Genomic DNA, 56,221 nt, shown 5'->3' with positions numbered 1-56,221 from the left:
ATGCGCATCGCCTCTTCCGGATCGTGGGTGACGATCACCGCCGTCGCGCCGGTCTCGCGCAGCACGGCGACGGTCTCGTCGCGCACCGCGTCGCGCAGGCGCTTGTCGAGGCCGGAGAACGGCTCGTCCATCAGCAGCACGCGCGGCCGCGGGGCGATGGCGCGGGCAAGCGCCACGCGCTGCTGCTGCCCGCCGGACAGCTCGGTGGGATACCGACCAACGTGGGCCGACATCCCGACGCGGGCGAGCGCCGCCCTCGCCCGGGCGTCGGCTTCGGCGCGCGGCAGGGCCTTGAGCCCGAACAGCACGTTTGCGAGCACGGTCATGTGCGGAAACAGGGCGTAGTCCTGGAACATCAGGCCGACGCCCCGCCTTTCCGGCGGCAGGTAGTCCGGGCCGGCCGAGACCGCGCGCCCGTCCAGCCGCACCACGCCGCCGCCCGGCCGCTCGACCCCCGCCGCAATGCGCAGCAGCGTGGTCTTGCCGCAGCCGGATTCCCCCAGCAGGGCCACCACGGCGCCGGGGCGCACCTCGAGCGACACGTGGTCGACCGCGACGGTGCGGCCATAGGCGTGGGACACGTCGTCGAAGGCGAGGGCTGCGGGGTCGGCGCGGGGAACGAGGGGACGCGCGGCGGACGCGGCGGCGTTCATCGGCGGCCCGGCGCCGGTCGCCGCCGGTCGGTCGCCGCCACTCGGTCGTTTGGGGTCTGCATCCGTCACTCCTCCCCGTCGCCGATCTCGAGCGCGGCGAACGGATCGTCCGCGCCCAGCGGCTCCTCGTCCGGGGCAAGCCCCGGATCGTCGGACGGCTGCGGCATGGCGAGGCCCGGCGGGAGCCGGGCGTCGAGAAGCCCCGCCGCCTTCAGTTCGTCAAGGCCGGGAAGGTCCGAGACCTGTTCGAGGCCGAAATGGTCGAGGAAGGCTGGCGTCGTGCCGAAGGTGACCGGCCGCCCGGGAGAGCGGCGGCGCCCGCGCAGGCGGACGAAGCCGGCCTCCAGCAGCGCGTCGAGCGTGCCCTTGGAGGTCGCGACGCCGCGGATCTCCTCGATCTCGGCCCGCGTGGTCGGCTGGTGGTAGGCGATGATGGCGAGGGTCTCGATCGCTGCGCGCGAGAGCTTCTTCGGCTCGGCGATCGCCTCCGACAGCGACGCCGCCACATCCGGGGCGGTGCGGAAGGCCCAGGCGCGCTCGATCCGCCTAAGGTTCACGCCGCGGCCGGCGTAGCGGTGGGCCAGCACCCGCAGCGCCGCGCGAACGTCCGCGCCGTCGGGCAGCCGCGCGGCGAGCGCCGACTCCTCCACCGGGGCCCGCGCCGCGAACAGCACGGCTTCGAGAATCCGCAGGTGCAGCTCCGGCGCGCGGGCGACGTCGTCGGGGCTCAGCGTGCCGCCGAATCCCTCGAGCGGCAGCGGCGGCTCGTTCGCGCCCCTCGGCGCGAAGCGGCTGGGCGGGTCGCGCTCGGTCACGACCGTTCCGAAGGCGTGGGCGCGAGCGGCGCGGCCGAGCGCACGAACAGCGGCCCGAAGGCGCGCTCCTGGCGGAGGTCCATGCGTCCCTCGCGCGCCAGCTCAAGCGAGGCGCCGAGGCCGGACGCCAGCACCGAAGCGCGCAGCTCCGGCGTCATGAAGCCGAGCAGCAGGCCGTCGAGCCGCGCCCAGTCGGCCGCGGGCCCGACGAGGCGCTCCAGCGCGGCGCGGGCTTCCGCGAGCGTCCAGTGCGGCCGCCGCGCGATGGTGACAGGCGCGGAGAAGGTGCGGGCGCGCTGGCGGGCGTAGGCTGACAGCAGGTCGTAGAGGCCCGCGGTCCACTGTGGGCGGCGCCCGTCGTGCTCCTTCGGCTCCTCGCCCCGCACGAAGACGTCGCGCCCGAGCAGGGGCCGGTCGATCAGCGCCGCGCCCGCGGCGCGCATCGCCTCCAGGCGTCGCAGGCGAAAGGCGAGCGCCGCGGCGACGATCTCCGCGGGGGGCTCGTCGTCGTCCGCCGGCGGCTCGGGCAGCAGCAGCCGGGATTTCAGATAGGCGAGCCATGCCGCCATCACGAGGTAGTCGGCCGCGAGATCGAGCCGCTCCGCGCGCGCCGCCTCCACGAAGGCGAGATACTGGTCGGCGAGGTCGAGGATCGACAGGCGCGCGAGGTCCACCTTCTGCCGGCGCGCGAGATCTAGCAGCAGATCGAGCGGGCCTTCGAAGCCGTCGAGATCGACCACGAAGGCCGCGCGCGGCGCGTCGGGCCGCTCGTCGGCCTCGAACACGGGGTCAGGCCCTTCCACGCCGGGAACGGCCATGGATCTCGGTCTCCGGCGGCGTCAGGCCGTGGCGCGCTTGAGCAGGCGGTCGCGCCGGTCCGCGAGCGCCACGAGGTCGGCGCCGGCCGGGGTCGCGATCAAAGCGAGCGCCGCCGCCGCCCGTTCGGCCGAGCGCCCTTCGAGCCGCGGCGCCGCAGCCGCGACCTCCCGCATTTCGCCCATGTCGCCGTTGCAATGCAAGGCGAGGTCGCAGCCCGCCGCGAGCGCGCCCGCCGCGCTCTCGCCCACTGGGCCGAACAGGGCCTTCATGGAGAGATCGTCGCTCATCAGGAGCCCGTCGAAGCCGATGTAACCCCGCACGATCTCGGACAGCACGATCGGAGACAGCGTCGCCGGGCGACCCGGGTCGATCGCCTCGAACACGAGGTGGCCGGTCATCCCCACCGGCGCGCGGTTCAGCGCGCGGAACGGAGCGAAGTCGCTGGCCTCGAGCGTCGCCCGGTCCGCCGCGACGCGCGGCAGGTGGTAGTGGCTGTCGACGGTGGCCCGGCCGTGGCCGGGCATGTGCTTGATCACGGGCAGCACGCCGGCGGCCAGCATCCCCTCGACCACCGCCTGCCCGAGCGCCGCGACCGCCTCGGGCGCGTCGGCGTAGGCGCGGTCGCCGATCGCCTGGGTCATGCCGTCGACCGGCAGGTCGAGCACGGGCAGGCAGTCGACGGTGATCCCCAGGGAGACGAGTTCGCCCGCCATCAGCTCCGCCCCGATCCGGGCGGCGCGGACGCCGGCCTCCGGGTCGCGAGCGTAGAGCTCGCCGTAGCGCGCGCCGGGCGGGTGGGATAGAGCGAGCGGCGGACGGATGCGCTGGACGCGGCCGCCCTCCTGGTCGATCAGCACCGGCGCGTCGGCGCGGCCGACCGCGTCCCGGAACTCGGCGACGAGCGCGCGGATCTGTTCGGCGTCGCCGACGTTGCGGCCGAACAGGATCAGCCCCCAAGGCTCGGCGTCGCGCAGGAAGGCGCGCTCGTCGGCGGTGAGGGCCAGGCCGGAGCATCCGACGATGAAGGCGCGCGCGGGCATCAGCGGTTCCGCCGTTCGGGCCGCGCGCCGGGCGCGGCCTTTAAAGGCCTCCGGGCGGGAGGCGTCAGTTGCGGGAGACGACGCAGTCGCCGCCGGCGGAGCGGAGGTTGTTGCAGACGGTCGAGGCCTGGCCGCCGTCGGCGAAGGGCCCGACGCGGACGCGGTAGTAGGTGCCGCGGTCGCCGACGTTCGCCGACTGGATGTTGGCGCCGTACTGGCCCAGCACGCCGGGGAACTTGCGCTGGAGCGCGGCGTAGGCGGCGCGGGCGTCGGCTTCGGACCGCTGCGAGGTGACCTGCACCACGAAGCCGCCGGAGGCCGAGGGACGCGGCGCCGTCGCCGGAACCTGGGCGCGCGGCGCGACCGCTGCGACCTGCTGCTGGGGCGGCGCGACGGGCTGCTGGGTCTGCGCAGGCGCGGTTGGACGCGCCGCGGCCTGAGCCTGGGCCGGAGCCGCGGGGCGCGCGGGCGCCTGGGCGGGCGCTGCCGGACGGGGCCGCGGCACCGGAACGGCCGCGGTCTGCTCGCGGGCCGGCGCGGCGGCCGATCCGTCGTTCATGATGCCGTTGTCGAATTCGCCGGCGGGCGCCTGGCCGGTCGCGGCCGCCTGGCCGATCGGGTCGTTCGCGGGCGTCGCGGGCTGCGGCTGGGCAGGCGCCGGGGCGCCGCCGAAGCCGCCGTCGGGACGGATCTCGACCGTCTTCACGCGGCGCGGCTCGTTGCCCATCGTGGAGGGCGCGGTCGGCTCGGCCGCAGCCGGACCGCCGGGCAGGATCACCCGGGCGCCGTCGGCGCGGGGCGTCGAACTTGGCGAGGCCGGCAGCTCGACCGGCTGCTCTTCGCGCGACACGACCTTCGATTTCGCCGGCGCGGTGGCCTCGACGCGGTCATAGATCTGCTTGTTCTGGTGCGTGTCCGCGGCGGCGGGCGCGTCCGGGACGGTCTTGACCGGGTCGGTCTCGGCCTTGATCAGCGGGGGCTCGCCGCCGAGGCCGCCGTGGCTCATCATCCGGTAGGCGTAGACCCCGCCGCCGCCGAGCAGCGCGACGCCGAGGACGGCCGCGACGAGCACCATGCCGCTGCGCCCGGAGCGCACGCGGCGGTCGTCGTAGGATTCGTAATAGAGCGGGTTGCCGTCGGCGTCGTAGCCGTAGGGCTCGTCCGGATTCGGCGCGTAGGCGCGCGGATCGTACTCCTGCGGCTCGGCGTCGGCGTAGAGATCGCGCTGATCGTCGGCTGCGGGGTAGTGATCGCCCGGCCGGAGGCCGAGGTCGGAGGTGGAGCGGCGATGGCCGTCGTACTCGTTCATGACGCCCGTCCGATCATCGACGTAAGCCTGGCCGCGGTCGTCACGATCGACGCCGCGCCGAACTGCCTGCTTCTGCATTTGTCGGTCTCCGCAAGCCGCAAGGAACGACGCCCCAGACGGCCCCTTCTCAGAGTCCCAACCTTCGGACCCTCACCTCATCTCGTCGGGGGCCGCCACGCCGAGAATACCAAGACCCGACGCGAGCACCAAGGCCAGCGCGCGGACCAGCGCCAGACGAGCGCAGGTCAATAATGGATTGTTTTCCATAATGAACCGTAAATCAGGCGAGTCTTTGCCGCGGTTCCAATGGCCGTGCAGGTCGCTCGCGAGATCGTGCAGATAGAACGCGACCCGATGCGGCTGCCGCGCCTGGGCCGCCTGCTCGACGATGCGCGGCCATTGCGCGAGCCGCTTCACGAGATCAAGTTCGCCGGGGTCGGTCAGAAGCGCGAGGTCAGGCGCGCCGTCGTGTCCGGCTACCTCCGAGCCCTTGCGCAGGATGGATTGCGCCCGGGCGTGAGCGTACTGCACGTAGAACACCGGGTTGTCGCGCGACTGCTCGGTGACCTTCGCGAAGTCGAAGTCGAGCACGGCGTCGTTCGAGCGGAACAGCATCATGAAGCGCACCGCGTCGCGGCCGACCTCGTCGACCACGTCGCGCAGGGTGACGAAGTCGCCCGCGCGCTTCGACATGCGCACCGGCTCGCCCGCCCGAAACAGGCGCACGAGCTGGCAGAGCTCCACGGAGACCTTCGCCGTCCCGCCGGAGAGCGCGCGCCCCACCGCCTCGAGGCGCTTGACGTAGCCTCCGTGATCCGCGCCCAGCACGAACACCATCTCGCGGAAGCCGCGCTCGAACTTCGAGCGGAAGTAGGCCACGTCGGCGGCGAAGTAGGTGTAGGAGCGGTCCGACTTCATCAGCGGGCGGTCGACGTCGTCTCCGAATTCGGTCGCCCGGAACAGCGTCTGCTCGCGCTCCTCCCAGTCGTCCGGCAGCTCGCCCTTCGGCGGTGCCAGCACGCCCTCGTAGACGAGCCCCTGCCCTTTCAATTCCTCGACCGTCCGCACGATCGGGCCGTCCGGCCCGTGCAGCGTGCGCTCGGAGAAGAACACGTCGTGGCGGATGTTCAACGCCGCGAGGTCGTCGCGGATCATCGCCATCATGGCGTCGATCGTGACGTCCTTGACCGTCGGCAGCCAGTCCGCCTCCGGTGTGTCGAGCAGCGACGGGCCAAACCGCTGCGCCAGCGTCTGGCCGACCGGCTTGAGGTAGTCGCCGGGGTAGAGCCCTTCCGGCACGGCGCCGATCTCTTCGCCCAGCGCCTCGCGGTAGCGGAGGAAGGCGGAGCGAGCCAGCACGTCGACCTGCGCGCCGGCGTCGTTGATGTAGTACTCGCGGGTGACGTCCTCGCCCGCGAAGGCGAGCAGGCTCGCAAGCGAATCCCCGAACACCGCGCCCCGGCAGTGCCCGACGTGCATCGGCCCGGTGGGGTTCGCCGAGACGTACTCGACGTTGACCTTGGTCCCGCTCGCGGATCCCGGCTTGCCGTAGTCGAGGCCCGCGGCGAGCGCGGCGCCGAGAACGCCGTGAAGGTAGGCGGGCGTCAGGGTAAGATTGACGAAGCCGGGGCCCGCGACGCTGGTCGCGGCCACATCAGGCTGCTCGGCGAGCTTCGCCGCGATCTTCTCCGCGAGGTCGCGCGGCTTGACCCCCAGCTCCTTCGACAGCGCGAGCGCGGCGTTGGTGGCGAGATCGCCGTGGCTCGGATCGCGCGGCGGCTCCACCACCACCTTGGCGAGGTCGGGCACGCGCCCGATCGCGCCTTCGGCGGCGAGCGCTTCGAGGATCGAGCGCAGGCGCGCGGCGAAGTCGGCGAAAACGTTCATGGGGATGCGGGGCCTCGTCGGAGAGGTCGGCGGCTAACGCAATTCCGGGGTCGCGTCAAACAGCCGGGCGTGTTCGGACAGCGCGTAACGGTCGGTCATGCCGGCGATGAAGTCGGCCACGAGCCGCGGGCGGCGGCCCGGCGCGTCGGAGGCTTCGGCCCGCGCCCACTCCGGCGGCAGGGCCTTCGGGTCGGCGGCGTAGGCGCCGTAGAGATCGGTCACCACCTGGCGGGCGTCCGCCATCACCCGGTTCAGGTAGGGGTGGCGGTAGAGCTTGGCGAACATCAGCCGCTTCAGCTCGCGCTCGGCCTCCGCCATCGCGGGCGAGAACGCGATCAGCGGCCGGCCCGCGGCGCGCACTGCGTCGACGTCGCGGCCGACGAACGGCGCGAGCCGCCGGGCGCCCTCCCCGATCGCATCCTCCACCAGCCGGGTGATCACGCGGCGGACGATCTCGTGCACGGTGCGGGCGTGGTCGAGCCCCGGATGGCGGTCGCGCACCTCCGCCATGATGCCGGCGAGTAGACGCGAGCCGGACAGGTCGTCGAGGGTGATCAGGCCCGCCCGCAGTCCGTCGTCGATGTCGTGGGCGTCGTAGGCGATGTCGTCGGCGATGGCGGCGGCCTGCGCCTCCGCGGTCGCATGGGTCTCGAGGCCGAGATCATGGACCGCCGCGTATTCGACGAGCGCCGCGGGCAGCGGACGCCCGGCGTAGGCGCCGACCGTCCGCCCGTCCGCGTCCAGCAGCGGCCCGTTGTGCTTCACCACGCCTTCCAGCGACTCGAAGGTGAGGTTCAGGCCGTCGTAGTCGGCGTAGCGCTTCTCGAGCTTGGTCAGCGCGCGCAGCGACTGGGCGTTGTGGTCGAAGCCGCCATGCTCCGCCATGCAGGCGTCGAGCGCCTTTTCGCCGGCGTGGCCGAACGGGGGATGGCCGATGTCGTGGCTGAGCGCGATCGTCTCCGCGAGATCCTCGTCGAGACCGAGGGCGCGGGCGATCGAGCGCGCGATCTGCGCGACTTCGAGCGTGTGGGTGAGGCGCGTCCGGAAGTGGTCGCCCTCATGGTAGACGAAGACCTGGGTCTTGTGCTTCAGCCGCCGGAACGAGGTCGAATGCAGCACCCGGTCGCGGTCGCGTTGGAAATCGGTGCGGGTCGGGCTCGCCGGCTCGTGGGTCAGCCGGCCCCGGCCGCGGGTGGGATCGGCGGCGTAGGAGGCGCGCGGGCGCAGGATCCACGCCGTCACGTCGATCGCCGGGACGTCCATGCCCTGTTCCTTCATGCGGCCTTGCACGCAGCCTCCGCGTTGACCGTCCCGCCGCGCGTGCTTACCTCTTGCATGAAACCACGCGCAACACGTCGCGCGACGTTCGCCGCCCGGTCGGGCCCTCGCCTGATCCTGACGCGGCCCGCGCGATTAAGGCAGGCACCCGGTCCATGACCACAGACACGCTCGTCGCCCCCGTCTCGCTCACGGAACGCGCCGCAGGGCGCATCAACGAGATCCTGGCAGACGAAGCGCCGGGGTCGAAGCTTCGCGTCAGCGTGCTCGGCGGCGGCTGCTCGGGCTTCAGCTACGACTTCGGCTTCGACGTCACCGCTCAGGCGGACGACCTCGTCATCAGCCGCGACGGCGCGACCGTGCTGATCGACCCCGTCTCCCTGCCCTATCTGGCGGGCTCCGAGATCGACTTCGTCGAAGAGCTGATCGGCGCCTCGTTCCAGATCCGCAACCCCAACGCCACCGCCTCCTGCGGCTGCGGCACCAGCTTCGCGATCTGAGCTCGTTCGGAAGTCGGACCCAGCCTAAGGAGGCGGGCGTCATGCCCCGGTTGATCCGAGGCATTCAGGCGTCCTGCGGCTCCCGCAGGACGCCCCGGCCTGGATTCCCCGAATAAATCGACGAATGACGGCGCGCTGCAGCGCGGCGCGAGCGAGACCCGGCGGCCTGTCGCGGAGCTTGACGCGCAACGTCTGCGCCTCATTTTCCAACGATCGGTCAACCGTTCATTTTCGCTGCGAAACAATAGCGCACCCAAAGCGCGCCTTTTGGCCTTGGCATTTCGGCTGTGGCACGCCAATTAGGATGCGTACGACGGCGAGCGCTTTCGCGAACCGTCTTGCAGCCCTCCTTTGGGCGTTTCCTCCCTAGACTTGGGCCGCTCGCTTGTCGGGCGGCCTTTTTTTCTGCCCGCGCCCTCGCGGCCTGCGCCCAAGACCGTTAGGTCTGACGCACGCGCCGCCCGCTCCGGAGGACCGCCCCGTGCAGATCGCCACCTGGAACGTCAACTCGGTCAAGTCCCGGCTCGACCTGCTGCTGCGCTGGCTCGGCGAGGCGAAGCCCGACGTCGTGTGCCTGCAGGAGATCAAGTGCGTGGACGAGGCGTTTCCGCGCGCCGCCATCGAGGACGCCGGCTACCACGTCGCCGTCCACGGCCAGAAGACCTACAACGGCGTCGCCATCCTCTCGCGCCTGCCGCTGGAAGACGTGACGCCCCGGCTTCCCGGCGACGACGAAGACGACCACGCCCGCTTCATCGAGGCGGTGGTCTCGGCCCCCTCGGGCGCCGTGCGCGTCGCGGGCATCTATCTTCCGAACGGAAATCCCGCGCCGGGGCCGAAGTACGACTACAAGCTCGCCTGGATGGAGCGCCTGCGCGGCTACGCCGCAGATCGGCTCCAGCTCGAGGAGCCGCTGATCATCGCCGGCGACTACAATGTCATCCCCGCCCGCGCCGACGCCCGGCGTCCCGACGCATGGGTCGAGGACGCGCTGTTCCGCCCCGACACCCGCGCCTCCTGGCGCAAGCTGCTCGCCCTCGGCCTCACGGAGGCCTTCCGCGCCTGCGACGACGCCGAGGGGCTCTACAGTTTCTGGGATTATCAAGCCGGCGCCTGGCAGAAGAACGACGGCATCCGGATCGACCATCTGCTGCTCTCGCCGCAGGCGGCCGACCGGCTCGTCTCGACCCGCATCGACAAGCACGTGCGGGCCTGGGAACGGCCGTCGGACCATGTCCCGGTCGTCGCGGAGTTCGCGTTCGACTGACCAGTCATCCCCGGTAAAACACGTAGGTTTCCACCCTAATAAGCGTTGATTAAGCGCTGGAGGAGCAGGGTCGCGCTCTGCCCTTCAACGCTCTCCCGGTGGTCCCGTGTCTGTCCTCTCGACGCTGAAAGTGCGCCTGCCCGCCACCACCATCGGCCTCGCGCTGCTCAGCGCCGGACTGATGGGCGCGCTCAGTTGGCATTCGGCGAAGCAGGGCCTCATCGACGAGGCGAACCAGCGGTTGCGTTCGGCCGCCGTCGCCCGGAGCGAAAGCGTCGAGCTGCTGGCGGAACGGGCCAAGGCGGACTTCATCGCCGTCGCGGCGCATCCGCTGGTGCAGCAGAACTTCGGCGACATCGCGGAGAATCTGGACCCGAGCCGGCCGGACTTCGACCAGTTGAAGACCGCCTTCCAGAGCGCGCCGGACGTCGCCGGACGAGTCGCCGTCGACGGCGCCGAGACCAACACGACCTATGGCCGCCGCCACGCCAAGGTGCAGGAGGTCGCCCGCAAGCTGATCGCCCAGCCCGGCTACGCCGACCTGGTCTTCCTCAACGCCGACGGCCGCGTCGTCTACACCACGACCAAGGGCGCGGACTTCGGCGGGTCCCTCGCCGACGCGCCGCTCGCCGGCACGGGCCTCGCGCGGCTTTACGACACGCTGAAGGCCGGCGCCGACGACGCCGTCGTCTACCAGGACTTCGCCGCCTATGCCGCCGGCGACGGACCCTCCGCCTTCATCGGTCGGCCGATGACCAAGCGCGCGAACGTCGCGATGGGCTCCGCCCAGGCCTCCGAGCGCACCGGTTACGTGCTGATGCGGCTGTCGCCGGCGCTGTTCGACCAGACGCTGTCGAAGCGCGCCGGCCTCGGCGAGACTGGCGAGGCGCTTGCGATCGGCGCCGACGGCGCGCTCCGCAGCACCCCGCCGCTCGCGGTCGAGGCGCACGCCGGCGACCCCGCCGCCCGGGTGGGCCTCTCCACTGAGGCGACGAAGGAAGCGGAACCCTTCACCTTCGAGCGCGACGGCGTGGCGCGGATGGCGGTCGCCACCCCGATCGACGTGCTCGGCGCGCCCTGGACGATCGTCGCCGCCCAGACGACCGACGAAGCGGTCGCGGCGGCGACCGCGCTGACCCGGACGCTGGCGATCACCGCCGCCGCCGTGCTGGCCCTCACCGCTCTGCTCGGTATGATCCTCGCCCGTTCCATCGTCGGCCCGCTCGGCGCGCTGACGACCGCGCTGAAGGCGCTCGCCGCCCGCAAGGAGCTCGCCGAGGTGCCCGGCAGCCGCCGCTCCGACGAAATCGGCGACATCGCCCGCGCCGTCGTGACGATCCGGGACATGTCGCTCGAAGAGGCGGCGCAGCAGCTCAAGACCACCGAGGCCGCGCGCCTTCGGGAGGAGGAGGCCCGCCGGAAGATGCTGCGGGAGCTCGCCGACCGCTTCGAGCAGTCCGTCGGCGGCATCGTCTCGGACGTGACGCTGTCGATCGGCGGCCTGCAATCGGCCGCCCAGACCATGCGCGCCACCGTCGACGGAACCTCGCAGCGCTCCGCCTCGGTCGCCTCTACGGCCGAGCAGACCGCTGGCAACGTCGACGCCGTCGCCGCGGCGGCCGACGAGCTCGCCAAGACCATCCATGAGATCGCGGGCCGCGTGGAGCAGGCCGCGGCGATGTCCTCGCACGCCGTGGACGGGGCCTCGATGGCCGAGCGTACGATCTCCGAGCTCTCGACCGCGGCGATGCGGATCGGCGACGTCGTCGACCTCGTGTCCCAGATCGCGAGCCAGACCAACCTGCTGGCGCTCAACGCCACCATCGAGGCGGCGCGCGCGGGCGAAGCGGGACGCGGCTTCGCGGTCGTGGCTTCCGAAGTCAAGGAGCTCGCGAGCCAAACCACCCGCGCGACCGCCGAGATCGGCCAGCACGTCGCCCTGATCCGCCAGACGACCGGGGACGCCTCGCGCGCGATCCAGGAGATCGCCCGCCAGATCCAGGCGATGAACGAGGTGTCGACGACGATCGCTTCCGCGGTGGAGGAGCAGAACGTCACGACCCAGGAGATCGTCCGCAGCATGGATCAGGCCTCGGCCGGATCGCAGGCCATGACCTCCGACATCGCCCAGGTCGCGCGCTCGGCGGGCGAGGCCGGCGCGGCCGCCGGCGACGTCGCCCAGGCCGCCGACGACCTGTCGCGTCAGTCGAACAGCCTCAGCCGCGAGGTGCGGCAGTTCCTCAGCAACGTCCGGGCCGCGTAGAGACACAAAAAGACGCGCGGTCGGCGCCGGAACGCCGCGCCCGCCCGCTATATTCGAAGGACGCGATCCACGAACGCGCCCTTCGGAGCCTTCTCGCCGTGACCGACCCACGACCCTCCCATCTGACCCGACGCACGACGCTCGGCGCCCTCGTCGCCGCTCCCGCCGGCCTCGCCCTGCCCGCCCGCGCGCAGGAGGCTGCGCCGCCGACGGCCTCAGGCGGCATGTGCCTGCTGCCGGTGGAGGCCGTCGAGGGTCCGTTCTATTTCGATCCGAAGCTCGAGCGATCCGATGTCACCGAGGGCCGTCCCGGCGTGCCGCTCGAACTGAACCTCACGGTCGTCGACGCAGCGACTTGCGCGCCGCTCGTCGGGGCGCGCGTGGACCTCTGGCACGCGGACGCCGGCGGCCTGTACTCGGGCTATCCGGCGCAGGGCGGGCCGGGCGGGGTCTCGACCGAAGGCGAGACCTTCATGCGCGGCTCCCAAACGACGGGCTCCGACGGATCGGTGACCTTCCGCACGGTCTATCCCGGCTGGTACCGGGGACGGACGCCCCACATTCACGTCAAGGCGCTTTTGAACGCGCGCGAGGCGCTGACGACGCAGCTCTACTTTCCCGACGCGCTCAGCGAATACGTGTTCGAGCACGTGACGGCCTATGGCGGCCGCGGCGGCGCGCGGGATACGGTCAACGCCACCGACGGCGTGCTGCGCTCGACCGCGCATGGCCGCACGACCTTCCTGAACCTCAGGGAAGACACCGATCGCTATGTAGGAACGCTGACGATCGCCGCCGACCGCAACGCGGCGCCGGTCGTCCAGCGCCGCGGCCCGCCGCCCCCGCCCGGCGGCCGTCCGGACGGCCCGCCGCCGGGCGGCCGGATGCCGGAGATGATGAGGCGGCCGGACGGGCCGCTCGTGCCGGGGACCAAGGCCTGACGCCAAGGCGGGAGGCCTGACGCAGCGCTCGACGTCGGGCGCGCCGCAACGCTCGCTCGACCGTCAGCCCCGCGTCAGCCGCGGTCCTTCAGCCAGGCGTTGACGTAGTTGGCGGACGAGGCGCGCTCGTCATCCGAGGCCGCGCCCATCGCCTTGTCGTAGAGATCGACGATCCACCTGTCCTGTTCGCCCGCCGCTTCCTTGGCGAGCGTCAGCCACATCAGCCCGCGCGCCGCCTGCCGGGGCACTTCGCCGCCGTTGAACAGCAAGTGGCCGAGCACGGCCTGCGCGTCGCGCTGGCCCTTGTTGGCGGCGAGGCCGAGCCAGCGGGCCGCCTGCCGCACGTCCTTCTTCACGCTCTGCCCGTCGAGGTACATGCGGGCCAGATTGTACTGCGCGTCGGGGTCGCCGAAGTAGGAGGCGGCGTAGGAGAACATCTCGCGCGCCCGCTCGGCGTCCGCCGTGATCGGGCTGCCCGCGATGCCGTCGAGATAGTAGTTGCCGAGCGCCACGAAGGAGTTCGCCACGAACCGGGCCTGCACCGTGTCCGGCGCGTCGTCGGCGTGGGCGTTGGCGATCTGGCTGAAGTAGTCGAACGCCTTGACGTCGTCGCGCTCGACGCCGTCGCCCTCGGCGTACATGCGGCCGAGCTTCCACTGCGCCATGGCGTGGCCGCGGTTCGCCGCGTCGATCAGCGACGCGACGGCGCCCGCCTTGTCGCCGGCGATGTAGGCGCGCGCGCCGGTCTGGAACTGCTCAAACGGCGACGGCTGCTTCTTGGAGCTTGTCCCCTCGAAGGCGCGCGCGGCGGTGGAGCCGCCGAACAGCGCCAGCGCCGCGAAGGCGAGGCAGGGAAGGCGCTTACACGTCCGCATAGGCGCGCCCCTCGAACTTGGCGCCCGGATGGGTCACCGCCCCCTCGCGCGCCGGGCCTACGCCCTGCGCGTACTTCCAGAGCGCGCCCGACCCGAAGCCGTGGTCGCGAGGCGTCCAGTCCTGCCGGCGGGCGTCCAGCTCTTCGTCGGTCAGCGCCACGTCGAGCGTGCCCGCGACGGCGTCGATCGTGATGACGTCGCCATCCCGCAGCAGGCCGATCGGCCCGCCCACGGCGGCTTCGGGGCCGACATGGCCGATGCAGAAGCCGCGGGTGGCTCCGGAAAAACGGCCGTCGGTGATCAGCGCGACCTTGTCGCCCATGCCCTGGCCATAAAGGGCCGCCGTGGTCGACAGCATCTCGCGCATGCCGGGCCCGCCGCGCGGGCCCTCGTAGCGGATGACGAGGACTTCGCCTTCCCGGTAGCTCCTCTTCGTGACCGCCTCGTAGCACTCCTCCTCGCTGTCGAAGCAGCGCGCCGGTCCGGAGAAGGTCTGGTTGGCCATGCCCGCGACCTTCACGATCGCCCCGTCGGGAGCGAGGTTGCCCCTGAGGCCGACCACGCCGCCGGTCTTCGTCAGCGGCTTGTCGGCCGGCAGTATCACGTCCTGGTCCGGGTTCCAGCGCACGGACGCCATGTTCTCGGCGATGGTGCGACCGGTGACGGTCAGGCAGTCGCCGTGCAGGAAGCCGTGGTCGAGCAGCGTCTTCATCAGCAGCGGCACGCCGCCGACCTCGAACAGGTCCTTGGCGACGTAACGGCCGCCGGGCTTCAGGTCCGCGACGTAAGGCGTGCGCTTGAAGATCTCGGCGACGTCGAACAGGTCGAATTCGATGCCGGCCTCATGGGCGATCGCCGGAAGATGCAGGGCGGCGTTGGTGGAGCCGCCCGAGGCCGCGACCACGGTCGCCGCGTTCTCCAGCGCCTTGCGGGTGACGATGTCGCGCGGGCGGATGTTGCGGGCGATCAGCTCCATGATCATCTCGCCGGCCGTCATGCAGAACCGGTCGCGGATTTCGTAGGGCGCCGGCGCGCCAGCCGAATAGGGCAGCGCGAGGCCGATGGCCTCGGACACTGTCGCCATGGTGTTGGCGGTGAACTGAGCGCCGCAGGCGCCGGCGGAGGGGCACGCGACCTGCTCGATCTCGTCGAGGTCCTCGTCGGACATCGCGTTGACCGAGTGCTTGCCGACCGCCTCGAACACGTCCTGGATGGTGATCGGCTGGCCGCGGAACGAGCCGGGCAGGATCGAGCCGCCGTAGATGAAGATCGACGGCACGTTGAGGCGGACCATCGCCATCATCATGCCGGGCAGCGACTTGTCGCAGCCGGCGAGGCCGACCAGCGCGTCGTAGCAGTGCCCGCGCATGGTGAGCTCGACCGAGTCCGCGATCACCTCGCGGGAGGCGAGCGAGGACTTCATGCCCTCGTGGCCCATGGCGATGCCGTCGGTGACGGTGATGGTGCAGAACTCGCGCGGGGTGCCGTTGGCGGACGCCACGCCCTTCTTCACCGCCTGCGCCTGGCGCATCAGCGAAATGTTGCAGGGCGCCGCCTCGTTCCAGCACGACGCCACGCCGACCAGAGGCTGGTGGATCTGCGCCTTGGTGAGGCCCATCGCGTAGAGATACGAGCGATGCGGGGCCCGCGACGGACCTTCCGTGACATGCCGGCTTGGCAATCTCGACTTGTCGAAGACTTTGGCGTCCATAGTTCCCGCTTATGCCCCCGTCGCGCGGCCTGAATATGGCGCGCGCATCGACGTTCCGAGGAGCGGATCCGACCATGCCGCGTCGATGAAACCTCGACGCTTAACGACACCCGAACGCACGCGGCCTGCTGACGGAACGTCCCGATCCCCCGACCGGCTCTACTTTAAAGACCGCAATCTGATCAGCAGGTTAAGTTCAGGGGTGGCGGCGCTTTGCGGCTAAATGGCGGCGAAAACTTCGCCGCCGCGCGCGCCGCCGGCGCCTGACCCGGCGGACGTGTCTTTCAGGTGACAGGAACGAGCGCCGGCCCGGCCGCCTGAAGCGCGGGTTCCGCGCCCATCACGCCGTCGAGCAGCGCCATCTGACGCGTCAGGCAAACGCGCAGATCGTAGGTCGCAAGCGCCGTCTGGCGCGCAGCCCGGCGCATGGCTCCTAGGGTGTCTCTTTCGGCCAGCGTCCGCGCCACCGTCTCCGCCAGAGCGACGACGTCGAAGAAGTCGACGAGGCGGCCGTTCACGCCGTCGACGATGGCCTCGCGCACCGGCGCGGTGTCGGAGCCGACGATTAGGCATCCCGCGGCCATCGCCTCGAGCAGCGACCACGAGAGCACGAAGGGATAGGTCAGGTAGACGTGGCAGGACGAAATCTGCAGCAGCGCGAGGAAATCCGGCTTTGGGATCTGCCCGAGAAAATGCACCCGGCTCATGTCGATCCGACCGCGCACCTCGTCGAGATAGGTGTCCTTCCACGTCGTCCCGGCCGGCGCGGGACGGCCGTAGGCGACGCCGTCGCCGCCGACGATGAGCACCTGGGCGTTGGGCCGCTTCGCCATGATCTCGGGCAGCGCCCGCATGAAGACGTGATAGCCGCGGTAGGGCTCGAGCTGCCGGTTGACGAAGGTGATCACCTCGTCCTTCGCGGTGAACGTCCGGTCGACGCCGGCCGGACGGAGCTGCGCGTCCGGGTTCGGCGCGGCGGCGTCGACGTCCACCCCGTCGTGGGCGACCTGGATCCGGTCCCACAGGAAGTCGGGATGCTGGCGCTTCTGCCACTCGGTCGGCGACAGGCCCATGTCGGCCGCGGCGAGCGCCGTCAGCATGCCGGCGTTCTTGGTGCGGATGCGAGCCGCGGTCCGCAGCCCGCCGTCCGGAAACTCCGGATCGAAGCCCACGTCGGAGTTCCGGTAGTTGTAGAAGAACTCGCTGTAAACGACTTGTTTCGCCTCCGGAAAAATGTCGCGGGCGAACAGCGTTTCGCCCCAACCGGAGTGGCCGACGATCAGCGCGGGATCGCAGCCCGCCTCCTGGCTAAGCCGCTGCATCGCAGCCCCCGCGAGTTCGCCCCGCACGACGTCGGAGGTGAAGCGCTCGACCAGCGGATGGCCGGGCTTCGGCGGGTCCTTGGGCAGGGCGTAGCGCGCGAGCGTCACGCCCGGGCGCGGACGCGCGGTGGGACTGCCGACCGCGAAGACGCGCGCGCCCGGCCGCTGCGCGAAGGCCTGCGCCATATGCACGAACTGGCCGGGGAAGTTGTTGTGAATGAACAGGACGTCCAACAGCCCTCCCCCCGGAAGCTTGCCCGCGATCGGACGACCGCGATCTTTGGAATGAAGCCGTTCAGGCGGGCCGGGTCCACCGGAACACCCAGGTCTCGGTCAGCGTCTTTCCGCCGGCCTTCAGCACGCCGCGGATTTCGGCGCTGGCGCCCGGCTCCTCGATCTCATGGTCGAGGAACAGCCGGAAGCCGCCGATCTCCTTGTTCGGCATCACGAAGGCTGCGTTGATCTTGCCGAGGCTCGCGCCGGTCTCGGTGACCACCTTGGTCGGATCGTCGAGCCAATAGTCGAGGTCGCCGCCGGCGAAATCCACGATGAAGCGGCGGACGTGATCGGGGCCGGGAGCGGGATCGCCCGAGGCCCGCGCCTCGGCGACGAAGGTGTGGATCGCGCGCGCCTGCGGGGACACCCGCTCGGCGAGCTTCAGCGCCCGGATGCGGTAGGAGTAGCGCAGCGTCGAGCCGGCGGTCGCCGGCGCGTCCGGGACCCAGTAGGCGACGATGTTGTCGGCGGTCTCGTTGTCGGTCGGCAGTTCGACAAGCTCCGCCCGCCCGGCGCCCCAGTCGCCGTTCGGCTCGATCATGTAGCTCGGGCGCAGGTCGTAGCGCACCTCGAGGTCCTGGTAGTGCTCGAACAGCCGGTCGCGCTGGAGCAGGCCGAAGCCCCGCAGGTTGCCGTCGCCGAAGGCCGTCTTCTGCAGCCTCTCGGGATTCATCAGAGGCCTCCAGATCGCCTGGCCCGATCCGGTCTTCAGCAGCAGACCGTCGGAATCGTGCACCTCGGGGCGGTAGCCGCGGTAATGCCGCCGGTCGTTCTCGCCGTAGAAGAACATCGAGGTCAACGGCGCGACGCCGAGCTTCTTCACGTCCGTCCGCGGAAACAGCGTCGACCCGACGTCGACGGTGGTCTCGTCGCCCGGCGTCAGCACCATGCGGTAAGCGCCGGTGATCGAGGGGCTGTCGAGCAGCGCGTGCACGACGAGCGCGGCGGCGTCCGGTTTCGGCTCCTCGACCCAGAACTCACGGAACGTCGGGAACTCCTCCGGCTCGGCCTCGCCGGTGCCGAGCGCGAGACCCCGCGCCGAGATGCCGTAATGCTGGCCTGCGCCGAGCACGCGGAAGTAGCTCGCGCCCAGGAACACCCCGAGCTCGTCCATCACGGTCGGGCGGTTCAGCGGGTAGAGCAGCCGGAGCCCGGCGAATCCGGTGTCGATCGACAGCCTTTGGGAGAGCTTGGTCTGGCCGAAGTCGAACAACGAGGCGTCGTAGGGAATCGGCGCCGGCACGCCTTCCCGCACCAGGTTCACGGTCACCGGGTCCTTGTAGAGGAAGCCGAGGTGAAACAGCTCCATGCGGAAGCCGCTCGGCGACTTGCCGAAGAACGCCTTCTCCCGCCGGAACCGGATGTCGCGGTAGGCGTCGAAGCTCATTTCCGCGAGCGCCTTGGGCAGCTCCGCCTTGCGCGCCTCGAACGGCGCCGAGGCGAGCTTGCGCGCCCGGTCGATGACCACGCCGTGGTCGAAGGCGGCCGGTCCCGGCGGCGGCGCGGGCGGCGCGTCCGCCGGTTGCGCGGCGAGCCCGGCGGGAACGAGCGCGGTCCCCGCGCCCAGCAGAACGACGGCGTCTCGGCGTGTCAGCGTCAATTGAGAAGTCCCCATGAATCGCCCAGGGGACTTACGTAGCGCATCCCCGGCCCAACGGAAGACACGTGAACGCGCGCCGCCGCAACGCCGAGCGCCGCCCTCAGTATCCCCGCCGCCGGTCGACCGCGTTGAGCGGCGGCTGGCCCAAACGGATGCGCCGGATGTTCTCCGCGATCTGCGTCGCGGCCGAGGCCGGCAGCGCGATCGAGGCGAGGTGCGGGGTGACGAGCACGTTGTCGAGCCGCCAGAGCGGGCTCGTCTCCGGCAGCGGCTCGGTCTCGAACACGTCGAGGGTGGCGTCGGAGATGGCGCGCCGCGTCAGCGCGTCGACCAGCGCCGCTTCATCCACCACCGGGCCGCGCGAGACGTTGACGAACTTCGCGCCCTCCGGCAGCAGCGCCAGCCGCTCCGCGTTCAGCAGCCCGCGGGTCTCGGGCGTGAGCGGCAGCATCACGACGAGGATTTCGCAGCCGCCGAGAAACGCGGGAAGCGCGTCCATGCCGGCGGAACAGGCGACGCCCTCGATGGTCTTCGGCGAGCGCGACCAGCCGCGCACGTCGAAGCCCTGGCGGGCGATCTCCGTCGCCGCCGCGGCGCCGAGTTCACCCAGCCCCATCACGCCGACCCGGATCTCCTCCGCAGGGCGCGGATGCACATAGACCCAGCGGCCCTGGCGCTGGGCGCGTTCGAACACCGGAATGTCGCGCGCGTGGCGCAGCACCGCGAACAGAACGTAGCCCGCCATCATCCGGGCCATCAGCGAGTCCGACAGCCGGGTGATCGGCGCGTCCGGGAGATCGTCGCGCGCCGTCAGCGCATCGACGCCGGCGCCGAGATTGATCACGAGCGCAAGATTGGGAAAGCGCGCGAAGAAGCCCTGCGGCGGGTTCCAGACCAGCGTGTAGCAGACGCTCGCGGCGTCCGAGACGTCGTCGGCGCGCCGCACGTCGAGGTCGGGCAGCGCCGTCGCGAGCGCCGCGCGCCAGGGCTCGAAGACGTCGACCGCGCTGTGGAAGACAAGGGTGTCGGGATCGGTGCGGGACATGGCGGCACCATGCCAAGGCGCGCCGCGTCCGCCAAATCGTTTGAGGCGAACGACCCGCGCCCGCTCAGGGGCGCGATAAGATTCTCAACCCTGACCGCCGACCACGCGGGCGGCGAAGAAGCCTGCGACCGAGGCCGCGGCCGTCAGCGCGGCGCCCCAGGACAGGTCGACGATCGTCACCGTCGCCGGCCAGTCCTTCAGCGTCGCGAGGTTGGTGAAATCGTAGGTCGCGTAGCAGAAGAAGCCAAACAGCGCGCCCCAGAGCAGCGCAGTGGTCCAAGAACCCGCGACGAGGCCCGGGGTCACCCCGAACAGCACGATGCCGACGACATAGAGCGCGTAGAAGCCCACGGCCGCGAACATGTTCGGCTCCGGCGCCAGCAGCGCGCCGATCTGCGCGCGGTAGAACCCGCTCGCGACGTAGCCGAGCCAGAGGAAGTCTGCGGCGAAAAACAGAAGAGCCGCGCCCACATAGGCGGCGACGTAGGTGGTGGCGGAAAAGGTCAGCGGTCCGCTCCTCGGCCCGGCGTCACCGCGCCATGGACGCGCTCGACACCTTGTCCCCGGGCTTAAGCCCGATCCGCGCCGCGGAGCCTGCGAGAAGCTCCACGACGTAGCGCACGTCGCCGCCCGACTCGATGATGCGGGTCGAAAGCGGCTCCGTGTCGGCTTCTACGCGCAGGACCGTCCCGTCGGATCGCACGAACACCATGTCGAGCGAGACGTAGGTGTTCTGCATCCACATGCTGACGCTTTGGGGGCGGCCGAAGTCGAAGATCATGCCGCGGTCGGCCCCGAGCGAGCGCCGGTACATCAGCCCGACCTCGCGCTCCTGCTCCGAGCGCGCGACCTCGACCTGGAAGCTGTGGGCGCCGCTCGCCGTCTCGATCGTGAGCGGCTCGAGCTTCGCCGTCGCATGGACGGGCGGCGCGGCGAACAGCGCGGCGAGAAGTAGACCGAAGGCGGCGAGAAACGTGCGGGCGAGCGTCATGGCCCGGTTGTCGGGCCGCGCCCGTCCGCCGTCAATGGGAGGGTTGGACAAGCGAAAGCGACTCAGGCGAAGGGAGAGCGGAAGGATCGCTAAGCCGCGCTCAGTGCGAGGCGGGACCGCCGCCGGGGCCGTCGGCCCCCTCGGGGCGAACTTCGGCGGCCATCATGCCCTTTGGGCCGGGGCCGAAGCGCACATAGACCTTCTGGCCCGGGCGAAGCTCCATCAGGCCATAACGGCGGAGCGTCTCCATGTGGACGAAGATGTCGGGCGAGCCGTCGTTGCGGGTGAGGAAGCCGAAGCCGCGCAGGCGGTTGAACCATTTCACCTCGACCAGCTCGAGCCCGCTGGTCGGCGTCACGTTCACGTGGGTGCGGGCGGCCGGCAGTTCGCCGGGATGAAGCGCAGTGCTGTCGTCGATCGACAGCACGCGGAACGCCTGCACGCCCTTGGCGCGGCGGTGCGCCTCGCACACCACGCGCGCGCCTTCGTTCGCGGTCTGGAATCCGTCGCGGCGCATGCAGGTGACGTGGAGGAGAACGTCGGGGCCGCCGTCGTCCGGCACGATGAAGCCGTAGCCCTTGCCGACGTCGAACCACTTGATGACGCCGGACACTTCGTACAGGTCGACCGGCGCCTGCTCGACGACGCCCGAGACTTCCTGATCGTCCGGAGCTTCGCCCCGCGGCCTGTCAGCACTCATACGACCCGCCCGCTAGGAACCCAACGCGACACTGTGCGACCCGCTGCCGAGTCGTATCCCCTCGCCACGATAGCACCGCGATCCGCGGGGCAAAGCGAAAAATGGCCCAATCAAGGCGCGGACGTCGCCGGAGCGTGACCGTGCCTAACAGATTGCGCCTCCGCGTAGGGCCCGAAGATCTCCACCAGGTCGTCCCGCAGCACGAGATCGGCGAAGCAGTCGAGATCGGTCGGCTCGCGGTTCGCGATCACTAGCGGCGCTCCCGCGCGCTTGGCCATGCGCGGCAGCAGCGCGGCGGGATAGACCACCAGCGACGAACCAAGCGCGAGGAACAGATCGCAGCCGGCGGTCGCGCGCTCCGCGGCGCGCATCGCCTCCTGCGGCATGGCCTGACCGAACGAGACCGTGGCCGATTTGACCAGGCCGTCGCAGGCCGGGCAGTGCGGCGCCCTCCCCGTCGCCTCGAACGCCGGCCGGATCTCGGCGAGCTCGCGCCGCAGCCCGCAGTCGAGGCACGTGGCGTAGGTCCCGTTGCCGTGGAGTTCGACCAGCCTGTCGTCGGGCACGCCGGACACCCGGTGCAGGTCGTCGATGTTCTGCGTCACCACGCAGGCGATCGTCCCCTGCGCCACGAGGCGGGCGATGGCGTGGTGGACCGGGTTCGGCGCCGCGCCGCGGGTCGCGTCGTCCATCACGAACTTCCGCCGCCACGCCTCGCGCCGCATCTCGGGAGACGCCACGAAGGCGCCGAACTCGATCGGCCGGTTCTGCGACCACAACCCGCCGGGGCTGCGAAAATCAGGAATGCCCGAGGCCGTCGAGACGCCGGCGCCGGTGAAGGCGACCGCCGCCCGCGCGCCTTCGATGAGCTCCCGCAGCCGGTCGGCCTTGCGGACGTCGTCGCGCCCCATAGCTTACGCGCCGACGCGGCCGCGCACGGCCGGATCGAGGAGACGCTGCATGAAATACCTGCACACCATGGTCCGCGTGACCGACATCGACGCCTCGCTGGACTTCTATTGCGCCAAGCTCGGGCTGGAGGAGGTCCGGCGCAAGGACGACGAAAAGGGCCGCTACACCCTGGTCTTCCTCGCGCCTCCCGGTCAGCCCGAGGCCCAAGTCGAGCTCACCTACAACTGGGACCCGGAAGCCTATGGGGAAGGCCGCAACTTCGGCCATCTCGCCTACGAGGTCGACGACATCTACGCGCTCTGCGCCAAGCTCCAGGCGGCCGGCGTCACCATCAACCGCCCGCCCCGCGACGGCCGCATGGCCTTCGTCCGCTCGCCCGACAACATCTCGATCGAGCTTCTGCAGAGGGGCGGCGCGCTGGAGCCGGCCGAGCCGTGGGCCTCGATGCCGAACACCGGGAAGTGGTGAGGCCTCCGGCCTCGGCGTAAGGCCGAGACGCTCGGGATCCGCCCGGTTCAGCCCTCGCCCGTCGCGACCGGCGTCGCGGCGGTGATCCGGCCGGCCTTGCGCCAGGGGCTGCGGCCGAGGCCGAACCGCTCCAGCACGTCGAGCGCCCCCCAGAACAGCGGCGCCTGGCGGTGCTTCAGCGGCGCCAGCGCCCAAGGGTCGACGCCGACGAACGGCAGGAACGGGTTGCGGCGGGCGTAGGCCCAGATCTCGATGCGGACGGACGGACGCGCACTGGCGCCGCGGGCGTGGAAGCCGCTGGTGTCGGCCGCGACCAGCGTATTGGCGGAGACCGCGAACTTCTGCGGCTCCGGCAGCCGCATGCGCTTGAGGTCGCCGGTCTTGAGGCGGAACGAGCCCCGCGCCGAAAGACGGTCCAGCCGCGAGGCCTCCACGCTCATGCGCTTCTCCCAGGCGAGGCGGCGCGGGGTGTGGCGGTGCGAGCCGGGCACATAGACGAAGGGTCCGGCGTCCTCCGCCACGTCCTGCAGGAACAGCCAGGCCTTGAGGCTCGGGTGGAAGCAGTCGGCGTGCAGCGCCGTCTGCGGGTCGGTCGCGGCGTCGTCGACCTGGGCGAACACCGTCTGGACATAGACGATCGGCTCTACGTCGAAGCTCGCGACGTAGCGGATCAGGCCCTGAAACTCCGGAAGGCGCACCATCTCGGCGCAGGCGGGCATGGCGGCCAGGGCGTCCGGATCGAGCGCGATCCGGCGCGTGACGGCGTCGCCCTGCTTCATTTCGCGGGCCGGCGCGACGTAGGCCTCCACCTCCGCGCGCACGCGCCGGAACAGCGAGGGCGGCAGGAAATCGCGCTTCAGGACGAAGCCGTCGCGGGCGAAGGCGGCGCGGTCCTCCGGCGCGACGCGGTCCTGCAGCCGCAGCCGGCGGCGGTCCGCCATGCGCTGGGCGAGCGCGCAGCGCCACGCGTGCAGGCCCTTGCGGTTCAGCCGCTCGCTTCCGAGAATGCCGTTGTCGCAGAAAGACTTGGCAGAGGTGAAAATCTGCGCCGCCCACAGCGGCGCCAAGAGCCACCGAACGCCCGTCACAGCCATGGTCGTCGCCTTCGCCCTCGTCGCAGTCCCCGCGCGGACCAAAGCGTCATTCTCCGATCGAGGCAATCCGCGACCACCCAATTAGCGGTACGCGTCATTATGACGCATGCCTAGGATCATCGGCTGCGGAGCGTCAATCGTGGGGCGCCCTCGACGCCCAAAGTTCGCCGTATTTGATGAGCTCGCGCCAGCGCATGAAAGACCCGGACAGTCGAATCACGGCGGCACAGCCCTTCAGTCCTTGATGATCGCCGGTCAGACAACCCTTCAGCGAAGTCCGCCGCCGGCGGAACGGCAGCCTTTAGTCGAGCGACGCCACGTTTCATTGCGGAACGACGCCGACGTCCCGCAACGGCACAAGTTATAGCCAAATAGCGCGAACAGTGAAGCCAAGACATCGTGGTTAACGCCGAGGCTTCCGCAGGTCGTGCGGCAATCGCCCCCTTCAAATAGGTAAACAGACCGTTAATATCGGTAGCAGGCGCGGCAGTACATCTTTGGGTTGCGCAGCGTGGAGTTTGACGATGGCGACATCGATCGGCGTTCCCGGTTACCGGCCGTTCTTCGGCCTCGAGTTGGCGCGGGCTCGGCTTAACGCCATGACCTCCGCCGTGAAGGGCCAGCAGGCGGCTGCGGCGACCGCGGGGTTCGGCTCCCAGAGCTACGACGAGATCGAGCTGGAGTACGACGCCTCGCTGTCGACGTGCTGGTGCTGGATGAATCCCGCCGAGGCGCCGAGCTTCACGCCCGGCCTGCTGCGGGACATTTCCGCCCACCAGCGCTCGATCCGCGAGGCCTTCACGACGCGGCGGCCGGACGCTCCGGCCCCGCTGAAGCAGTGGGTGCTCGCGTCTCGCCTCTCCGGCATCTTCAACCTCGGCGGCGATCTCGAGCGCTTCGCCGGCTGGATCCGCGCCCGCGACCACGAGGCGCTGACGGCTTACGCCCACGCCTGCATCGACGTGCTGCACGAGAACGCCGTCGCCTTCGACAAGCCGGTCGTGACGGTCGCGCTGGTGCAGGGCGACGCGCTCGGCGGCGGCTTCGAGGCCGCGCTGTCCTGCGACGTGATCGTCGCCGAGCGCGGGGTGAAGTTCGGCTTGCCGGAGATCCTGTTCAACCTGTTTCCCGGCATGGGCGCCTACAGCCTGCTCGCCCGCCGCATCGGCGCGGCGCAGGCGGAACGCATGATCATGAGCGGAAAGCTCTACACCGCCGACGAGCTTCACGCGCTCGGCGTGGTGCAGGTGCTGGCGGAGCCGGGGGACGGCGTCGCGGAGACCCACAAGCTGCTCGCGCGCAATCTGCGCCGCCACAACGGCCTCTCGGCGATCTACCGCGCCGGCCGACGTGTGACGCCGGTGCCCTACGAGGAGCTGCGCGACGTGACGGAGCTATGGGTCGAGACCGCGCTCAACCTGTCGGAGTCCGACCTGCGCAAGATGGAGCGGCTGACGACCGCGCAGGACAAGCGCGTGCAGGCGTCGATCGAGATCGAAGCGGCGCGCGCGGCGGCGGAGTGAGGGCGAGGGGCGAGGCCCGGGCTTGAGCTCGGGCGGCCGCTGGGCCACGGTCGCCTCCCCCCGCCCCGCCCGAAGGTTCGCCAGATGCCCGTGACGCTCGAGGCCCGCATCGAACGCTGGCCGATCGCCGGCTCCTTCGCGATCGCGCGCGGCGCGGTGACCGAGGTGGTCACCGTCGTCGTCGAACTGACCGACGGCCGCCACCGCGGCCGTGGCGAGTGTCGCCCCTACTCCCGCTATGGAGAGTCCGCCGACGGCGTGAAGGTCGAGATCGAGGGCCTCGGCCCGGAGATCGCGGCCGGCCTCGACCGCGCCGCCCTGCAGGCGCGGCTCCCCGCCGGGGCCGCGCGCAACGCGCTCGACTGCGCCTTTTGGGACCTCGAGGCGAAGCGCGCGGGCGCGACCGTGGCGGCGATCGCAGGATTGCCGGAGCCCGCGCCGCTGATCACCGCCTATACGCTGAGCCTTGGGACGCCGGAGAGCATGCGCGCCGCGGCCGAGACGGCGGCGGCGCGCCCGCTGCTGAAGGTGAAGCTTGGCGGCGCCGACGATCTCGATCCCGCCCGCATCGCCGCCGTGCGCGCCGGAGCGCCCAACGCGGAGCTGATCGTGGACGCCAACGAAGGCTGGACCGGCGCCGCGCTCGCCCGGAACCTCGCCGCCTGCGCCGAGGCCCGCGTAACCCTCGTGGAGCAGCCGCTGCCGGCGGCGGACGACGCCCTGCTCGCGACGATCGAGCGGCCAATCCCGGTCTGCGCCGACGAAAGCGCCCACGACCGCGCGAGCCTCGTGCATCTGCTGGGCCGCTACGACGCGATCAACGTCAAGCTCGACAAGACCGGCGGCCTCACCGAGGCGCTGGCGCTGGCCGCGGACGCGCGGGACGCGGGGCTCACGCTCATGGTCGGCTGCATGCTGGCGTCCTCGCTCGCCATGGCGCCGGCGGTGCTGGTGGCGCAGGGCGCGGCGGTGGTCGATCTCGACGGTCCGCTGCTGCTCGCTCGCGACCGCGAGCACGGCCTGGTCTACGAGGGCAGCCTGCTGCGTCCCCCCTCGCCCGCGCTCTGGGGATGACGCGCCTAGAACGATCGGAGGCGGCTCACAAGTTGGGCGAATCCCTGTAAGGCTCAAGCGTTGCGCGGCGTTTGGGACCCCTCCCGCCCGGCGCAGCGGAGCCCAGTGCGATGAACCCTCCCTCCCCGCTCACCCTCGACGACTACGAGTCGATCGAGCAGGCGGTCATGGAGACGGAGCGCGGCCGCTGGTTCCTGGCTGAGTTCGCCCGGCGCAACCGGGCCGCCGACACCGGCGAGATCCTCGAGGCGCTCGGCCGGCTCGAGGGCCGCATCGCCGAAACGCGCGTCCTGCCCGCGCCGCCGCCGCCGGAGCCCGAACCACAGATCGAGCGCATCGCGCCGACGCTCGCGAAGCTCGCGGACGCCGCCTCGCGGCTGCGGTCCGCCCTCGACGCGCCGGCCGAGGCGGAGGAGCGCGTCGAACTGGCGGTCAGCCGCATCGCGACGCTCGAGCGCGCCATCGCCGCCGTCCGGAACGTCGCGGCTGGCGTCGCGCAACCGCCCGAGGCCGAGCCCGCTTCCACGCCCGAGGCGTCCGCCCTCGCCGCCCCGGAGGTCGTCCCCGAGCCGGCCCGCCTTCCGCCCCCGCAGCTGACCTTCGCTCGGGCTCCCAAAGCGGTCGATGAGCCGAAGCCGGAGCCGGCTTCCGCTCCCGAGCCCGTCCGGACGCCGCCGGCCGACGACGCGGCCGCGACGCGGGAAGCGAAGCGCGAGGCGCGCATCCGCGCCGCGCAGGCCCGCATGCAGGCGCGCGCGCAACGCGCCGCGCCGCAGCTTCCGCCGCGCGCCCCTCAGCCTGCGATCCCGCCGGCGTGGTCGCGCGCCGCCGAGGAGCGCATGACCCCGCCCCGCCCGCTCGCTCCCGGCCCGCTGTCCCGCGCGCTGCTGGAAAGCCTGTCGGACGTCGAGAAGGCGCTGCTGTTCGCCTGAAGGCGTCGTTGGCAAGGGAAGCCGGCCTCTGTGGCGAAGCTTCCCATGAGCTTACGCCGCCCGATCCGGCGTCGTCCGCGCGATGACCTCGCGGACGTTGGCGACGAACAGCGCCGTCGCCTCCTTCCAGCCCTGCGTCAGCGCGAAGGCGCGGGCCCGCTCGCGCGGGATCTCGAGCGCCGCCAGCGCCGCGGCCCGCAGGTCTTCGTCCAGCGCGCCGGCGCCGGAGCCTTCCAGGATGTCGAGCGGGCCGGTGACGGGAAACGCCGCGACCGGCACGCCGGAGGCAAGCGCCTCCAGCACCACGATCCCGAAGGTGTCGGTCAGGCTCGGGAACACGAACACGTCGGACGAGGCGTAGGCCTCGGCGAGCGCGTCGCCCTCCAGCGTGCCGGTGAAATGCGCGTCCGGAAACGTCGCTTCGAGCTCGGCCCGGGACGGGCCGTCGCCGACCACCACCTTCGAGCCCGGCAGGTCGAGCGACAGGAAGCCCTCGATGTTCTTCTCCGTCGCGACGCGCCCGACATAGAGAAAGATCGGCCGCGGCAGGCCGAAGGCGCGAGCTTCCGGATTCGGGCGGAAGCGGTCGGCGTCGACGCCGCGCGTCCAATGCATCAGGCGATCGAACCCGCGCGCGGCGAGCTCGCGCCGGAGCGAGGCGGTCGCGACCATGGTGCCCGCGCCGGCGTTGTGGAAGCGGCGGAGCCAGGCGTAGGTCCAGCGCTCCGGAATCGGCGCGCGGCTGCGCACGTACTCCGGGAAGCGGGTGTGATAGCTCGTGGTGAAGGGACGGCCGACCTTGAGGCAAGCCCGCCGGGCGGCGATGCCGAGCGGCCCCTCGGTCGAGATATGGACGTGGTCGACGTTCGCCGCGGCGATCATCTTGGCGACGGCCCCGGCGCGGGCGAGCGACAGCCGGATTTCCGGATAGGTCGGCATCGGCAGCGTGCGGAAGCGCTCGGGCGTCAGCAGCTCGATCTCGACGCCGAAGGCCGGCGCCTGTTCGATTAGATGCTCGATGGTCCGCACGACCCCGTTGACCTGGGGCCGCCATGCGTCGGTGACGACGAGAACGCGCATGAACGAAGCAGCGCTCCTACGCGCGTGGAAGGTGTCAGGCGGCGGCGCGGATGCCGCGCGGGGCCGCTTCGACGATCGGGGCCTGGACCTCGGGCCGGCTCTCGGTCCAGCGGATCAACTCGAAGCTGCCGTCGTAATTCTCAGCCACAGCGGTGCAGCTTTCAACCCAGTCGCCGGTGTTGACGTAGGCGACGCCGTTGATGTCGCGCATGGCGGCGTGGTGGATGTGCCCGCAGATCACGCCGTCCACCTCCTGCTTGTGCGCCTCGGCCGACAGCGTCTCCTCGAACTGGCCGATGAAGTTGACCGCGTTCTTCACCTTCAGCTTCGCCCAGGCCGACAGCGACCAGTAGGGGAAGCCGAGCTTGCGCCGGACCATGTTGACGTAGGTGTTGACGGTCAGCGCGGTCTCGTAGGCCCAGTCGCCGAGGAAGGCCAGCCACTTGGCGTGCCGCACCACCACGTCGAAGAAATCGCCGTGGATGACGAGGTAGCGTTTGCCTGTCGCGCTCTCGTGGATTGCGGTCTCCATCACCTCGATGCCGCCGAAGTGCGAGCCGTAATAGGTCCGCAGGAATTCGTCGTGGTTGCCGGGAAGGTAGATGATGCGCGCGCCCTTCCGGCCCTTGCGCAGCAGCTTCTGCACGACGTCGTTGTGCGACTGCGGCCAGTACCAGCTCTGCTTGAGGCGCCAGCCGTCGATGATGTCGCCCACGAGGTAGATCACGTCGGCGTCGTGGTCGCGCAGGAAGTCGAGCAGCAGCTCGGCCTGGCATCCTTTCGTCCCGAGATGGACGTCGGAGATGAACAACGCCCTGAAGCGCCGACCTTCTTCAGATTCCGACACTGAGCGGCCCTCCGCGCCGTTGCCTAATCCTCGGTCTAGTCGCGATTCGTCTCACGCATGTGACGCGATCACGCGCGCGTGGGCGTTGCGGCCAACACCCCTCGCAGGTCGGTAAAATGGGGCGCTCCCGCGCGGCGACCAGAATGGCGGAGGTCGGTTCGCGCCTGATCTTGAAGCCGGCCACGCCCGTCGCCACGTAGATCCTCAGCCTGATACCGCCGCGACGCCCCCTTCTCGCGCGGCCTGCCGGAGACTGAAGCATGACCTCGAACCCCTATGTGGACGACGCCAGCGCCGCCGCCATTCCCGGCGTGCCGCACCGCTGGAACGCCCTCACGATCGCGCTCACCGCGATCGGCTTCATCGTGTTCTGGCCGCTCGGCCTCGCCATGGTGGTCTACGTGATATGGGGCGAGAAGATCGCGGCCTTCGCCCGCGGCCCGAAGAACCCGTTCCGCCCCAACGCCGGCTTCACCGGCGCGAACGACACGTTTTCGCGTGCGGCGGAGGACTTCACCCGCAACATGCGCAGCGAGTTCGGCTTCGGCCGCAAGCAACGCGAGACCGGCAACGCCGCCTTCGACGCCTGGCGCGCGGCCGAACTGAAGCGCATCGAGGACGAGCGCCGCAAGCTTGAGGAGACCACTGCGGCCTTCGAGGCGCACCTGCGCGCCGAGCGCGGCGGCGTCGACGACGTGCGCCAGCGCGACGAGTTCGAGCGCTTCATGCGCGGCCGCGGCGCGGGCTTCTGAGCGCTCGGGCCGAGACAACGGAAAGGGCGGCTCGGCCGCCCATTTTGTTTGGCTGCAGACGCGCAACCTTGATCCCCCTCCCCCCTGCGGGGAGGGGTTAGGGGTGGGGGTGGCGCAGCATAGAACTGCCCCACGGACGCGCGTGACGGAGCCAGTCGCCATGTCGCGTCGGGACTCTTTCGGGACCTCCCCCACCCCTAACCCCTCCCCGCAAAGGGGAGGGGAACGCGCCTCGCTCTGCGACCCCGAAACCGCCCCCATCCTCACTCCTTCACGTCCTGAAGCGCTTCCGCGATCCGGCGCGTGACGCCGCGAGGCACGAGGCGGGTCATCAGCGCGCTGACCTTCGACATGCCGCCGGGGATCACGATCGCCTGGCGCTTCTGGAAGCCGTCGAAGCCCGCCTTCGCCACCGCCTCGGCCGAGACCACCCCGACCTTGAACAGCCGCGTGCCGCCGAGATCGGCGACGGAGGAAAACTCCGTCGGCACCGGGCCGGGGCACAGCGCGGTCACCGTGACGCCCTTCGCCCGCGCCTCCTCGTGGAGCGCCTCCGACAGCGACAGCAGATAGGCCTTGGTGGCGTAGTAGACCGCCATGTTGGGGCCGGCCTGGAAGGCCGCGAGCGAGGCGACGTTCAGGATCCCGCCGCGACCCCTGGCCAGCATCCCGCGGAGAAAGAGGCCGGCCAGCGCGGTCGGCGCGGTGACGTTGACCGCGATCATCTCGAGCTGCCGGTCGAGCGGGAGCTTCGCGAAGGTCCCCCGCAGCCCGAAGCCCGCGTTGTTCACCAGCACGTCCACGACGTGGCCGGCGCGACCGACGGCGAGGGCGAGCTCTTTCGAGCCGTCGGGCGCGGCGAGATCGGCGGCGAAGACGTGCGCGTTGATTTCATGGCGCGCGGTGAGCTCGCCCGCGAGCGCCTTCAGACGATCCTCCCGCCGGGCGACCAGCAGCAGGTCGTCGCCGTTGGCGGCGAAGAGCCGGGCGAGCTCGACGCCGATTCCCGACGATGCCCCGGTGACGAGAACGGTGCGGCGGGCGGTCGATGGCGTGGTCATTGGGCCGTTTCTCCGGGATGATGCGGCGCGCGAGGGGCCGTCGAGCGACATGACGCCTTCCCTGCCCCGCCGGGACTGTGTATTGGACGCGCTCAGCCACGCAATCGATCCCCACGAGCCACGCGCCGAAAACGCGGGGACCACCGTCCCCACGCGCGTTCAACGCGGACCCGGAAAGCCTGCCCCATGCCCAAACGCACAGACATCGCCACGATCCTGATCATCGGCGCCGGTCCGATCGTCATCGGTCAGGCGTGCGAGTTCGACTACTCAGGCACCCAGGCCTGCAAGGCGCTGCGCGAGGAAGGCTACCGGATCGTCCTCGTCAACTCGAACCCCGCGACGATCATGACCGACCCGGACATGGCGGACGCGACCTACATCGAGCCGATCACGCCCGAGATCGTCGAGAAGATCATCGCGAAGGAGCGCTACGCCGTCCCCGGCGGCTTCGCGCTGCTGCCGACCATGGGCGGGCAGACCGCGCTGAACTGCGCGCTGTCGCTCAAGAAGATGGGCGCGCTCGAGAAGCACGACGTCGAGATGATCGGCGCGACGGCCGAGGCGATCGACAAGGCCGAGGACCGCGAGCTGTTCCGCGAGGCCATGACCAAGATCGGGCTCGAGACGCCGCGCTCGCGCCTCGCCCACAACCTCTCCGAAGCGCTGGTCGCGCTCGAGGACATCGGCCTGCCGGCGATCATCCGCCCGAGCTTCACGATGGGCGGCACGGGCGGCGGCATCGCCTACAACCGTGAGGAGTTCCTCGAGATCGTCGAGCGCGGCGTCGACGCCTCGCCGACCGACGAGGTGCTGATCGAGGAAAGCGTGCTCGGCTGGAAGGAGTACGAGATGGAGGTCGTCCGCGACAAGGCGGACAATTGCATCATCGTGTGCTCGATCGAGAACATCGACCCGATGGGCATCCACACCGGCGATTCGATCACCGTGGCTCCGGCGTTGACGCTGACCGACAAAGAGTACCAGCGGATGCGCGACGCGTCGCTCGCGACGCTGCGCGAGATTGGCGTCGAGACCGGCGGCTCCAACGTCCAGTTCGCGATCGACCCAGCGACGGGCCGCATGATTGTGATCGAGATGAACCCGCGCGTGTCGCGCTCCTCGGCGCTGGCCTCCAAGGCGACCGGCTTCCCGATCGCCAAGGTCGCGGCCAAGCTCGCGGTCGGCTACACGCTGGACGAGATCGACAACGACATCACCGGCGGCGCGACCCCGGCCTCGTTCGAGCCGACGATCGACTACGTCGTCACCAAGATCCCGCGCTTCGCCTTCGAGAAATTCCCGGGCGCCGAGCCGACGCTGACCACCTCGATGAAGTCGGTCGGCGAGGCCATGGCGATCGGGCGGACCTTCCAGGAGAGCCTGCAGAAGGCGCTGCGCTCGCTGGAGACCGGTCTCAGCGGCCTCGACGAGATCGAGATCGACGGCCTCGGCCAGGGCGACGACCGCAACGCCATCCGCGCGGCGCTGGGCAAGCCGACGCCGGACCGCTTCGTGAAATGCGCGCAGGCGCTGCGTCTCGGCTTTACCGTCGAGGAGATCCACGAGGCCTGCAAGATCGACCCGTGGTTCCTGGAGCAGCTCGCCGACATCGTAGCGACCGAGACGAAGGTCCGCCGCTTCGGCCTGCCGACGACCGAGCGCGCGTTCCGCAAGCTCAAGGCCCAAGGCTTCGCCGACAAGCGGCTCGCCACGCTCGCAGGCCTTGAAACGGAGCAGGTCTCGGCGCGGCGCCGGTCGCTCGGCGTCCGGCCGGTCTACAAGCGCATCGACACCTGCGCGGCCGAGTTCGCCTCGCCCACCGCCTACATGTACTCGACCTACGCGCCCGTGTTCGCCGGCGCGGCGGTCGACGAGGCGGCGCCTTCGGACCGGAAGAAGGTCATCATTCTCGGCGGCGGCCCGAACCGCATCGGCCAGGGCATCGAGTTCGACTACTGCTGCTGCCACGCCTGCTTCGCGCTGTCGGAGGCCGGCTACGAGACCATCATGGTCAACTGCAATCCCGAGACCGTCTCGACCGACTACGACACCTCCGACCGGCTCTACTTCGAGCCGCTGACGGAAGAGGACGTCCTCGAGATCATCGCGACCGAGACCTCGAGGGGCACGCTGCACGGCGTCATCGTGCAGTTCGGCGGCCAGACCCCGCTGAAGCTCGCGAACGCGCTGGAGGCCGCCGGCGTGCCGATCCTCGGCACGACGCCGGACGCGATCGACCTCGCGGAGGACCGCGACCGCTTCAAGCGCCTGCTCGACAAGCTGAAGCTCGTCCAGCCGAAGAACGGCATCGCCTATTCGGTGGAGCAGTCCCGCGTCGTAGCGGAGGGCCTCGGCTTCCCGCTAGTGGTGCGCCCGTCCTACGTGCTCGGCGGCCGCGCGATGGCGATCCTGCACGACGACCGCGCCTTCTCGGACTACCTGCTCGGCACCCTGCCGGACCTGGTGCCGGAGGACATCAAGCAACGCTACCCCAACGACAAGACCGGCCAGATCAACACGGTGCTGTCGAAGAACCCACTGCTGTTCGACCGCTACCTCTCCGACGCGATCGAGATCGACGTCGACGCGCTGTGCGACCGCAAGGACGTCTTCATCTGCGGGATCATGGAGCACATCGAGGAAGCTGGCATCCACTCCGGCGACTCAGCCTGCTCGCTGCCGCCGCATTCGCTTGAGCCCGAGATGATCGAGCGGCTCGAGGACCAGACGCGGGCGCTCGCGCTGGCGCTCGAGGTCGGCGGCCTGATGAACGTCCAGTACGCCATCAAGGACGGCGTGATCCACGTGCTCGAGGTCAACCCGCGGGCGTCGCGCACCGTGCCCTTCGTGGCGAAGGTCGTCGGAAAGCCCTTCGCGAAGATCGCGGCGCGCGTGATGGCCGGCGAAAGCCTCGCCTCGTTCAACCTGAAGGCCGAGCCGCTCGGGCACATCGCGGTGAAGGAGGCGGTGTTCCCCTTCGCGCGCTTCCCCGGCGTCGACACGGTGCTCGGCCCGGAGATGCGCTCGACCGGCGAGGTGATGGGGCTCGACTACGACTACGGCGTCGCCTTCGCGAAAAGCCAGCTCGGCGGCGGCACCCGCGTGCCGCAGTCCGGAACGCTGTTCGTCTCGGTGAAGGAAGCCGACAAGGACCGCGTGCTGCCGGCCGTCCGGATGCTGGCGGACCTCGGCTTCAAGGTGATCGCGACCTCGGGCACCCAGCGCCACCTCGCGGCCCACGGCGTGGACGCGCGGAAGATCAACAAAGTGCTGGAAGGCCGTCCGCACGTCGTGGACGCCATCAAGAACGGCGGCGTGCAGCTGGTGTTCAACACCACCGACGGCGCCCAGGCGCTCGCCGACAGCCGCTCGCTGCGCCGCGCAGCCCTCTTGCACAAAGTGCCGTACTATACGACGCTTGCGGGCGCCGTGGCTGCGGCTCAAGGCATCAAAGCCTATCTCGGGGGAGACCTTGAGGTCCGCGCCCTGCAATCCTACTTCGGGGAGAGCGAAGAGGGCGGTTGAGCCCTCCGCTCGGAACGTCGCGCCGGCCGGCGACGCTCCCGAAGTCCGAAGCCTCGTCCCCTGGACCTCTCCACGGGGCGGGGCGTCGCTTTGTTTTGAGAGAGACGGAAATGGACAAGATCCCGATGACCGCCGCAGGCCACGTCGCGCTTGAGGCGGAGCTCAAACACCGAGCGTCCAGCGAGCGCCCGCGGATCATCGCGGCGATCGCCGAGGCTCGCTCGCACGGCGACCTGTCCGAGAACGCCGAGTACCACGCGGCCAAGGAACAGCAGAGCCTCAACGAGGGCCGCATCGCGGAGCTCGAAAGCATGATCGCGCGCGCCGAGATCATCGACCTGACCAAGCTGAAGGGCGATCTCATCACCTTCGGCGCCACGGTGACCCTCATCGACGAGGACACCGAGGAGGAGAAGGTCTATCAGATCGTCGGCGAGCCCGAGTCGGACGTGAAGAACGGCCGGGTCTCGATCGGCTCCCCGATCGCCCGCGCCCTCGTCGGCAAGAAAGTCGGCGACACGGTGGAGGTGGTGACCCCCGGCGGCGGCAAGAGCTACGAAGTCCTGAAGATCCGCTTCGCCTGAGGTCGCGGATTGGGCCCTGAGCCCCTGATCGAACGAAAACGGCCCGCCGGAAGGCGGGCCGTTTTGCGTCGCGGACTTCGACGATCGGCGATCGTCAGAAAATGAACATCCAGGCCAAGAACATGGCGACGACCGCGCCGAGGATGCCGACGCCGAGCACGACGGGCATGCCCTTCGGCGCGTCGGTGCCCTGCTTGGCTTCTACGGGCGTCACCTTTTCGGTGACGGCGCCGGGCGGCGGGGTGTTGGTCTGGGCGGTAGTCATGTCGCGGCCTCTCCGTAACGATCGTGGCCCGCAGGGCGAGCCTTCACAATCACAACGGTCGAAACGTCGAACCGATCCCTAAAAAGATCGAGTGCGCCCGAACCGGATTGCCGGAAGAGACGGCTCCGGCCGGCGTCAGCTCGCGCCGTCGAACGGCGCGGTGGCCTCGTTCTTGACCTGGCCGAGCGCGAGCGCGGTCTTCACCGACCTGACGTTCTTCGCCGCAGTCAGCTCGATCACGAAGTTCTGGAAGCTCGTGAGGTCCCGCGCGACGCACTTCAGCATGAAGTCGACCTCGCCCGAGAGCATGTGGCACTCGCGCACCGTCGACCAGTCCCGCACCCGGGCCTCGAACTCGGCCCGGTCGAGCTCCGAATTGCCGGCGAGCTGCACCATCGCGAAGGCCGTCACCTCGAAGCCGAGCTTGCGCTCGTCGAGCAGCGCGCGGTAGCCGCGGATGGCGTCGGCCTCCTCGAGCGCGCGCACGCGCCTGAGACACGGCGGTGCGGAAATGCCGACGCGCCGGGCCAACTCCACGTTGGTCATCCGGCCGTCCGCCTGCAACTCGCTCATGATCTTGAGATCGATGGCGTCGAAACGTCCACGCATGCGGCGGGCATCCGAATGGTGCGATGCAACAATGCACCGGTGTAGTCGGGCGCCCTTCTGAACTCAAGAGCTCACCCGGCGCAAGTGCGAACACCGCGGCGACGTGATGTGGCGCGGGATAAAAAAAGCCGGACCTCGACGAGATCCGGCTGGAAAGTTTGGGACCGGCCGCGAGGGGACGCGCGCCTGATCCTGAGGGGAACAGCCAATTGCGGCCGCGCAGGAGGAGGTCGCGCGGCCAGATCGCAGTTAGCATGGGAGGAAAATGCGCGGCGCTTGTCGGCCACGCAATGCGCCGAACGGCATAACCGCTATGCATTTGCTGACAAACTAGGCGCCATATGAGCGCAGATAGATCAATAACTGTGCACGTCGAGCGATAGATCGCGCCTATTGACGGTGTTTCGACAGGCTGTCCAAGGACATAAACCGTCGCCTTCAGGCCGCGGGCTGACCAGGTCTTGGTTCTCGTCGCGGTGACGCCGCCCTGACGCCTGAAGCCTGCGTCAATACGACCAGCGCTGCGCCTTCGCGAGCAGGAAGTCGCGGAACACGTTGATGCGCGCCACGTTCTTCAGCTCTTCCGGATAGACGAAGTAGGCGTCGAGCGTGGGCATCTCCGCGTCGCCGAGCACGCGGACGAGCTGCGATTCGGGCTCCACGAAGTAGTCCGGCAGCACCGCGAGACCGATGCCGCGCTCGCAGGCCTGCTTGATCGCCGCCACGCTGTTGATGACGAGGCCGGCGGGGCGCGGGCTCTTGGGGCTGCGATTGGCTGTGATCAGCCAGTTGATGCTCTGCAGGAACGGCGGCACCGGGCCGCCGAACTCGATCAGGCGGTGGCTGTCAAGGTCTGCGACGCTCGTCGGCCGGCCGTGGCGCTTGAGGTAATCGGTCGAGGCGCAGACGTGGTAATGCACCGTGAACAGGCGCCGCTGGATCAGGTCGGGCTGCGTCGGCTGACGCAATCGGATCGCGACGTCCGCCTCGCGCATCGACAGGTCGAGCTCGTCGTCCGTGAGGATCAGATGAAGCTGGATGTCGGGGTAGAGCTCCATGAACTCGCCGAGCTTCGAGCTCAGCCAGCCGGTCCCGAGGCCGAGCGTGGTGGTGACGCGCAGCACGCCGTTCGGCCGCTCCCGGCTGTCGGTGAGGATCGAGCGCGCCGCCTCGAGCTTGGAAAACACGTCCTGGGTGGTGCGGAACAGCATCTCGCCCTGCTCCGTCAGGATCAGCCCGCGCGCGTGCCGATGGAACAGCGGGACCTTCAGCTCGTGCTCGAGCGCGGAGACCTGGCGGCTGACGGCGGACTGGCTGAGGCCCATGACCTCGCCGGCGCGCGTGAAGCTGCCTGCGTCGGCGGCCGCGTGGAAGATCCGCAGCTTGTCCCAGTCCATCCGTTCCCCCTCATAGGCCGGACCGACCATGACGGCCGCCCTCCTCTTGGCGTGTCGGCGCGCGGCGTCCGCCGCGTCAGCCCGGTCGTCGTGTCACGCGGCTTGCCGCGCGGCCTCTTCGGCCGCAAGGAACCGCTCGGCGTCGAGCGCGGCCATGCAGCCCATGCCGGCCGCCGTCACGGCCTGCCGGTAAGTCTCGTCGGCGACGTCGCCCGCGGCGAACACGCCAGGAATGTTGGTGAAGGACGTGCCTGGCTTCACCGCGAGATAGCCGGAGGGCCGGGTGTCGACCTGCCCCCGGAACAGCTCGGTCGCCGGCGCGTGGCCGATCGCCACGAACACGCCGTCGCAGGCGAGCTCGCTCGGCTGGCCCGTCCGCGTATCGACAAGCTTCACGCCGTGCACCTTCGGAGGCGTTCCGCCGCCGAGGATCTCGGCGACGGCGGCGTTCCACACCACCTCGACCTTCGGATGCGCGAACAGGCGGTCCTGCAGGATGCGTTCGGCGCGGAAGCCTTCGCGGCGGTGCACGACCGTGACCTTGGAGGCGAAGTTGGTCAGGAACAGCGCCTCCTCGACCGCGGTGTTGCCGCCGCCGACCACGACGACCTGCTTGTTCTTGAAGAAGAAGCCGTCGCAGGTGGCGCAGGCGGAGACGCCGTAGCCCTTGAAATGCTCCTCGCTCTCGAGGCCGAGCCACTTGGCCTGGGCGCCCGTCGCGATCACCAGCGCGTCGCAGGTGATCGTCCCGGCGGACTCGGTCTCCAGCACGAAGGGCCGCCGCGACAGGTCGACCTTCGCGACATGGTCGAACAGGGTCTTGGTCCCCATCCGCTCGGCCTGGGTCTGCATCTGCTCCATCAGCCAAGGGCCCTGGATCGGCTCGGCGAAGCCGGGGTAGTTCTCGACGTCGGTCGTGATGGTGAGCTGGCCGCCCGGCTGCAGGCCGGAGATCACCAGGGGCTCCAGCATCGCGCGCGCCGCATAGACCGCGGCGGTCCAGCCGGCCGGGCCGGAGCCGAGAATGACAAGGCGATGATGACGGGAAGGCGCTGAGCTCATTTCGGTCGTCCGTTCGTTTCGCGCGCGGCGACCGGTGCCTTCCGGTCGACGTCGCGCCGCAGGATGTCGCGCGTCGCGGCGAGCGCCTGGATCGCCCGGGCGATCTGGGGCGTCGAGTCCAGCGGCGGATAGGCGTAGCGCTCCAGCCGGCCGGAGAACGGCCGGATCACTCCGAGCGCCGTCAGCCGATCCAGGAACGCGCGAGTCTTCCGTCGTCCGCCCGAGGGCTCGAACACCAGCACCGGGCGGCCCGTGGCCGCCGCCTCTCCCACCATATTGGTGGAATCCGCGGTCACCACGAGCGCTTCAGCCTGCGCCAGCAACAAAATGTAGGGGTTATCCCCCGTTCCATCCCAGAAGTAGTGGGCAAGCCTCTCAACCGCCAGAGCGAGCGGCTTCGGCGTGCGGCGCGAGGCCGTCGCCATCAGCACCGCGCCTTCGCTCTTCAGGCGCGTGAGGCCCGCGACGAGGCGGTCGATGTCCTCGGACGAAAACCGATGGTGGCGGGTATCGCCGCCGAGCAGGACGGCGACGCGCCGGCCTGGGACCTCCGGGTCCACCAGCGGCGGCGCGCCGCGGGCGGCGGCCAGCCGCACCGCGTTCACCCGGTGCGGGCTCGTGGTCGAGACGACGACGTTCGGCCCGCGCAGCCGGTCGTGCTCGGGAACCCAGACGACGTCCGCCACGCCCGCCCCCGCCCGCGCGTCGCGCAGGAACACGGTGAGCACCTTGCCGCCCGAGGCCGCCTTGATGCGCCTGAGGTAAGGCGCCGCGCGCCGGCCCGCAGCGATCACCACATCGGGCCAGCCGTCGCCGGGTTTGGGAGCGATCGGGCTGCCCATACGGTCCGGGGCGTCCCGCGGGTCGATCGGCCCCCAGGGCGCAAGCCAGGACCACGGACGCCGCGGCGCGATGCGGCGGCGTTCGATGCGGTCAGCGACCGCCTCCGCCACGCCGAGGCAGGGCTGCTCGTCGCCCGCCTTGCCGTCGGTCAGGACCCATGCGCGCATGGCATGACTGTGCGGCGTGACGCGCGGAGACGCAAGCGACCGCGGCGCCGCAGACGGCATCACATGAACAGTTTTTCGCGCTCGAGACCTTTGTACAATCCCGCCACCTGATCCGCGTAGCCGTTGTAGAGCAGGGTCGGGCGGGTTTCGTCGCCGCCGAGCACGCGCTCTCGGGCCTGGCTCCAGCGGGGATGCGAGACCTGCGGATTCACGTTGGCCCAGAAGCCGTATTCGCTCGGCCCCGCGGCGGCCCACAGCGTGTTTGGGCGGGTCTCCGTAAACTCGACGCTGACAATCGACTTCACGGACTTGAAGCCATACTTCCACGGAACCGCCAGACGGATCGGAGCGCCCATCTGCTTCGCGAGCGGCTTGCCGTAGGCGCCGGTGGCGAGGAAGGCGAGCTCGTTGGTCGCCTCCGCCATCGTCAGGCCCTCGACATAGGGCCATTCGTACAGCGGCGAGCGCTGGCCGCCCGCGACCTTCAGGTTGAGGAAGGTCGTCATCTTCACGTACTTCGCGGAGCCGAGCGGCTTCGCCCAGGCGACGAAATCCTTCATCGGGATCCCGCTCCACGGCAGCGCCATGCCCCAGGCCTCGACGCAACGGTGCCGGTAGAGCCGCTCCTCGAGCTGCAACGCCTTCAGCAGGTCGTCGATCCCGACCTCGCGCGACTTCTCGACGAGGCCCCCAATCTTGAGCGTCCATGGCCGCAACGGCAGCTTCTGCGCCTCGTCGGCGATGTATTTGCTCGTCCCGAACTCATAGAAGTTGTTGTAGTTGAGATTGACGTCCTCGGGCGTCACCGCGCGGTCGAGCGCGTAGCCGTCGTTGCGCTTGAACGGATAGAGGCCGGCGCTGGGGTCGACCTCGGGCGGAGCCGGCTTCTCGTCCGAGCCAAACAGCCAGCCGGCCCGCGCGGGGCCGGCGCCAAGCGCCGCGGCCGCGCCTCCGACAGCCCCCGCCACCAGCGACCTGCGGCTCAGGACCAGATGCTCGGGCGTCGCCTCGCTCTCGCGAAGGGCCCAACTCGGCGTGCGCTTGATCAACATGGCGGCCTCGGCTTCGTCCAGTGGCGTCGGTCAGGCTACGCACGAAAACGGCCGGGCGTTACCGCCCGACCGTCAGCATGGTCTCACGAGGTCGCGAACAGGCTCACACGGGGTCAAGGGTCAACGCGGCGTAGCCGGCCGACACGGCGATGCCGGTCTGGCCTTCGAGGCTGAGCGGCTGCAACGACACCGTGGTGCCGGAGCCGCCGACAAGCAGGTTCGCGCCGCCGCCGATCAGCGCCGTCGCGCTCGCGGTCGCGCCGCGGTACTTGCCCGCGAGGTCCCCCGGTCCGATGTCGCTGGAATGCGAAATCACCGCCCACTTCATGACGCTCGGGCCGGTCGCGCCGACGTCGACGCCGACCGTCGAGATGTGGCCGAGGTAGGCGTCGACGGGGTGGCGAGCGCCGATCGGCTTGTAATCGCACGCGAGTTCGGCGTCGGACCCGAGGATCCAGCCGATGCCGCCGGGCGAGCGGCAGCTCAGCGTGCCGACCTGCACGCCGGACTCGGCGGGACGCTTGCTGACGACCACGGACGGATGGCCGAAGTCGGCGGCGGACGCCGCAGCGGCGGTCGCGACAAGCGCGGCGGCTGCGAGAGTGGTTTTGAGCCGGATCGACATGACGTTCTCCAGAACTTGCGGTCCCCACCGCCTAACGCTGCAGCGCAGGCGATGGTTTCTGTCCGCGACACGGCCTTTTACGCTGGTCCCGACGCCGCCCTGCGCAGGACCGCGTCTCAGCGCAGCGACGCGCAGAACCGCTGGATGCGGCTGCAGGCCTCCTCCAGCGTTTCGTCGGCGGTCGCGTAGGAAATCCGGAAGTTCGGGCCGAGGCCGAAGGCTGAGCCGTGCACCACGGCGACGCCTTCGCTCTCCAGCAGTTCGGAGACGAAGTCCTCGTCGGTCGCGATGACCTTGCCGGACGGCGCCGTGCGCCCGATCGTGTCGGCGCAGGAAGGATAGACGTAGAACGCGCCTTCCGGCGTCGGGCAATTGAGCCCCTTCGCCTGGTTCAGCATGGAGACGACGAGGTCGCGCCGCCGCTCGAAGGCGGTGCGGAAGCCGGGCAGGAAGTCCTGGGGCCCGGACAGCGCCTCCAGCGCCGCCCACTGCGCGATGGTGCAGGCGCCCGAGGTCTGCTGGCCCTGCACCATCTCCATCGCCTTGATCAGCTTGTCCGGGCCGGCCGCGTAGCCGATGCGCCAGCCGGTCATGCAGTAGGCCTTCGAGACGCCGTTCATGGTCAGCGTGCGGTCGTAGAGCGCGGGCTCCACCTGCGCCGGCGTGGTGAACTCGAAGCCGCCGAACACCAGGTGCTCGTACATGTCGTCGGTCAGGATCCACACGTGCTCGTGCCGCAGCAGCACGTCGGTGATCGCCTTCAACTCCGCGCGGGTGTAGGCCGCGCCGGACGGGTTCGACGGCGAGTTGAACAGCACCCACTTGGTCTTGGGAGTGATCGCGGCTTCGAGCGCCTCGGGACGGACCTTGAAGTCCTGCTCCAGCGTGGTCGGCAGGAACACGGGCGTCCCGCCGTTGATCGCCACCATCTCGGGGTAGCTCACCCAGTAGGGCGTCGGGATGATGACCTCGTCGCCGGGGTTCAGCGTGGCAACGAAGGCGTTGTAGAGGATCTGCTTGCCGCCGGTCGCCACCAGCGTCTGCGTCGGCTTGTAGTCGAGCCCGTTCTCGCGTTTGAACTTCTGCGCGATCGCCTCGCGCAGGGGGGGGATGCCGGCGACGGGCGGGTACTTGGTCTCGCCGCGGCGGATGGCGTCGATCGCGGCGTCCTTGATGTTCTGCGGCGTATCGAAGTCCGGCTCGCCGGCGCCGAGGCCGATCACGTCGCGCCCCTGGGCTTTCAGGTCCCGCGCCTTCTGCGACACCGCGATGGTGGCGGAAGGCTTTACGCGCGAAAGCGTGTCGGCGAGGAAGGCCATCGGGAAGGCTCCGTCTTCAGGCGAAAATGACGGGGCGGACCCTAGGCCGCGGCGCGGGCCGGAGGCAAGACGCGGCGGCGCATGCCGGCCGCCGGTCAGGCGCGTCGCAGTCGCCCCCGCGAAATTTCCGCGACGGCCGCGGAACCAACCTCACCATCGGGCGTTCTGCGCCTGTGAACCCTCTAATACGGCCGAGCTTCCAACCCGGCTGAACGCATGAAACGCCGCCCGCGCCCCGGGCGGCGTTTTTTTTGACCCTCGCTCCCGTTGCGTGGCCCGGAGGGCTCGGCTAACGCTGTCGTCTCATCTCCATGGGGCGCCCACACCGGGCTGAGACGGCGGCGACGCCGGACCCATCGAACCTGATCCGGCTCATACCGGCGGAGGGATTGCGAGATGGCGGACGCCGCACATCGGCTCGTCGCCCCCTTGTCCGACACGACCGCAAGGCCCCGGCGCGCCCTCATGGCGTTCGGACGGCTGGCGGTGACGCTTGGCGTTCTGATCGCCGCCTGGCAGGCCTTCGTCACCCTGTCGGGCACGCCCCCGTTCCTGCTGCCGCCGCCGGCCCGCGTGGGCGCCGCGCTGATCGCGCAGTCCGGCTTTCTCGCCCGCCAGACGCTGACCACGCTGACCGAGATCGTCGGCGGGCTCGCGATCGGCGTGGCCGTCGGCGCGATCGCCGCGCTCGCCATCGCCACGCTCCCCGCGCTCCGCCGCTGGCTTCTGCCGCCGCTGATCGTGGCCCAAGCGGTTCCGGTGTTCGCGATCGCGCCGCTGCTCGTGCTGTGGCTCGGCTTCGGCCTCGGGTCGAAGCTCGCGATGGCGGCGCTGATCGTGTTCTTCCCCGTCACCTCGGCCTTCTACGACGGCCTGCGCCGGGCCGACCCGAACCTGATCGACCTCGCCCGTCTCTACGGCGCCTCGCCGCTGAAAACCCTGTTGCTGATCCGCCTGCCCTCGGCGCTGCCGGCCTTCGGCACCGGGCTGAAGCTCGCCGCCGCGGCCGCCCCCATCGGGGCGGTGGTCGGCGAATGGGTCGGCGCGTCGTCCGGCCTCGGCTTCGTCATGATCCACGCCAACGCGCGGATGCAGACCGACCTGCTGTTCGCCGCGCTCATCATCCTCGCCGTAGTCGCCGCCAGCCTCTGGTTCGCGGTCGACTGGGCGCTTGCGCGCCTCATCCACTGGTCGCCGGAGCACGGCCGCCGCGACTCCTGACCTCCGACCCCGAGCCCGTCCCGATGATCCGCCTCGCCCTCGCCTTCGCAGCCCTCCTGATCGCCGCGAGCCCCTCGGCCGCCGCCGAGAAGCTGGTGGTGCTGCTCGACTGGTATGTGAACCCCGATCACGCCCCGTTGGTCGTCGCCAAGGAGGGCGGCTTCTTCGCCCGCCACGGTCTCGACGTGGAGCTGATCGCGCCGGCCGACCCGAGCCAGCCGCCGCGCCTCGTCGCGGCGAAGCAGGGCGACGTGGCGGTGACCTACCAGCCGGAGCTGCACCAGCAGGTGGCCGCGGGCCTGCCGCTCGTGCGCTTTGCGACGCTCATCGACACCCCGCTCAACACCCTCATCGCGCTGAAGGACGGGCCGGTCAAGGATCTCAAGGACCTGAAGGGCAAGAAGGTCGGCTATTCCGTCACCGGCTTCGAGGATACGCTGCTGCTCGCCATGATGGAGACCGCGGGCCTGACGCGCGACGACGTCGAGCTCATCAACGTCAACTTCGCGCTCACCCAGTCGCTGATGGCGAAGCGCGTCGACGCGGTCGTCGGCGGCTACCGCAACTTCGAGGCCACGCAGATCCGTCTGGCCGGCGGCGAGGCGCGGGTGTTCTTTCCCGAAGAGAACGGCGTGCCGACGTACGACGAGCTGGTGTTCGTCGCCCACAGGGACGCAATCGGCCACGACCGCCTGAAGCGCTTCGTGGCCGCGCTCGAGGAGGCCACGACCTTCCTGCTGAACCACGACGCGGAGGCCTTCGCGCTCTACCTCAAGGGCCACCCCGACCTCAACGACGAGTTGAACACGCGCGCCTGGGCCGACACCCGGCCGCGCTTCGCCAAGAACCCCGGCCTGCTCGACGCCCGCCGCTATGCGCGCTTCGCCGCGTTCCTGAAGGCCAAGGGCATGATCAAGGACACGCCGGCGGTCGAGACCTACGCCGTCGACGTGCGGTAGGGGCAACCTCCAAACCACGCGAAAGCGCGAGCGTGCGATAAGGGCTTGATCGTCTGAGATGGAGCTCCTGCCGTTCCCGAAGGCTCATCGTTGGAGAGCCATGCTCTCTCCCCTCCCCCTTGCGGGGAGAGGTTGGGGGTGGGGGTGGTTGAGGATGAGCCTCTTAAGGAGAAACCGGGTTCAAACGTTCCGGGGGTCGCGACCGCTACGCTTCGTTCTGCGCCCCCCCCCCCCCTAGCCCCTCCCCGCAAGGGGGAGGGGGACAAAGACCGGCGTGCCTATCCTCACACCTCCAGCGCGGCCCGAAACGGCAGAAATCCGATGGCGTCGCCCGGCTTCACCTCGTCGTGGCCGGCCGGAATGACGGCGAGCCCGTCGGCGGCGATCAGCGGGGCGAGGCGGGCGGAGCCTCCGCGGCCGAGCTTCTCCACCCGCGGCAGCCCGGACGGATCGGTCCCGACCAGCGCGGCGGGGGCGAACTCGGTGCGGCCGCCGGGGCCCTTCTGGCCGAAGGCGGCGACGGCGGACAGCGGCGCGAGAGGGCGCGGCTCCAGGCCCGCGAGCCGCTCCAGCACGACGCGTCCGATCAACATCTGTCCGACCAGAGCCGCGAAGGGGTTTCCGGGAAGGCCGACCAGCGCCGCGCCGCCGACGCGCCCGGCGACGATCGGCTTGCCCGGCTTCAGCGCGACTTTCGCCAGCCCGAGCTGACCGCCCGCAGCGGCGACGGCGGCGGCGAGGTGATCCTCCTCCCCGACCGAGGTCGCGCCGCTGGTGACCAGGGCGTCGCAGCGCCGGCCCGCCTCGATCAGCAGGCGCGTCAGCTCCGCCGGGTCGTCCGGCGCGATGCCGTAGTCGATCACCTCGTGCGCCGGCGTCGACAGGATGCCGAGCAGCATCGGGCGGTTGGCGTCGTGGATGCGGCCGGGCGTGAGAGCGCGGCCGTGCTCGATGAGCTCGTCGCCGGTGGAGAGCAAACCGATCACCACCTTGCGCCGCACGGCGACCCGCTCCACGCCGGAGGCCGCCAGGATGGCGAGGTGGCGCGCGTCGATCAGGGCGCCGGCGGGAACCAGCAGATCGCCCACGCTCACGTCTTCGCCGCGACGGCGGATGTTAGCGCCCGGCTCCACCGCGGCGCGGAGCGCCACGACGTCGCCTTCGCGCGTCACGCGCTCCTGCATCACCACGGCGATCGCGCCTGGCGGCATCGGCGCGCCGGTGAAGATGCGGACCGCCTCGCCGGGCTTGAGCGTCTCGCGCGCGCCAGCCGAGCCGGCCGCGAGCCGGCCGCGGAGAACATGCCGCAGCCCGAGGTCGGCCAGCGCGTACCCGTCCATGGCGGAGTGATCGAACGGCGGCAGCGGCGTCGGGCTCATCGTCGGCTCGGCGGTCACCCGTCCGCGCAGCTCCGCGAAAGGCAGCGCCTCGACGCCGACAGGCCCCGCGACCAGCGCCGCGACCGTCGCCCGCGCCGCCTCGACCGAGAGCAGGCCAGGGTCGGCGCAGAGATCGAGCGTTGTGACCGTCACGCCGCCGAGCCCGTCACGAGGCGGATGTCCGGCCCGCCGTCGCGCGCCACGATCCGGCCGATGACGGCGGCACCTGTCGCGCCCGCAGCGTGGAGCGCGGCGACGCAAGGCGCGGCCTGATCGTCGGCCACGGCGGCCAGCAGCCCGCCCGAGGTCTGGGGATCGAACAGCAGCGCCTTCAGCCAGGCGGGAACGCCCTCCCCGCCGCCGATGCGCGGCAGGTTCGCGAGCGTCTGGGGCAGCGCGGTCGAGGCGAAGCCGCGCGCGGCGAGCTCCGCCGCCTCCGGCAGCAGGGGCAACGCCGCCGGGTCGATTTCGGCCGCGACCCCGCGGCTGGCGTCGAGCATCTCGGCGAGGTGCCCGATCAGGCCGAAACCGGTGACGTCGGTCATGGCGCGGCCGCGGTGGGACCGCAGCACCTCGACGTCCGCGGCCAAGGGGCGGGCCATCTCGGCCCACGCCGCCGCCATCGCCGCGGCGGGCGCCTGGGCGCGCATGTCAGCCGCGATCAGCACGCCGACGCCGAGCGGCTTGGTGAGCACGAGCCGGACGCCCGGCGTCAGCCCGCCCTTGCGGCGGCCGTCGCCCTCCGCCAGCCCGCCGGTCACCGCGACACCGAACGCCGGATCCGCGCCTTCGCCGGTGTGGCCGCCGATGATGGAGACGCCGAGCGGGTCGAGCGCCGCGCGCGCGCCCGCCATCATCTGGTAGAGCGCCTCCGCCTGCTGGGCCGGCGCGTCCGGCGGAAGCGCGGCGATGGCGAGCGCGTAGGACGGCCGCCCTCCCATGGCGAAAACGTCGCCGATGGCGTGGACCGCCGCGATCTTCCCGAACAGGAAGGGATCGTCGACGGGCGCCTTGAAGACGTCGACCGTCTGGAGCTCCAGCGCGCCGTCGCTCCGCCGGATCACCGCTGCGTCGTCGCCGACGCCGAGGATGACCTCCTCCGACGCGACGCCCGGTCCCAGCCGCCGCAGGGCCGCGGCCAGCGGCGCGGGGCCGAGCTTCGCCGCGCAGCCGCCGCACCGCATCGCCGGATCGTCGGAGACGGGCGCCGGACCCCGCACGCCATCCATCGCCGGCGGGTCGCGGTACATCGCGATCCAGCGGCGGTCGATCCAGTCCTTGAGCGTCCAGGCCCAGCGGCCGGCGGCGACGTAGCCGTTGCGGGTCGCGACCGCGGTGCCGTCGCCGCGGCCGATGAGCGAGAGGTGATCGGCCTGCGCCGTCAGCGGCTTGAGCCGCTTTCCTCGCGCGGCGCGTCGAAGGTTTGCGGCGAACGCCGGCCCCTGGCGCACGGCGTAGACCCCGGCCTTGGGCCTCGGCTGGCCGAGGACGCCCGCGCAGTCGCCGACCGCGAACACGCGGTCGTCCGCAGGGCTCGTCAGCGCCGACGTCACGGCGATGAAGCCGCCAATATCCTCCGGCAGTCCAAGCGCCTGCGTGATCGGGTGCGGCGCGGCGGCGGTCGCCATGAACGTCGCCTGGGCCGGCAGGCGCCGCCCGTCGTCCAGCGCGACCTCGCCCTCCTCCACCGCGGCGAGCCGCGCGGTTTCGTCGAGCGTGACGTTCGCTGCGGTCATCGCTTCGCGGAACAGCGCGGCGACCTTGTCGGGATAGCCCTGCAGCAGCGCGCCGCCGGCGAGAAGCGTGAAGCTGAAAGCTTGCGGGTCCAGCCCCGCCGCCTCCGCGTCGCGCCGGAGGCGGCGGGCGATCGACAGCGCGAGTTCGGTCCCCGCCGCCCCGCCGCCCGCCACGACCACGGACCGCGGACCATCAGGCCGGAGCGCGGCCAGCCGGAACGCCTCGAACCTCTGGAGGAAGGTCGCGATCGGCTTCACGGCGATCGCCCGCTCGGCCCCGGCGACGCCCTCAAGCCGGGGGGCGATGCCGACATCGAACGACACGAAATCGTAGGCGATCGGCGGCCGCCCTTCGAGGAGCACCCGGCGGTTCGCCCGGTCGAGCCCCGTCGCCGCGGCGCCGATCAGCCGCGCGCCGGTCGCGCGCGCGAGGCGCACCAGATCGATCATGATGTCGTCAGGCTGGTAGAACCCGGCGATCAGCCCCGGCAGCATGCCGGAATAGGGCGTCGTCAGCTCCTTGGCGACCAGCGTCAGCCGCACGCCTTTCTCCGGCCGCATCGCGAAGGCGCGCAGCACGTGGACGTGCGCGTGGCCGCCGCCCACCAGCACGATGTCGGTCGTGATCGGCCCCTGCGCAGTCGTCTTCATGCCGCCGCCCCGTCTTCGTCGATCCGCATGCGCCGGCCCCGCCTGTCGAAGAAGGCGCCCCCGTTGAGCGCCAGCCGGTCGTCGTCGATCATCTGCTCCACGCGCCGCAGTTCGATCCGCGCGAGCGGGTCTTCGATCGGCCCGCCGTCGGACGAGGTCGCCGTGAAGAACGCGGCCCCGTCCCAGGCGCCCGGCGCGGAGGCGAACAGCTTTCGAAGCTCGCGCCACGCCACCTCGTCGCCGATGACGTGCAGGAAGGTCGAGGCGACGGGCTTCGCGTCGTCGTCGGTGATCTCGACCAGTACGATCAGCGCGGTGAAGGCGCCGGTCTCGGCGAAGACGGCCTTCACCCAGGCGTCGAAGTCGAGGCCGTCAAAGGCCATGGCGGACCCCGGCCGAGGCGCTCCGGTCCACGACGCATCTTTCCAAGCGATGTCCCGGAGCCCAAACCCGCGCGGGAGCCTCAGAAGTCGACAAGAGGCGTCTCCGGCATGTAGCGGTCGAACAGTTCGGCGAAGGCGAGCCCCCGCGCGCCTTCGTACCAGCCTTCGAAGGCTTCGAGCGCCTGCAACGTCGCCGCCCCCGCCTCCTCCGGCGGCAGCGCGCCCGTGCGGGCGTCGTGGATCGCGTCCGCCAGCGCCGTCAGCGCGTCCAGCACCGGCTTGCGGGCCTCGTCGATCTCCTCCCACTCGAGCTCGGCCGCCGCGGCCGCGCGCTGCGCGACGTGGGACGCCTCGCGGTCCGGCGCCGCGGCGTCGGCGTCGACAAGCGCCTTGAGGAAGGCGTAGCGGCGAAACGCGCGGCGCCGCGCGGTCTCGCGACGCGCGGCCTCCTCCGCCACGCTCGCGCGAAACCGCTTCTCCTCAGCGTCGGCCGCCAGCGCCGTCTGCTCAAGCGCCGCGAGCGCGTAAGGCCGGTCCAGACCGGTCATCGAGGAGGCCTCTCCACTGAAAGGATTAAATATCAACTATTAACATCTTCTCCGGCAAGGCCGGTTACCTCCCATCAGCGCAAGCTGGGTATTTTCTGCTAAATTTTACAACACCCTGACTTCTTATATCCCATTCGCACAAACTTCGCACAACTTCTGACAGGATATACTGAGCGCCCATGACAACGTGACCGGTAACTTGGGGACTTGGTTGGCTCGCTTCATACCGATTCAAAACATATTTCGGCTGCCTATCGACCACTGCCTTCACACGTTCGACATCAAACGTGTGAATCTTACCCGCAATAAAATTGCAAAGCTTCAGCGTATCATGACCAAATTGCTTCCGCTCTCTGAGTTGATCGTCCGTAAGACCTAAAGCAGCGCCAGCCGCTTTAAGGGCCAGTTCGGTAGATAGCAATGCGCTTTGCACCGCCCCTCGCCCATCATACCCACCCGTAAGTATCGCCGCTGCAGCATGAAGATGTAATCGCGAATAATCGATATATCTATCTACTAGCTCGATTCCCTTATATGGATTTTTTATAATATGACTTCCATATTGAATATCAAGAACATCTAAAACTTGATCTATGCACCTCTCCGCCTGAGATAAACTCGATTGAACTACCATCCTCTGAAGATCCGTGAAATCTACGGCATCTAAAGGATCGAATGCTTGCTCGCCGTACATGTGAGGCACAGAAATTCGAACATACACATCTCTGAAGAGATAAACGCCAATATGGCCGCCACTAGCGAAGGCCTTCTTTCCGTAAAAGCTTTTATATAGAGCGTAAATTCTTTCGTAAATTGGCGGACCATCTTGGCCCGCTAAAAAAATGCGTGCCCGAGTTGCTGGGTAAGAACTATGGGAAGATCCCATGTTCTTTACTTTATCGTACGCCCCATGTCGAGCATTTTGACATCAAGATCGTCAATCATTGCAAAAAGCTGAGCGTCGCTAATGTCTTCTGATCTCACTTGTTGCACCAGCCGTAAGTTCAAGTTGATCTGGGTAGCTGGTGGAAGAGAGTGGGAGTCGAACCCACCGGAGACCGGCTGACGGCCCCCTCCGGCTTTGAAGGCCGGCCGCCCCACCGGGGACGCTTCTCCTCCGTGACGCGTTCACGCCTCGCTTTGCTCCGTCACGTCCTTGCGGCGGAACAGGTCGCGGCGGCGGCGGTTGACGCGCCGTTCGTCGCCGCGGCGGATGGTGACGCCGTGACGGTCGAAGAACTCGAGAATCTGTATGGCGACCTTGCGCCCGTTGTCGAGCCTGTCGCGGAAACCTGCGGCCGTGAGGACGCCCGCCGGGTCCTCGATCGCCGCCGTCTCCGCCACGTTCACCATCTCGGCGGTGGTCTCGCGCAGGAAGAAGTGGTCGTGGGCGATCTCGTCCACGCGCCCGAGCCGGCCGACGAGCTTGAGCACGCGGCGGACGTCCGCCTCGCTCTCCCCAAGCTCCGCGCCGAGGTCGCGCACCCGCGGAGGACGAAACCGCAGGTCGCCGGCGAGCCGCGGCGCGATCGCCTCCCACAGCTCCTCGTCGACGGGCGCGAGCCGGACGACGTGGCCCGGCAACCGCGTCCAGGCGCCCTCCACTGCCACCTCGCCCGCGCGCTGAAGCGCGGCGAGCGCGGCGAGGAACGCCGGCGCCGGCAGCCGGGGTTCGGCGGCGAGGCGCAGCCGCTCCGCCCCCATGCCCTGCAGATCGGGATTTTCAGCGTGGAAGGCTGCAAGCCTCTCGGCGACGGACGCCGCGAAGGCGCGCCAGGCCTCGCCCGCCACGGCGACGGTTCGCCCCTTGCCCGCGGGCAGGCGCACGAGGCCGAGCCGGGCGACGGCGGCCGCCATCTCGGCGTCGGGCGCGTTGCGGTCGCGGGCGAAGGCGTCGAGGTCGACGGCCTGCGGCGGCGCGGCGAGCAGGGCCGCAAGCGCTTCGCCGTGGTCCTCGTGGGCGAGCGCCTCGAGCTGCGCCGTCCGCTCCGGCGAGCGCCGCCGCCTCGACGGCCCGCGCAGGTCCAGGATGCGCCCGCCGGCGATGGTGCGGGCGCCGCCGACGTCGCGCAGCACGAAATGGTCGAGGGCGACCGCGGCGAGCGGCCGGTCCAGGACCAGCTGCGCGCGCGCCGTCGCGCCCGGCGGAATGGCGTCGCCGTCGATCGGGACCACGCGGGCGGCGATCTCGGCGGCGCCGTGATGCAGCCGCACCGGGCTCCAGGCCACGAGCGGACGCGGCTCGGTCGCAAGCAGGGTCAGCTCCACGTCGAGCCGATCGGTCGGCGCGTGCAGCTCCGGCGCCTGGACCACGTCGCCGCGGGAGATCGCGTCCTTGGTCACGCCGGGACCCGCGAGATTGAGCGCGCAGCGCTCGCCGGGCCGCCCCTCCTCCGCCGGCTGGTTTTGCGCGTGGATCGCGCGCACCCGCGCCTCCAAGCCCTGAGGCGAGACGATCACCGCGTCGCCCACCCGCACCACGCCGTCGCGCACGGCGCCCGTCACCACCGTGCCGGCGCCGGCCAGCGTGAAGCTGCGGTCGATCGACATGCGGAACCGGCCCGCCGCGGGCCGCGCGGGCGTCTGCGCGCGGGCCGCGTCCAGCAGCGCGAGCAGCGGCGCGATCCCCTCGCCCGTCACGGTCGAGACCGGAAGCACGGGCGCGCCGTCGAGCCTCGTGCCAGACAGCAGCGCGGCGATCTCGATCTCGGCCTCGAACCGGCGATCGTCGTCGACGAGATCGACCTTGGTGAGGGCGACGGCGCCCCTCGACACGCCGAGCATGTCGACGATGGCGAGGTGCTCCCGGGTCTGCGGCATCGGTCCGTCATCCGCCGCCACAACCAGCAGCACGAAGTCGATCCCGCTCGCGCCGGCCAGCATGTTGCGCACGAAGCGCTCATGGCCAGGAACGTCCACGAAGCCGAGCGTCGCGCCGTCCGGCCGCGGCAGATAGGCGAAGCCGAGGTCGATGGAAATGCCGCGGGCCTTCTCCTCCTTCAGCCGGTCAGTGTCGACGCCGGTCAGCGCCCGCACCAGGGCCGACTTGCCGTGGTCGATGTGCCCGGCCGCCCCGACGATCACCGCGAAGGCTCGTCCATGGGCGCGTGGGCGGAGGCCTCGGCCCGGCGGGCCTCGTCGTCGGTCAGCGCGGCGCGGACCGCCCCGAGGAAGGGCGCGGCGAGCGTGCTGCCGCCGGCTTCGGCCCTGAGCAGCCAGCCGAGCGCCGCCGCGTCGTCCTTCGCCACGCCCTGGCCGAGATGAAGCGCGGCGCCCAGCATCGCCTGCCCGTCGGAGTCCCCCCGCCGGGCGGCTTCGGCCCACCAGCTGGCGGCCTCCGTCTTGTTGCGCTCCATCCCGAGCGCGTTGTTCGCCATCAGGCCGAGCCGCGTCATGGCGCTCGCCACGCCGTTCTCGGCGGCGGCCAGCGCCCAGTGGCGCGCTCCGGCGAGATCCTGCGCGGCGCCCTGTCCCTCCAGCAGCATCCAGCTCAGCATGTCCTGGGCTGCGGGGTCGTCCTGCTCCGCGGCCTGGCCGTAGAGCGCGAGCGCCGCCGCGTCGTCCTGGGGGACGCCTTCGCCTTTGAAGTGAAGCGCGGCGAGATTGCGCCGACCGACGGCGTCGCCCGCGCGCGCGGCCTTCGCGAACCACTCCGCCGCCGCCGCCGGATCGCGCGCCACGCCGAGCCCTTCCGCGTAGCAGGCGCCGAGATTGCTCTGCGCCCGCGCCACGCCCTCGTCGGCCAGCACGCGCCACAGGGCAAGGGCCGCGCCGTGGTCGTCGGCCTGCGCGGCCTCGAACGCCTGCGACAGGCGCTCCTCCACGGTCTTCTTAGGCGGCGGAGGCGCAAAACGCGCCTTGAGGCGATCGATCCAGCTCACGCGGCGGCTCCTTCTCGCGCTGAGGCGAGTTCCGCCAGCATGGCGTCGAACACGACCTCGTCGTCGAGGCCGCGCAGATCGAAGATCAGGCGATCGTCGGCGATGCGGCCGACCACGGGGACCGAAAGCGCGCGAAACGCCGCCGCGAGCTCGGTCAGCGCGGAGCCAGTGCGCTTGCCCTCGATCGCGGACACCGCGAGACCGCCGCTCGGGATCGCCGCGAGCGGCAGCGCGCCCGAACCGATCTGGCTCTCGGCGTCGACGACCGCGACGGCGTACGCGGAGCCGACGGCGCGCGCGAGCGCGGGCGCGAACCGCGCGGCGAGCGTCTTGAGCGCATCGGCGGGCCGCGCGAGCAGAGCGAGCGTGGGCAGGCGCTGCGCGAGACGGTCGGGATCGCGGTAGAGCTTCAGGGTGGCCTCGAGCGCGGCGAGCCGAAGCTTGTCCAGCCGCAGCGCGCGCTTGAGGTGGTTCTTCGCGAGCCGCTTCACGAGGTCCGCCCGGCCGACGACGAGCCCGGCCTGCGGGCCGCCGAGCAGCTTGTCGCCGGAGAAGGTGACGAGGTCGGCGCCGTCCGCCACCGCCTCCTGAACCGTGCGCTCCCGCAGCAGGCCGTAGGCCGAGAGGTCCACCAGCACGCCCGAGCCAAGATCGTCCACCAGCGGCAGCTCGCGCTCGCGCGCCAGCGGCGCGAGCTCCTTCGCGGCGACCTCCTTGGTGAAGCCTTCCACCCGGAAATTTGAGGGATGGACCTTCATCAGCAGGGCGGTGTCGGGACCGATCGCCTCCGCATAGTCGGCGAGGTGGGTGCGGTTGGTGGTTCCCACCTCGACCAGCCGGCAGCCCGCGCGCGCCATGATGGAGGGCATGCGGAAGGAGCCGCCGATCTCGATCAGCTCGCCGCGCGAGACGATCGTCTCCCGGCCCTCGCTCAGCGAATTCAGCGTCAGCAGCACGGCGGCGGCGTTGTTGTTGACGGCGACGGCGTCCTCCGCCCCGGTGAGCTCGCGCAGCAGCCCCCGCACGTGGTCGTCGCGCTCGCCGCGCTGGCCGGTGGCGACGTCGAACTCGAGCGCCGTCGGGGAGCGCATGGCGGCGGTGACGGCGGCGATCGCTTCTTCTGCGAGCAGCGCGCGGCCGAGATTGGTGTGCAGCACCGTGCCGGTGAGGTTCAAAACGCGCCGCTGGCTCGGCGCGTCGTCCGCCTCCAGCCGCGCCGCCGCCACGACCGCGATCCGCTCCACGGACACGTCCACCGCCGCGCCCGCGAGCCAGGCGGACCGCGCCGCGGCGAGGCTCGCGCGGACCGCGGCGACGGTCGCCACGCGGCCGTAGCGCTCGATCGCGACGGCGGCCTGCGGCGCCGCGAGGACGCGGTCGACGGCGGGGAACGGCGGGCGGGCGGAGGGGCTGTCGTCCATGCGGTCGGCGCGTCCTGATGGAATCGATCAGTACCCTAGAAGATAGGGGTTGAACGCCGCCCGCGCCCAGCCCGCTTCCCGGACCTTGAGGTCCAGACCGAGCGTCGCGACGTCGTCCGCGACCGGATCCATCGCGGGATCAAGATGTTGGTGGAAGATCTTGAGGTAAAGCCCGCAGGTGTCGCAACACTCCGCCTTGGCGGTCGCCTCGTCCTTGCGCGCCCGTCCTGCCGCAGCCTCGCTCGGAGCGTCGGCCAGCGTCTCGCCGTCCTCGGACAGCGCATGGTACGAGATCTTGTCGGTCGCGTCGCAGGCCACGCATTTGATGCGGACGTGGTTCCAGAGCGTGCCGCAGAGGCTGCAGGCGACGTAACGCGAGCCGTGCGCGCTCGACCAGCCGACCACGAGGCTCGCGACCGGCGGGCCGCCGCAGGCGGGACAGGCGCCGACGCCGACCGACTGCAGCCGAGCGACATCCAGCCGAGCCGCGAGCCGCGCAAAATGAACCTGCAGCGCGGCTGCCGCGAAGACGTGTTCGGCCAGCGTCTCGAGCGACGTCGCGGTCTCGATCACGTCCACCAGCAGGCGCTCGCGGAACGCCCGGTCGCCGTCGGCGATGCGCCGGCGGGCGGCGGCCGCCTGCTCCGGCATCGGGAGGTCCGCGACCGCAGCGACCAGCCGCTCCAGCGTCGCGTGGGCCGCCTCGTCCACGTCGAAGCGCGCGCGGTCGATCGGCGGCATGCCAAACTCGAAGGCGCGGTCGAGCGCGTCGCCGGCAGGCAGCTTCGGCTCCGGCAGATCGGCCGCGACGTCGTGCTGGGCGCGCGCGATCCCGGCGAGGAAGCGCAGGTAGGCGTCGAGCGGATGGCCCGGCGCCAGAGTCTCGAAGCGCGCGGCGCGGTCGGCGAACAGGCGCGCCAAGTCAGGCGCGACCGCGAAGTCGGGCTTCGCCACCGCGCCGACGTCGATCGGCGTCGGTTCGATGGAGGCGGGACCGGCCATGGGAACACTCCAAAACGCAGGCGACAGGGGATGCTAGCACGCAGCCGGTTTTGAAGAGGCGATCGTGCTCGAGATGTGGCTTCCGCGTCCGATCTCGCGGCTGACGCCTTCGGAGCGGGCCAAGCCCAGAGGCCGAGCCTCGGGCGCGACGTGCGCCGCGCACGCATCAGCCATGCCTAGACGAAGGTTTAATACGGCGTCTTGGTATGCCAAATACCAACTATCGAGTTTCCAGGACGCGGCAAACGTCCCAACCCGAGGTGCAGACCATGACCGCCATTCTCGTCGATACGTTCTCCGGCTCCGCCTTCGGCGGCTTCTTCTCCCGCTTCCTCAGCGAGTTCGAGGCCTTCTTCGAAGAGCAGGGCCGCGCGCTCTACAACGCCCATCGCGACTATCCGTTCGGTCTCTGAACCGAACGTTCCGTTCGCCGCTCATCGCTGAGCGGCCCTGAGCCTTGAGCGGCCGGACCTCGTCGAGGTTCGGCCGCTTTGCGTTTCGCCCTGTGGGGAGGCCGGCTCAATCGTGGGTTTCGCCTTTGGCTTCCTGGCGCA

General features: G+C 70.4%; 52 protein-coding genes, 1 tRNA gene and 1 riboswitch (2 of these 54 cut by a window edge). Of the genes, 14 read left to right on the top strand and 39 right to left on the bottom strand.

The features are described from left to right. The 7 genes from K244_RS0102685 to K244_RS0102655 all read right to left on the bottom strand — a co-directional run. On the bottom strand, positions 1-653 hold the 5' portion of the coding sequence (locus K244_RS0102685; protein ID WP_020184701.1) for an ABC transporter ATP-binding protein. The gene continues 436 nt to the left of window position 1, outside the view; only the first 653 of its 1,089 coding nucleotides appear in the window; it begins with the start codon at positions 651-653; its stop codon lies beyond the left edge, outside the window. Between the two features lie 65 nt (positions 654-718). Further along, positions 719-1,384 (bottom strand): SMC-Scp complex subunit ScpB, encoded by a 666-nt coding sequence (gene scpB / locus K244_RS0102680; RefSeq protein WP_245259804.1) that lies wholly within the window; start codon positions 1,382-1,384, stop codon positions 719-721. A gap of 80 nt (positions 1,385-1,464) precedes the next feature. After that, a complete protein-coding gene (locus tag K244_RS0102675) occupies positions 1,465-2,286 on the bottom strand; it encodes a ScpA family protein (RefSeq protein ID WP_020184699.1) in 822 nt (273 codons plus the stop codon). Between the two features lie 21 nt (positions 2,287-2,307). After that, a complete protein-coding gene (gene nagZ, locus K244_RS0102670) occupies positions 2,308-3,330 on the bottom strand; it encodes a beta-N-acetylhexosaminidase (RefSeq protein WP_197027198.1) in 1,023 nt (340 codons plus the stop codon). Between the two features lie 61 nt (positions 3,331-3,391). Next, on the bottom strand, positions 3,392-4,714 hold the full coding sequence (locus K244_RS21365; RefSeq protein WP_020184697.1) for an SPOR domain-containing protein: 1,323 nt from the start codon (positions 4,712-4,714) through the stop codon (positions 3,392-3,394). Between the two features lie 72 nt (positions 4,715-4,786). After that, on the bottom strand, positions 4,787-6,523 hold the full coding sequence (gene argS, locus K244_RS0102660) for an arginine--tRNA ligase (RefSeq protein ID WP_020184696.1): 1,737 nt from the start codon (positions 6,521-6,523) through the stop codon (positions 4,787-4,789). A gap of 33 nt (positions 6,524-6,556) precedes the next feature. Beyond that, positions 6,557-7,786, bottom strand: a complete 1,230-nt coding sequence (locus K244_RS0102655) for a deoxyguanosinetriphosphate triphosphohydrolase (RefSeq protein ID WP_051460064.1) — start codon at positions 7,784-7,786, stop codon at positions 6,557-6,559. A gap of 170 nt (positions 7,787-7,956) precedes the next feature. On the opposite strand from K244_RS0102655, the gene erpA reads away from it, so the two are divergent. From erpA to K244_RS0102635, 4 genes are all read left to right on the top strand, one after another. Continuing rightward, positions 7,957-8,301, top strand: coding sequence for an iron-sulfur cluster insertion protein ErpA (gene erpA / locus K244_RS0102650; protein ID WP_020184694.1), 345 nt, complete (start codon positions 7,957-7,959; stop codon positions 8,299-8,301). 481 nt (positions 8,302-8,782) lie between these two features. Continuing rightward, complete coding sequence (gene xth, locus K244_RS0102645; RefSeq protein ID WP_020184693.1) at positions 8,783-9,568, top strand: exodeoxyribonuclease III; 786 nt, start codon at positions 8,783-8,785, stop codon at positions 9,566-9,568. Between the two features lie 106 nt (positions 9,569-9,674). Further along, entirely contained in the window at positions 9,675-11,831 is a 2,157-nt protein-coding gene (locus K244_RS0102640; protein WP_024816272.1) for a methyl-accepting chemotaxis protein, read from the top strand. Positions 11,832-11,929: 98 nt separating this feature from the next. Beyond that, on the top strand, positions 11,930-12,772 hold the full coding sequence (locus K244_RS0102635) for an intradiol ring-cleavage dioxygenase (protein ID WP_020184691.1): 843 nt from the start codon (positions 11,930-11,932) through the stop codon (positions 12,770-12,772). A gap of 74 nt (positions 12,773-12,846) precedes the next feature. Here K244_RS0102635 and K244_RS0102630 read toward each other — a convergent pair whose 3' ends face one another. The 9 genes from K244_RS0102630 to K244_RS0102590 all read right to left on the bottom strand — a co-directional run bounded on the left by K244_RS0102630 (position 12,847) and on the right by K244_RS0102590 (position 22,203). Continuing rightward, positions 12,847-13,647 carry a tetratricopeptide repeat protein gene (locus tag K244_RS0102630; RefSeq protein ID WP_020184690.1) on the bottom strand — a complete coding sequence of 267 codons (801 nt, stop codon included), beginning with the start codon at positions 13,645-13,647 and terminating at the stop codon, positions 12,847-12,849. Further along, entirely contained in the window at positions 13,634-15,358 is a 1,725-nt protein-coding gene (gene ilvD / locus K244_RS0102625) for a dihydroxy-acid dehydratase (protein ID WP_020184689.1), read from the bottom strand. Before ilvD ends, K244_RS0102630 begins: the two co-directional genes overlap by 14 nt. A gap of 284 nt (positions 15,359-15,642) precedes the next feature. Continuing rightward, positions 15,643-16,914 carry a glycosyltransferase gene (locus K244_RS0102620; RefSeq protein ID WP_020184688.1) on the bottom strand — a complete coding sequence of 424 codons (1,272 nt, stop codon included), beginning with the start codon at positions 16,912-16,914 and terminating at the stop codon, positions 15,643-15,645. Positions 16,915-16,975: 61 nt separating this feature from the next. After that, positions 16,976-18,556, bottom strand: a complete 1,581-nt coding sequence (locus tag K244_RS0102615; protein ID WP_020184687.1) for a glucan biosynthesis protein G — start codon at positions 18,554-18,556, stop codon at positions 16,976-16,978. A 100-nt stretch (positions 18,557-18,656) separates the two neighbouring features. Beyond that, entirely contained in the window at positions 18,657-19,601 is a 945-nt protein-coding gene (locus K244_RS0102610) for a glyoxylate/hydroxypyruvate reductase A (RefSeq protein WP_020184686.1), read from the bottom strand. A gap of 84 nt (positions 19,602-19,685) precedes the next feature. Continuing rightward, the gene (locus K244_RS0102605; protein ID WP_036305407.1) at positions 19,686-20,108 is read right to left on the bottom strand and encodes a DUF2177 family protein; all 423 of its coding nucleotides are present in this window, start codon (positions 20,106-20,108) and stop codon (positions 19,686-19,688) included. Positions 20,109-20,130: 22 nt separating this feature from the next. Beyond that, positions 20,131-20,592: a DUF192 domain-containing protein gene (locus K244_RS0102600; protein WP_020184684.1), complete on the bottom strand. Its 462-nt coding sequence runs from the start codon at positions 20,590-20,592 to the stop codon at positions 20,131-20,133. A gap of 100 nt (positions 20,593-20,692) precedes the next feature. Continuing rightward, positions 20,693-21,292 (bottom strand): cold-shock protein, encoded by a 600-nt coding sequence (locus K244_RS0102595; RefSeq protein ID WP_020184683.1) that lies wholly within the window; start codon positions 21,290-21,292, stop codon positions 20,693-20,695. Positions 21,293-21,402: 110 nt separating this feature from the next. Beyond that, a complete protein-coding gene (locus K244_RS0102590) occupies positions 21,403-22,203 on the bottom strand; it encodes a Sir2 family NAD-dependent protein deacetylase (protein ID WP_020184682.1) in 801 nt (266 codons plus the stop codon). 49 nt (positions 22,204-22,252) lie between these two features. Here K244_RS0102590 and K244_RS0102585 point away from each other — a divergent pair, with 49 nt between their 5' ends. Further along, positions 22,253-22,672: a VOC family protein gene (locus K244_RS0102585; RefSeq protein WP_020184681.1), complete on the top strand. Its 420-nt coding sequence runs from the start codon at positions 22,253-22,255 to the stop codon at positions 22,670-22,672. 47 nt (positions 22,673-22,719) lie between these two features. Here K244_RS0102585 and K244_RS0102580 read toward each other — a convergent pair whose 3' ends face one another. Beyond that, positions 22,720-23,766, bottom strand: a complete 1,047-nt coding sequence (locus K244_RS0102580; protein ID WP_020184680.1) for a phytanoyl-CoA dioxygenase family protein — start codon at positions 23,764-23,766, stop codon at positions 22,720-22,722. Positions 23,767-24,290: 524 nt separating this feature from the next. Between K244_RS0102580 and K244_RS0102575 the strand changes: the two genes are divergently transcribed. The 3 genes from K244_RS0102575 to K244_RS22505 all read left to right on the top strand — a co-directional run bounded on the left by K244_RS0102575 (position 24,291) and on the right by K244_RS22505 (position 27,295). Next, positions 24,291-25,289: a crotonase/enoyl-CoA hydratase family protein gene (locus K244_RS0102575; RefSeq protein ID WP_020184679.1), complete on the top strand. Its 999-nt coding sequence runs from the start codon at positions 24,291-24,293 to the stop codon at positions 25,287-25,289. 84 nt (positions 25,290-25,373) lie between these two features. Beyond that, a complete protein-coding gene (gene dgcA, locus K244_RS0102570) occupies positions 25,374-26,363 on the top strand; it encodes an N-acetyl-D-Glu racemase DgcA (RefSeq protein WP_020184678.1) in 990 nt (329 codons plus the stop codon). 110 nt (positions 26,364-26,473) lie between these two features. Beyond that, entirely contained in the window at positions 26,474-27,295 is an 822-nt protein-coding gene (locus tag K244_RS22505; RefSeq protein WP_020184677.1) for a hypothetical protein, read from the top strand. A gap of 51 nt (positions 27,296-27,346) precedes the next feature. Here the strand turns inward: K244_RS22505 and K244_RS24390 are convergent, their stop codons facing one another. Both K244_RS24390 and K244_RS0102555 read right to left on the bottom strand, forming a co-directional pair. Next, positions 27,347-28,375, bottom strand: a complete 1,029-nt coding sequence (locus K244_RS24390; protein WP_020184676.1) for a glycosyltransferase family 1 protein — start codon at positions 28,373-28,375, stop codon at positions 27,347-27,349. A 34-nt stretch (positions 28,376-28,409) separates the two neighbouring features. After that, a complete protein-coding gene (locus K244_RS0102555; protein ID WP_024816271.1) occupies positions 28,410-29,222 on the bottom strand; it encodes a UDP-2,3-diacylglucosamine diphosphatase in 813 nt (270 codons plus the stop codon). Positions 29,223-29,482: 260 nt separating this feature from the next. On the opposite strand from K244_RS0102555, the gene K244_RS0102550 reads away from it, so the two are divergent. Then, positions 29,483-29,974: a DUF2852 domain-containing protein gene (locus K244_RS0102550; protein WP_020184674.1), complete on the top strand. Its 492-nt coding sequence runs from the start codon at positions 29,483-29,485 to the stop codon at positions 29,972-29,974. 263 nt (positions 29,975-30,237) lie between these two features. Here K244_RS0102550 and K244_RS0102545 read toward each other — a convergent pair whose 3' ends face one another. Then, positions 30,238-31,035 (bottom strand): SDR family oxidoreductase, encoded by a 798-nt coding sequence (locus tag K244_RS0102545; protein ID WP_020184673.1) that lies wholly within the window; start codon positions 31,033-31,035, stop codon positions 30,238-30,240. 186 nt (positions 31,036-31,221) lie between these two features. Between K244_RS0102545 and carB the strand changes: the two genes are divergently transcribed. Then, complete coding sequence (carB, locus tag K244_RS0102540; protein ID WP_020184672.1) at positions 31,222-34,563, top strand: carbamoyl-phosphate synthase large subunit; 3,342 nt, start codon at positions 31,222-31,224, stop codon at positions 34,561-34,563. Positions 34,564-34,673: 110 nt separating this feature from the next. Beyond that, positions 34,674-35,147 carry a transcription elongation factor GreA gene (greA, locus tag K244_RS0102535; protein ID WP_020184671.1) on the top strand — a complete coding sequence of 158 codons (474 nt, stop codon included), beginning with the start codon at positions 34,674-34,676 and terminating at the stop codon, positions 35,145-35,147. Between the two features lie 94 nt (positions 35,148-35,241). Here the strand turns inward: greA and K244_RS23415 are convergent, their stop codons facing one another. From K244_RS23415 to K244_RS0102495, 8 genes are all read right to left on the bottom strand, one after another. Next, positions 35,242-35,412: a hypothetical protein gene (locus K244_RS23415; protein WP_020184670.1), complete on the bottom strand. Its 171-nt coding sequence runs from the start codon at positions 35,410-35,412 to the stop codon at positions 35,242-35,244. A gap of 135 nt (positions 35,413-35,547) precedes the next feature. After that, positions 35,548-36,021 (bottom strand): Lrp/AsnC family transcriptional regulator, encoded by a 474-nt coding sequence (locus K244_RS0102525; protein WP_020184669.1) that lies wholly within the window; start codon positions 36,019-36,021, stop codon positions 35,548-35,550. A gap of 506 nt (positions 36,022-36,527) precedes the next feature. Next, entirely contained in the window at positions 36,528-37,418 is an 891-nt protein-coding gene (locus K244_RS0102520; protein WP_024816270.1) for a LysR family transcriptional regulator, read from the bottom strand. A 93-nt stretch (positions 37,419-37,511) separates the two neighbouring features. Further along, a complete protein-coding gene (trxB, locus tag K244_RS0102515) occupies positions 37,512-38,480 on the bottom strand; it encodes a thioredoxin-disulfide reductase (RefSeq protein ID WP_020184667.1) in 969 nt (322 codons plus the stop codon). Beyond that, the gene (locus K244_RS0102510) at positions 38,477-39,490 is read right to left on the bottom strand and encodes a mitochondrial fission ELM1 family protein (protein ID WP_020184666.1); all 1,014 of its coding nucleotides are present in this window, start codon (positions 39,488-39,490) and stop codon (positions 38,477-38,479) included. Before K244_RS0102510 ends, trxB begins: the two co-directional genes overlap by 4 nt. Before the next feature lie 59 nt (positions 39,491-39,549). After that, positions 39,550-40,542 (bottom strand): protein-methionine-sulfoxide reductase catalytic subunit MsrP, encoded by a 993-nt coding sequence (gene msrP, locus K244_RS0102505; RefSeq protein WP_020184665.1) that lies wholly within the window; start codon positions 40,540-40,542, stop codon positions 39,550-39,552. Between the two features lie 103 nt (positions 40,543-40,645). Next, entirely contained in the window at positions 40,646-41,167 is a 522-nt protein-coding gene (locus K244_RS0102500; protein ID WP_020184664.1) for a DUF992 domain-containing protein, read from the bottom strand. A 116-nt stretch (positions 41,168-41,283) separates the two neighbouring features. Continuing rightward, positions 41,284-42,486 (bottom strand): pyridoxal phosphate-dependent aminotransferase, encoded by a 1,203-nt coding sequence (locus K244_RS0102495; protein ID WP_020184663.1) that lies wholly within the window; start codon positions 42,484-42,486, stop codon positions 41,284-41,286. A gap of 302 nt (positions 42,487-42,788) precedes the next feature. Continuing rightward, positions 42,789-42,892, top strand: a riboswitch (TPP riboswitch). Here K244_RS0102495 and K244_RS0102490 point away from each other — a divergent pair. Both K244_RS0102490 and K244_RS0102485 read left to right on the top strand, forming a co-directional pair. Further along, on the top strand, positions 42,883-43,707 hold the full coding sequence (locus tag K244_RS0102490) for an ABC transporter permease (protein ID WP_020184662.1): 825 nt from the start codon (positions 42,883-42,885) through the stop codon (positions 43,705-43,707). (Overlaps the previous riboswitch by 10 nt.) A 23-nt stretch (positions 43,708-43,730) precedes the next feature. Further along, the gene (locus K244_RS0102485; protein WP_020184661.1) at positions 43,731-44,666 is read left to right on the top strand and encodes an ABC transporter substrate-binding protein; all 936 of its coding nucleotides are present in this window, start codon (positions 43,731-43,733) and stop codon (positions 44,664-44,666) included. A gap of 284 nt (positions 44,667-44,950) precedes the next feature. Here K244_RS0102485 and glp read toward each other — a convergent pair whose 3' ends face one another. The 10 genes from glp to fdhE form a co-directional block, all read right to left on the bottom strand. Continuing rightward, entirely contained in the window at positions 44,951-46,198 is a 1,248-nt protein-coding gene (gene glp / locus K244_RS0102480; RefSeq protein ID WP_020184660.1) for a gephyrin-like molybdotransferase Glp, read from the bottom strand. Then, positions 46,195-48,432: a selenide, water dikinase SelD gene (gene selD / locus K244_RS0102475; RefSeq protein ID WP_020184659.1), complete on the bottom strand. Its 2,238-nt coding sequence runs from the start codon at positions 48,430-48,432 to the stop codon at positions 46,195-46,197. The genes glp and selD overlap by 4 nt, the downstream gene beginning before the upstream one ends. After that, entirely contained in the window at positions 48,429-48,815 is a 387-nt protein-coding gene (locus K244_RS0102470) for a hypothetical protein (RefSeq protein WP_020184658.1), read from the bottom strand. Before K244_RS0102470 ends, selD begins: the two co-directional genes overlap by 4 nt. An 80-nt stretch (positions 48,816-48,895) precedes the next feature. Further along, positions 48,896-49,363 carry a hypothetical protein gene (locus tag K244_RS0102465; RefSeq protein ID WP_020184657.1) on the bottom strand — a complete coding sequence of 156 codons (468 nt, stop codon included), beginning with the start codon at positions 49,361-49,363 and terminating at the stop codon, positions 48,896-48,898. 64 nt (positions 49,364-49,427) lie between these two features. Further along, the gene (locus K244_RS23410; protein ID WP_155931538.1) at positions 49,428-50,249 is read right to left on the bottom strand and encodes a hypothetical protein; all 822 of its coding nucleotides are present in this window, start codon (positions 50,247-50,249) and stop codon (positions 49,428-49,430) included. 137 nt (positions 50,250-50,386) lie between these two features. Then, a tRNA-Sec gene (locus K244_RS0102460) sits at positions 50,387-50,482 on the bottom strand. A 9-nt stretch (positions 50,483-50,491) separates the two neighbouring features. Continuing rightward, a complete protein-coding gene (gene selB / locus K244_RS0102455; RefSeq protein ID WP_020184656.1) occupies positions 50,492-52,447 on the bottom strand; it encodes a selenocysteine-specific translation elongation factor in 1,956 nt (651 codons plus the stop codon). Continuing rightward, positions 52,444-53,244 (bottom strand): tetratricopeptide repeat protein, encoded by an 801-nt coding sequence (locus tag K244_RS0102450; protein WP_020184655.1) that lies wholly within the window; start codon positions 53,242-53,244, stop codon positions 52,444-52,446. The genes selB and K244_RS0102450 overlap by 4 nt, the downstream gene beginning before the upstream one ends. Further along, positions 53,241-54,665 (bottom strand): L-seryl-tRNA(Sec) selenium transferase, encoded by a 1,425-nt coding sequence (selA, locus tag K244_RS0102445; protein WP_020184654.1) that lies wholly within the window; start codon positions 54,663-54,665, stop codon positions 53,241-53,243. Before selA ends, K244_RS0102450 begins: the two co-directional genes overlap by 4 nt. 27 nt (positions 54,666-54,692) lie before the next feature. After that, positions 54,693-55,667: a formate dehydrogenase accessory protein FdhE gene (gene fdhE / locus K244_RS0102440; RefSeq protein ID WP_020184653.1), complete on the bottom strand. Its 975-nt coding sequence runs from the start codon at positions 55,665-55,667 to the stop codon at positions 54,693-54,695. A gap of 269 nt (positions 55,668-55,936) precedes the next feature. On the opposite strand from fdhE, the gene K244_RS23830 reads away from it, so the two are divergent. Beyond that, positions 55,937-56,080, top strand: a complete 144-nt coding sequence (locus K244_RS23830) for a hypothetical protein (RefSeq protein WP_020184652.1) — start codon at positions 55,937-55,939, stop codon at positions 56,078-56,080. 106 nt (positions 56,081-56,186) lie between these two features. Here the strand turns inward: K244_RS23830 and K244_RS0102430 are convergent, their stop codons facing one another. Beyond that, a protein-coding gene (locus K244_RS0102430) for a formate dehydrogenase subunit gamma (protein ID WP_036306048.1) crosses the window boundary here: on the bottom strand, positions 56,187-56,221 show its 3' end. The gene runs 601 nt beyond the window's last position; only the last 35 of its 636 coding nucleotides appear in the window; the start codon falls outside the window, past its right edge — the gene reads right to left on this strand; the stop codon is at positions 56,187-56,189.

This window comes from Methylopila sp. 73B, assembly GCF_000526315.1.
Taxonomy (GTDB): Bacteria; Pseudomonadota; Alphaproteobacteria; order Rhizobiales; family Methylopilaceae; genus Methylopila.
Note: the sequence above shows the minus strand (reverse complement) of the source record. Positions and strands in the feature narration are given on the sequence as shown.

Excerpts from the sequence above, each read along its gene's own strand:
- K244_RS0102490 (WP_020184662.1), top strand. The coding sequence starts at position 42,883 with ATGGCGGACGCCGCACATCGGCTCGTCGCCCCCTTGTCCGACACGACC.
- K244_RS0102585 (WP_020184681.1), top strand. The coding sequence starts at position 22,253 with ATGAAATACCTGCACACCATGGTCCGCGTGACCGACATCGACGCCTCG.
- dgcA (WP_020184678.1), top strand. The coding sequence starts at position 25,374 with ATGCCCGTGACGCTCGAGGCCCGCATCGAACGCTGGCCGATCGCCGGC.
- selD (WP_020184659.1), bottom strand. The coding sequence starts at position 48,432 with ATGAAGACGACTGCGCAGGGGCCGATCACGACCGACATCGTGCTGGTG.
- msrP (WP_020184665.1), bottom strand. The coding sequence starts at position 40,542 with ATGTTGATCAAGCGCACGCCGAGTTGGGCCCTTCGCGAGAGCGAGGCG.
- K244_RS0102575 (WP_020184679.1), top strand. The coding sequence starts at position 24,291 with ATGGCGACATCGATCGGCGTTCCCGGTTACCGGCCGTTCTTCGGCCTC.
- K244_RS0102470 (WP_020184658.1), bottom strand. The coding sequence starts at position 48,815 with ATGGCCTTTGACGGCCTCGACTTCGACGCCTGGGTGAAGGCCGTCTTC.
- K244_RS0102550 (WP_020184674.1), top strand. The coding sequence starts at position 29,483 with ATGACCTCGAACCCCTATGTGGACGACGCCAGCGCCGCCGCCATTCCC.
- ilvD (WP_020184689.1), bottom strand. The coding sequence starts at position 15,358 with ATGGACGCCAAAGTCTTCGACAAGTCGAGATTGCCAAGCCGGCATGTC.
- K244_RS0102525 (WP_020184669.1), bottom strand. The coding sequence starts at position 36,021 with ATGCGTGGACGTTTCGACGCCATCGATCTCAAGATCATGAGCGAGTTG.
- K244_RS0102510 (WP_020184666.1), bottom strand. The coding sequence starts at position 39,490 with ATGCGCGCATGGGTCCTGACCGACGGCAAGGCGGGCGACGAGCAGCCC.
- selA (WP_020184654.1), bottom strand. The coding sequence starts at position 54,665 with ATGGACGACAGCCCCTCCGCCCGCCCGCCGTTCCCCGCCGTCGACCGC.
- fdhE (WP_020184653.1), bottom strand. The coding sequence starts at position 55,667 with ATGGCCGGTCCCGCCTCCATCGAACCGACGCCGATCGACGTCGGCGCG.
- K244_RS0102675 (WP_020184699.1), bottom strand. The coding sequence starts at position 2,286 with ATGGCCGTTCCCGGCGTGGAAGGGCCTGACCCCGTGTTCGAGGCCGAC.
- K244_RS0102610 (WP_020184686.1), bottom strand. The coding sequence starts at position 19,601 with ATGTCCCGCACCGATCCCGACACCCTTGTCTTCCACAGCGCGGTCGAC.
- K244_RS0102500 (WP_020184664.1), bottom strand. The coding sequence starts at position 41,167 with ATGTCGATCCGGCTCAAAACCACTCTCGCAGCCGCCGCGCTTGTCGCG.
- K244_RS23830 (WP_020184652.1), top strand. The coding sequence starts at position 55,937 with ATGACCGCCATTCTCGTCGATACGTTCTCCGGCTCCGCCTTCGGCGGC.
- K244_RS0102545 (WP_020184673.1), bottom strand. The coding sequence starts at position 31,035 with ATGACCACGCCATCGACCGCCCGCCGCACCGTTCTCGTCACCGGGGCA.
- K244_RS0102595 (WP_020184683.1), bottom strand. The coding sequence starts at position 21,292 with ATGAGTGCTGACAGGCCGCGGGGCGAAGCTCCGGACGATCAGGAAGTC.
- K244_RS0102485 (WP_020184661.1), top strand. The coding sequence starts at position 43,731 with ATGATCCGCCTCGCCCTCGCCTTCGCAGCCCTCCTGATCGCCGCGAGC.
- K244_RS22505 (WP_020184677.1), top strand. The coding sequence starts at position 26,474 with ATGAACCCTCCCTCCCCGCTCACCCTCGACGACTACGAGTCGATCGAG.
- argS (WP_020184696.1), bottom strand. The coding sequence starts at position 6,523 with ATGAACGTTTTCGCCGACTTCGCCGCGCGCCTGCGCTCGATCCTCGAA.
- trxB (WP_020184667.1), bottom strand. The coding sequence starts at position 38,480 with ATGAGCTCAGCGCCTTCCCGTCATCATCGCCTTGTCATTCTCGGCTCC.
- K244_RS24390 (WP_020184676.1), bottom strand. The coding sequence starts at position 28,375 with ATGCGCGTTCTCGTCGTCACCGACGCATGGCGGCCCCAGGTCAACGGG.
- K244_RS0102495 (WP_020184663.1), bottom strand. The coding sequence starts at position 42,486 with ATGGCCTTCCTCGCCGACACGCTTTCGCGCGTAAAGCCTTCCGCCACC.
- K244_RS0102630 (WP_020184690.1), bottom strand. The coding sequence starts at position 13,647 with ATGCGGACGTGTAAGCGCCTTCCCTGCCTCGCCTTCGCGGCGCTGGCG.
- K244_RS0102655 (WP_051460064.1), bottom strand. The coding sequence starts at position 7,786 with ATGGACGTCCCGGCGATCGACGTGACGGCGTGGATCCTGCGCCCGCGC.
- carB (WP_020184672.1), top strand. The coding sequence starts at position 31,222 with ATGCCCAAACGCACAGACATCGCCACGATCCTGATCATCGGCGCCGGT.
- K244_RS0102465 (WP_020184657.1), bottom strand. The coding sequence starts at position 49,363 with ATGACCGGTCTGGACCGGCCTTACGCGCTCGCGGCGCTTGAGCAGACG.
- K244_RS0102600 (WP_020184684.1), bottom strand. The coding sequence starts at position 20,592 with ATGACGCTCGCCCGCACGTTTCTCGCCGCCTTCGGTCTACTTCTCGCC.
- K244_RS0102580 (WP_020184680.1), bottom strand. The coding sequence starts at position 23,766 with ATGGCTGTGACGGGCGTTCGGTGGCTCTTGGCGCCGCTGTGGGCGGCG.
- K244_RS0102590 (WP_020184682.1), bottom strand. The coding sequence starts at position 22,203 with ATGGGGCGCGACGACGTCCGCAAGGCCGACCGGCTGCGGGAGCTCATC.
- K244_RS21365 (WP_020184697.1), bottom strand. The coding sequence starts at position 4,714 with ATGCAGAAGCAGGCAGTTCGGCGCGGCGTCGATCGTGACGACCGCGGC.
- K244_RS23415 (WP_020184670.1), bottom strand. The coding sequence starts at position 35,412 with ATGACTACCGCCCAGACCAACACCCCGCCGCCCGGCGCCGTCACCGAA.
- greA (WP_020184671.1), top strand. The coding sequence starts at position 34,674 with ATGGACAAGATCCCGATGACCGCCGCAGGCCACGTCGCGCTTGAGGCG.
- K244_RS23410 (WP_155931538.1), bottom strand. The coding sequence starts at position 50,249 with ATGGGATCTTCCCATAGTTCTTACCCAGCAACTCGGGCACGCATTTTT.
- erpA (WP_020184694.1), top strand. The coding sequence starts at position 7,957 with ATGACCACAGACACGCTCGTCGCCCCCGTCTCGCTCACGGAACGCGCC.
- K244_RS0102520 (WP_024816270.1), bottom strand. The coding sequence starts at position 37,418 with ATGGACTGGGACAAGCTGCGGATCTTCCACGCGGCCGCCGACGCAGGC.